A 57671-nucleotide genomic window follows, 5' to 3' on the forward strand; every position below is an offset into this window, starting at 1 on the left:
GCGGACGGGCCGGCGGTAGGTGAAACAAACGCGCCCGGGGCGGCGGGGAAACGGGGGTGGGGTCGCATGCGGACAGGGGCTGGCGGTAGGGGGATTAAACGCGCCGGGGGCGACGGCGGGAGTGGGGTGGGGGGTTGCATGTGGACCGGCTGGCGGTAAGGGGATCAAGCGCGCCTGACGGCGGCGGCGGGTTCGGCCAGGTGGTGAGGGTTGGGGTCGAGGCTGCTCTGCTGTCGACAAGTCGCCGGCCGGGACTACGCAGGATCCTCAGCGGGCGCGTGTGTGCGGATATCGACTTCTATATCGGCATGCACTTCGATTCGGGTACCCCGGGGAATGAGTAATAGCAATTCGGGAGGGGTTGTGATTACCGACACGGTCGCCGAATAATGGGAATCATGATGGCGAACGTCGGAGACCGGTTGCACGTGCACGGGCACACCGTCGGGGAAAGTGATCATGAAGGGGAGATCGTCGAAGTGCGCGGCCCGGAGGGATCGCCGCCGTATATCGTGCGTTTCGACGACGGCCACGAGTCGCTGGTCTTCCCCGGCTCGGATGCGACTGTCGAACAGCCGCACTGAGTCCGCCCCGATACCCATCCCGAGCACCAGCAAACGTCCGTAAGTTATTTGCGGACCGCATACCCGTGGGGCGGACACCTTAGTGTCGGCGGCCGGCGTGTTGACGATCACGTGGCGACCGAGCGACAATCGTGGCCGATTCGTAATAACCCGGGGGCATGAGGGACCAGATGCGTACGAAGACCGATATCAGATTCGACGTCCGAACAGATCCGTCGCAGGTCATGGACGCATTGATGGCGGTCGAAATGTTCTCCGAATGGTCTCCCGATTTCGAGGATGCCCGGGTGGCCACCCGCGACGACGAAGGCCGGCCGCGGCGGGTTTTCCTCACGGTATCGGTCGGCAACAGCCCCGATCTGCAGGTATGGGAGTTCACCTGGTCGGACAACCGGATGTCGTGGGAGGTGTCCGACAGCACCCGGGGAATCAGGGGTGGCGGGTTCTTCGAGGTCACCGGCGATACCGACGGCAGTCGGGTATTACTGCACGTGGAGCAGTACACGCCGACGCCGCTCCCCGGGTTCCTGGGCAAACGGTCGGTCCGCAAGTCCTACGAAACTCTGGTGGAGAACTTCGCCGGCTACGCCGAACAGTTCCCCGAACCCGAGACCTACGGCGTCGTCTGATTCCGCTGCCCGTTGAGATGGCGGGCCGTGAGGTGATGCGGCGTCGGGCCGTACGCCGACGGCGGTACCTTGACCCCGGATTGCACGGAATCCCGGATCTGATCCACGTTCTCCCGGATCATGTCCGACACCAACTCGTCCGTGCGCGGGTCGGCCAGCACCTGGAACAGGATGCGGAAAACGGTATCGGCGACCAACCGGATGATCTCGTCGTGGAACGGGATGTAGCGGACCCGTCCGGTCTGCGGATCGTTCTTGATCATCTCGACGATCATCTCGTCGAGTTCGCCGCGGTTCTCTTCCAGCGCGGTCGCGATATTGCGGGTGTAGTGGCCCGTGCGCAGTACCGCGGTGACCTCCTCCATGATCGCGATCGTCATCGGTCGCTTGATGACCTCGACGATCGTGCCCACGGAGTGGTTGATCACCGCCGCGGTGACCCGGTCACCGAAGACCCGATCGGCCACCCGCGCCAGGCGTACGAGTATCACCACGATCCGCAGCAGCCGGAATGCCCGGAAGAACGGGCTGGTCACCGGGATCATGCCGAGGATCTCGTACCAGTAGATGAACGGGTAGCTCCACGACCAACCGGCCCGGCGCCACCGCCACAGGAATTCGACCGCGAAGATCGCGCAGATCGTGTAATCGGCGATGACGATATAGCGGTAGATATCCGGTGCGACCTCGAAGAAGGTGATCCAGCACACCAGTGCCACCGAGATGACCGCCAGCGCCAACATGACGAAATCGGTCCATAGAGCGGGCGGTTTCCTGGGAAATTCGTCCGGCTCGGCCGTATCGGCGACGGGCAGCGGGCCGGGCCCCGTGGACGGCGGTGTTGACACCTACATTCCCTTCGACGCCGAAAGATCGCGTTCAAGTATTACCCGCGAACAGCACACCCGGCCCGCGGTTCACGCCGCGACGTGGGCCGGGCATCACTGAGCGGGACACTGCCGCGCCGCGGAAGTCTCCGCGGCGGTGGCCGCCACCGGCGGATCAGCGCCGCAGGTCAGCGACCCTCGCGAATGATTTTCTCTATATTGCGCTCCGCCAGTGCGGTGATGGTCAGCGAAGGGTTCGCCGTTGCCGTACTGCCGGGAATCGCCGCGCCGTCCATGACGTACAGACCGGGGTATCCGTGCACCCGGCCGTACGCATCGGTCGCCTTACCCAGGACCGCACCGCCCAGGGGGTGCGCGGTGAACAGGGCATTGGCTTCGTAACCGAGCGCGCTGTACTCGGCCAGGGCTCCCGCCTTGTCCGCAATACGCCGGTCCACGTCCCGTGCGGCCGCGGTCACCTCGTCCTGCGCCTGCCGCGGCCAGGAAATCCCGACGCCACCCGACGCCGGGTCGAAGCCGAAGCGGGCCCGGGTGGGATCCAGGACCACAGCGAGCGAGGCGAGCGCTCCGGTCTCGAACGGAATCCCCGGGATGTACCAGTTCTCCAGGGTGAGCGGCGTACCGCTGTTGTCGAAGATCCGGCTGGCACTGGGCGCGCCCTGGCCGAAACCGGCCACCGAACTGGCACCCCGGGCCAGCACCACATCACCGTTGGTGCCCCACCCGTCGCCGATATGCTCGTTCAGCTGGGGCAGCGCGCCTGTCTCCCGGGCCCGGACCAGCAGTTCGGAGGTCCCGATCGAACCGGCGCCGAGGAACAGCTTGTCGCAGGTGAGTGTGCGGGTCCCGAGTACCACGCCGGTGGGGTGGAGCTTGCTCACCGTGACCGCGAAACGGCCGCCCGGTTCCACGGCGATGGTGTCCACCCGGTGACCCGGAAAGATCCGTGCCCTGCCGGTGGCCTCGGCATCCTTGAGATAGTTCTGGTTGAGGTCGAATTTGGCGCCGTTGGAGTTGCCCAGGTTACTGCGCCCCGCCGTCGCCGAGGGCCGGGTGGAACCGTTCAGTTCGCCGCGCAGGACATCCCAGGTGAAGATGGAATCGTTCTGGATGGGCTGGTAGCCCGCCTTGCGAACCTGGTCGTCCCAGGCGCGTGAATGGCTGAACGGCGCGGACTGATAGATATCGCCCGGCATCGGATCCAGCCGCAGCATGGCCCGGACCCGCGGGTAGTAGACACGTTCCAGTTCCCCATATTCGACCAGGCCACCGAAGACGTGGTCGAACAGCGAGCGCGGCGGCGCGATCATCGCCCCGGTGAACACCACCGAGCCGCCGCCCACCGCGGCCCCGCGCCATACGTCGATACCGGGGTATCGAGTGCAGTCGAGCACACCGCCGAATTCGGCGAACTGCATAGGCACCTTCGTCACGCCGGTGAAGCTGGTGGCGTGCCAGAAACCGCGGCCGTCGGGCAGATCGTCGCCGGTGAAGATTTCCCGCCAGGGGTCGTTGGGCCAGCGGGAACCGCGTTCGAGCACCGTGGTGGCGACACCGGCCTGCGCCAGGCGCAACGCGGATACGGCCGCACCGAAACCGGAGCCGATGACGATGGCCTCCGAATGCTGCGGTGCATCGGGCACCGGCGCGAATATCTCCGGGACCCATCGGGCGAACAATTCGTTCCAGATGGGCTGGGCCGCGGCTCGGGGCAGCACGGGACCGGGTTTCGGAACCGCCGACCCCACCGCGCCGATCAGAGCAGCCGCCCCCGCGGCCTTGAGAAGGGCACGCCTATCCACCCCGATACCTCTTTCGTAACGCAACAAGCGCACGGATGGTACCGAGATTCACCGGTATTGAACAGTCGAGGCCGCGAACAACAGTGCCCCCGAGGGGGATTCGAACTGGTCAGCCGAACAACAGGCGCACCACGGCGACCGTGCCGACCACAACGATCACCGCGCGCAGCACATTCGGTGACAGTTTGCGGCCCACCCGCGCGCCGATCTGGCCACCGATGATCGACCCGGCCGCGATCAGCCCGACAACTCGCCAGTCGATCTCGGCGACAACAATGAAAATCGCCGCGGACAGCGCGTTCACCAGCAATGCGAGCACATTCTTCACCGCGTTGAGCCGCTGCAGTTCGTCGTGGACGAAAACCCCGAGCAGCCCGACCAGCAGCACCCCCTGGGCCGCGCCGAAGTACCCCCCGTAGATCCCGGTGGCGAAAATAGCGACCAGCAGGATCGGACCGCCGTGTGCGGGCGCCGCGTCCGCCGCGCGCTGTCGCTCACGGACCCAGGCCGCAAGCCGCGGCTGCACGACCACCAGCACCAGGGCGGTGATGATGAGAACCGGCACGATCGCGGCGAACGCCCCCTCGGGCAGGGTGAGCAGCAGTACCGCGCCGACCGCCGCGCCCAGCAGCGACGCCGTGCCGAACCGCAGGAGCCGGGCCCGCTGCCCGGAAAGTTCGCGGCGATAGCCGATGACCCCGCTGAGTGAGCCGGGGACCAGTCCGACAGTGTTGGAGACATTCGCGGTCACCGGCGGCAAACCGACGGCGAGCAGCACCGGGAAGGTGATCAGCGTGCCGGACCCCACAACAGCGTTGATCCCGCCCGCGGCGATCCCCGCGACGAAAACGGCCAGCATCTCCAGCCAACTCATGCTCGACCCCTCGACCTCGGCGGACCACGTCCGATCACTCACAACATGTCCAGCGACGCTAACCGCTGGGCCACCGGCAGCCGCGGCAGGCCCGGAGCCGAACCTCCGCACCGCCTTGTCAGAGCAGCTGGAACAGGGGGTAGACTCGCACGAGTCATGCAGCGGGCACTTCTTCTCAGCCGCCGCGACGGGGTCTGATCGGACCGGCGCCCGTCGCGGGGTTCCGCCGCGCTGGTCGACCCAATTCGGGAAACAATCTCACCCACGGAGAAATCGCATGTCACCCGCTGACGCCTTCGTATCGAGCACGCGCACCATCACCGCGCCTGCCAAGCCCGCGCCCGCCGACCAGCCCGCGTGGAACCAGCAGAAGACCTCGTCCATGCCGGTCTTCCGCTACAAACCGTTCGCCGAGGAAGTCGAGCCCGTCACGGTGCCCGACCGGACCTGGCCGGACAAAGTGATCGACCGCGCACCCGCCTGGTGCGCCGTCGACCTGCGAGACGGTAACCAGGCACTGATCGACCCGATGAGCCCCGCCCGTAAACGCCGGATGTTCGATCTGCTGGTGCGGATGGGTTACAAGGAGATCGAGGTCGGTTTCCCGTCGGCCAGCCAGACCGATTTCGATTTCGTCCGCGAGATCATCGAGGACGGCGCGATCCCCGACGATGTCACCATCCAGGTGCTCACCCAATGCCGGCCCGAACTGATCGAACGCACCTTCGAGGCCTGCGCCGGCGCCGCGAACGTGATCGTGCACTTCTACAACTCGACCTCCATCCTGCAGCGGCGGGTCGTGTTCCGGGCCGATCGCGAAGCGGTCCGCAAAATCGCCACCGATGCCGCGCGGCTGTGCCTGGAGGTCCAGCAGCGCTATCCGGATACGAATTGGCGCTACGAGTACAGCCCGGAGTCCTATACCGGCACCGAGCTGGAATACGCCAAGGACGTCTGTGACGCGGTTTCCGAGATCATCGCCCCGACCCCGGAAAAACCGCTGATCCTCAATCTGCCCGCGACCGTGGAGATGGCCACCCCCAACGTGTACGCCGACTCCATCGAATGGATGCACCGCAACCTGGCGCGGCGGGATTCGATCGTGCTGTCGCTGCATCCGCACAACGACCGTGGCACCGCCGTCGCCGCCGCCGAACTGGGATACCAGGCCGGAGCCGACCGGATCGAGGGCTGCCTGTTCGGTAACGGCGAGCGCACCGGCAACGTCTGCCTGGTGACCCTGGGTATGAACATGTTCTCCCAGGGTGTGGACCCGCAGATCAACTTCGCCGATATCGACGAGATCCGCCGGACGGTGGAGTACTGCAACCAGCTGCCGGTACACGAGCGCCACCCGTACGGCGGCGACCTGGTGTACACGGCCTTCTCCGGCAGTCATCAGGACGCCATCAACAAGGGTCTGGACGCTATGAAGACCGCCGCGGACGCCGCCGAGACCGATGTGGACGATATGTCCTGGGAGGTGCCGTACCTGCCGATCGACCCGAAGGACGTCGGCCGGACCTACGAAGCGGTCATCCGGGTCAACTCACAGTCCGGTAAGGGCGGTGTGGCCTACATCATGAAAACCGATCACGGCCTGGCCCTGCCGCGCCGGCTGCAGATCGAGTTCTCGCAGGCCATCCAGCAGATCACCGACGGCGACGGCGGTGAGATCACCCCCAAGGAGATGTGGGACGCCTTCGCCGACGAATACCTGACCCCGATCCTGCCGCTGGAACGGATGCGGCAGAAGGTCACGGCATCGGAGACCGACGGCGGCACCGACAGCATCACCGCGGTGGTGAAGGTGGACGGGGTCGAACAGGAGGTCTCCGGTAGCGGTAACGGTCCGCTCGCGGCCTTCGTCGACGCCATCGCGGCGGTCGGGTACCAGGTGGAGGTGCTCGACTACTCCGAGCACGCACTGTCGGCGGGTGACGATGCGCAGGCCGCGGCCTACGTGGAATGCGCGATCGGCGACCGGATCGTCTGGGGGGTCGGTGTCGCGACATCGATCACCACCGCCTCGCTGCGCGCGGTGGTTTCGGCGGTGAACCGGGCCGCCCGGCAATAGCTCTGACACTCCTCGGCCGCCGTACCCGTTCCGAACGGGTACGGCGGCCGAGGTCGCGCAACCACGCGGCGTGCGGTATGCCCAGCACCTGCTAGCGTTGGTCCCGACTCCACGCCGCCGAGCTCTCTGCTCGAAAATCCCGAGCAGATGGGGGAACTGTGACTACTGACGAACACAACCCGACTTCCCAGCCCTGGCTCCCGAGTCAACCGGCGGATACCGCCGGGAGCGGCGGCGAGTCGGACAGCACACCACCGGCCGATACGGTGCCGGGACCACAGTCGGATACCGACGCTGATCCTCCCGTTCCCGGTGCCGGCGATCCGGACGCCTCGGGCAACGAGAACGCCGATACGAGCGACGCGGAACCACCGGCCGCGGCCGATCCCGGGTACTCGGCTCCGGAAAGCGGTGCCCCAGGGACACCGTGGCTCGCCGATCCGGCCGCCGGACCCTGGGGTGGCGACAACGGATTCGCGCCGCCGTCGCCCGGCGCGTTCACTGCTCCTGCCGCCGAATCCTTCGCACACGGCAGCGGCCAATTCCAGCAGCCGGATCCGAACCAGTACCAGCCCACCGACACCGGGTACACCAGCGGACAGTTCACCCAGCCGGACCCCGATCAGTTGCAGTCCGCGAATTCCGCGTACGGCAGCGGGCAATTCGCCCAACCGGACCCGAGCCAGGCCGGGAACTCCACGCCGGGCGGCCAGTTCGACCAGCCGTATCCGAACCAGTACCAGACCCCCGGGTCAGGCCAGTTCGATCAGCAGTCCGGCGGGTTCCAGGCTCCCGGCCCCGAAGCCGGGGGCCCTCATGGCAGCGGACAATTCGCGCAACCGGACCCCAATATGTATCCGGGGCAGTACAGCCCGGAGCAGCCGCCCTACCCCGGTTCGAGTGCACCGGGACCGGAGGGCGCCGGTCAGGCCCCGGGCGGATACGCACCGGGCGGCTCGCCGGATCCCGGCCCGGCACCCGCCCCCGAGGGCGAGGCTCCCGGCGGACCGATCTACGGCTGGGCCCCACCGCCGGCACCGGCCGCGCCACCCGTACAACAGCCGCCTTTCCAGCAGGCGCCGCCACCGATGGGTAATCCGCAGGCCGGCCAGTTCCAGACGCAGGACTGGGGCGCGAACCCGGGGCAGCCCGCCCCCCAGCAACCACCGCAGCAGCAGTACCGGCAGCCGGGACAACCGCAGCCGGGTCAGTTCCAGCCCCGGCATCTGACCGAACCCGGTCAGCCGGGCCATTCGGTGAACGATCTGAATCTCCTCAAGCGTGCCCGCAAGGCGCCGCGCGGCGGCTGGCGGCGCGCGGTGCACAAGGTTTCGCGCGGCGTTATCAATCCCGGCGAATCGGCTTCCGATGTCGTGCACCGCGATCTGGTGGGCCGGGTGAACGCACCGGTCCACGGTGATTTCCGGATCGCGATCCTCTCGCTCAAGGGCGGGGTCGGCAAAACCACCACGACGGTCGGCCTGGGTGCCACCTTCGCCTCGTTGCGTGGCGACCGCGTTATCGCGATCGACGCCAACCCCGACCTGGGCACCCTGGCGCACCGGGTGCCGCGGCAGACCCGCTCCACGGTGCGTAATTTGCTGGAAGACCGGAACATCACCCGCTACTCGGATGTGCGGGCGCATACTTCGCAATCGCCGAGCCGACTCGAAGTACTTGCCAGCGAACAGGATCCGGCCGTATCGGAAGCGTTCAGCGAGGCCGATTACCGCCGGGCGATCGGCATCCTGCAATCGTTCTACAACATCATCCTCACCGACTGCGGTACCGGACTGATGCATTCGGCCATGTCCGGCGTGCTCGATATGGCGAGCTCACTGGTCCTGGTGACCTCCCCCGCGATCGACGGCGCCCGCAGCGCTTCGGCGACGCTGGACTGGCTCGATTACCACGGTTATTCGCATCTGGTGCGGCAGACGGTGGTGGTGGTCAACGCCTCGCGGCGCGGATCCACCTCGGTCAACCTGGATCATCTGCGCCGGCTGTTCCTGGACCGGACCCGTGCGGTGCAGGTGGTCCCGTTCGACGACCACCTCGCCGAAGGCGCCGAAATCGACCTGGAGCTGGTGAGCAAACCGACCCGGCAGGCGCTGCTGGAACTGGCCGCGATGGTCGCCGACGATTTCGCCAATGTGGACGGATACCCGTACGACAACCGCTACTGATCGAGTAACGCGGGCGGCGGTTCCGCGGTGGTCCGGCGGGCCGCCGTGACGAACGAGTCCAGCACCGCCGCGATGGCGGGCCGGGAGTCGGCACGCGGCCGGGTGACCAGGTCGTAGAGGCGCGCGGCACGAACCCCGGACAGTCTCAGCTGGGACAGTCCGGGGTGGGTGACGACGTAGCGCGGCATCAGCGCGACCCCGTATCCGGCGGCCACCAAGGTTTCGATCATCCGGAAATCGTTGAGGCGCTGGACGATACGCGGTTCCACGCCGGTGACGGTGGCAATCGAGCGCAGTACGTCGTCCACCGGGAAACCGCCGCGCACGCTCAGGAACGCCTCCTCGGCGAGTTCCTCGGGCGTGACCGCGGGCTTGCCCGCCAGCGGATGGTCCGGTGGTACGAGCACGTCGATGGGTTCCCGCATGAGGACCCGCGAGCTGATCCGTGGCCCGGACATCGGGGCGGCGCGTTCATCGCGATGGGTGAGCACGATGTCGTAGTCGGCGAGCAGACGCGGTGTCTCGTTCGGCGGGACGTCCTCGTCGCCGGCCACGATCTCCACCCCGCTGCCCGCCATCGCCGGCAGCACGTACGGCAGCAGCAGTGCCCCGCCCGAGGGAAATACCGCCACCCGGACCTGGCCGCGGGGCGAGCCGCGGTAATGGGCCATCTCGGCGACCGCCCGGTCGAGCGCGGCGAGTACCTCGTCGGCCCGGACCACGAGCGCGTGCCCGGCGTCGGTGAGCCGCACCCGTCGCCCGCTGGGCTCGAGCAGCGTGACGCCCGCCTCCCTGGTCAGCACCTTCAATTGCTGTGATACTGCCGACGGTGTCATGGACAGGGCCCGGGCCACGGCGCCGATGGTGCCGCGATCGGCGAATTCCCGCAGGATGCGCAGGCGTTCCACGGAAAGTGCGGAACCAGCGGAAACCATTAAGCGATTCTAAATCATTAGTCCATAACAATTCGGTTGTGCTCACGGTTCCAAACATCCCACGATTAATCGGTGACCTCCCGCGACCGTCTGCTCGCCCTGACCGTCATCCTGCTGTGGGGCCTGAACTTTCTGGCCATCCGCGTGGGACTCGACCATCTACCGCCGTTCTTCTTCGCCGCCCTGCGATTCGCGGTGATCGCGGTACCCGCCCTGCTGTTCATTCCGCGGCCTCCGGTGCGGATGCGCTGGATACTGCTCTACGGCACCGGTTTCGGCATACTGCAGTTCGCGTTCCTGTTCACCGCCATGCGAATCGGTATGCCCACCGGGCTGGCATCGCTGGTGTTGCAATCCTCGGCACCGTTCACAGTGATCCTCGGCGCGCTGCTGTTGCGCGAACGGCTGCGGCCGGTTCAGATCGCCGGGCTCTGTGTGGCGGTCGCGGGGATGGCGCTGATCGGCTGGAATCAGTTCGCCCACGCCAGCCTGCTACCGGTCCTGCTCACACTGGCCGGCGGGTTCGGCTGGGCGCTGGGCAATATCGGCACCCGTCAGGCGACCGTGGAAACCCCCTCGGTCAATCCGCTGCACCTGACACTGTGGATCACGACGGTACCGGTTCTACCGCTGCTGGCGATCTCGTTCATCTGGGAGGGTCCCGCTACCGGAGTAGGCGCGCTGGCGAATACCTTCACGGCGGACGGCTGGCCGGCGCTGGCGGCCCTGGCCTATACCGCGCTGATCGCGACGGTGATCGGATCCGGCCTGTGGACCTACCTCATGAGCCGGTACTCGGCAGGTAGCGTCGCACCGCTGTCGCTGCTGGTGCCGGTGGTCGGCTTCACCGCCGCATGGATCTTCCTCGGCGAGACGCCGGCGCCGGCCAGTTTGCTCGGCGGTGCGGTGGTCATCGCGGGCGCGTTCGCGGCTACGGCCGGAGCCCGCAAGGCCCCCGCGGCGCGCATTACCGTCGAACCGGTGACCGCCGCGGATATCCCGCGACCACTCCAGCCCGCCGTCCGGTGAGCTCTGCCGACCATTCGGCCGGTGCGGCACGAACGACGAATCGCGTTAAAGTATGGCCTGATCGAGACAGCTACGCGGATTAGGCAGTAATCAACACAATGGCAGAGCATCGGTGGCCCGCCACGGGCACCGCCACGGTTTCTGAAAAGCGGTCCACCGGTACCGGGGCATTTTCCCGGCGCACCGTGCTACGCGCGACCGCCGCCGCGGGAATCGGCGCAGCCGCGATATGGCCGGGCGGGGTGGCCCGAGCCACTGCGAAGGGCCGCGTCGCCGTGCTGGGCGGTGGTGTCGCCGGGCTGACCGCGGCACACGAACTCGCCGAACGCGGTTTCGAGGTCACGGTCTACGAACGCCGGGCCCTGGGCGGTAAGGCCCGCAGCGTCGGTGTCCCGGGAACAGGCGCCGGCGGCCGGCCCGACCTCCCCGGCGAGCACGGCTTCCGCTTCTTCCCGGGTTTCTACCAGCACGTACCCGATACCATGCGACGGATCCCGTTCGCCGCCAACACCAACGGCGTGTGGGACAACCTGGTCTCGGCACCCGACGTTCGCGCTGCCCGCGCCGGTGGCGACGATATCCGCACCCCACTGGGCTTGGGAAACCTGGCCGCCGCGACCCCGGAGGGCATCCGGGAAAGTCTCGCCTCGATGATCTCCACCCTGCTGAAGATGCCACCCGAGGAAGGGCTGTTCTTCGCCAACCGGCTGCTGGTGTTCAACACCAGTTGCGATGCCCGCCGCCTGGGGCAGTGGGAACGGACCTCCTGGCGGGATTTCGTGGGCGCGCACCAGCGATCGCACGAGTTCCGGGCGCTGATCTCGCGAACGCTGACGAGCCTGCTGGTCGCGGCGAAAGACGATATCGCCAGCGTCCGGACCATCGGCACGATGGGTGAGCAGTTCCTCGGCAACCCCCTGCAGATCGGATTCGACGGCGATCTGGACCGGGTGCTCAACGGTCCGACGAACACCGCGTGGATCGACCCCTGGGTGGCACTGCTGCGCAACCTCGGCGTGCGGTTCGAGGTCGGCGCCGAAGTCCGCGGACTGGAGGTCACTGACCGGCGGGTCACCGGTGCCCGGATCGTCACCGCCGCCGGCACCACGGAAACCGTGACCGCGGATCACTTCGTGGTCGCGCTCCCCGCCGAACGCGCCCGCGACCTGTGGAACGCCGATATCCTCAACGCCTGGCCGGAGCTTGCCAAGATGAGCGGGCTGTACACGGACTGGATGACCGGAATCCAGTTCTACCTGCGCCGCAGCCCCGAGATCGGGGCAGGTCACAGCGCCTATATCGATTCCCCCTGGTCGCTCACCTCGATCGCCCAGAACGCGCTGTGGGCCCGCAAACTGCCCGAATACGGCGACGGCACGGTCCAGGACTGCCTCTCGGTGGATATCTCCGACTGGAACACCCCCGGCATCCTGTTCGGCAAAACCGCCAAGGAATGCACCCCCGGGGAAATCGCGAAAGAAACGTGGGCGCAGATCCTCGCCCACCTCAACGACCGCGACGAGATACTGCGCGAATCCGATCTGCACTCCTGGTTCCTCGACCCCGGTATCACCTGGCAGGCCGACCGCGGCACGAACAGCAACGCCGACCCGCTGCTGATCAATACCGTGGGCTCCTGGGACGCGCGGCCGGAACCGCACGGCGGAGTCGAGAACCTCTACCTGGCCGGCGACTACGTGCGGACGAATATAGACCTCGCGACCATGGAAGGCGCCAACGAATCCGCCCGGGCGGCGGTGAACAAGCTGCTCGAGGTCACCGGGTCGACCGCGCCGCGCTGCCGCACCTACAGCCTCTATCGTCCGGTCGAATTCGAACCGCTGCGCGCGGCCGACGCCGACGACTACGCAGCCGGCCGGCCCAACAGGTTCGATATCCAGCTCTGATCCCCAGTACTCGGACCGCCCACAGCCGGGAACGACGACAGACCTGAAACGCTGATGTCCCGATAACATCGGACGCGAACCACCGAGTTCGTCACCGAGAACAACCGAGGGCGGCGGGCAGTCACGCCGGACCTACCGGAGAGCGGCAGCTGACTATCCATGACCTCTGGGGCGCTGGCGCTGATTTACCGGCAGGTCTCGGGTGAACTCGCCTCGATCTTCAAAATCGAGTCGCAGGGATATCGGCACCACACCAACGCAGTATCCAACTGTCTGCGCAACGTGCCCGCGAAGCTGGACGAAGTCGGTATCCCATGGACCCGGGATCTGCTGGCAGCCGACAAACCCGGATCGGTTGCGATTCCCAGCGATCGGGCTCACGAACTCTTCGAGCGGATGCGATCGTTTCGCCGGAGCCGTGGGGCGGCGGTGTACTGGCATTCGCTCGATGACTCACTCTCCCCGCAAGACCTGGAGACGCTCAGACTTCTGACCGCGATCAATCGCAAGCTGGACGCTATCGCCACGGAACGCGGCAGCTCTCCAGCGCTGCTGCGCGCCGAGATCACCGCACGACTGCGCCGGCTCGTGAATGCTAAGCCCGTGGTGATCCGAGTCAACCCCGCCACCTTGGCAGCAGTGCTGCGCGACGGCCGGTTCAAAACCAAGTTCGAGACCGGAAAATCCGCCGGAGGCGCGGGGTTGGAAGGCCGGGCCTGGCTGGAACGCGTCTGGTTCGGCCACGACCCCGATACCTTCCCGGATCGCGAGCGCCCGGTATACGGATCCGTGCAGTTGAACGGCGACTACGCGGCAGCGACGGGGCCGCATGGTATCGGCTGGTTCGAACGACTCGGCGACTCCGAGTGGAAACAGGGTATCGGCGATGCCGACACCCTCAGCGCATACGGGGAGATCCAGGTGATCCTGAAGCCGGATGTTCTGGACCGGACCACATTCACCGTCGGCGACAGCTTCAACGATCGGGCGGCAACCTTTCCCTCGCATATCTCGAATCCGCAACCCGAATCGTTCTATGCCTACGACAACTCGACGGACGGGTCCGCTTATAAGAGCCCGGCGACGAACGCGCTCGGTTCGTTCGATCGGCAATACGACCTGCCCTCGGTCACCAACTGGACATACGTGGAGGCACAGGTCCACGGCGGGGTGAGGGTGAACGATATCGACCATGTGCTGCTGCCCCACGATCCCGCACCCGAACTGCGGCAGGCACTCGATGACAACAATGTTCCGTGGCGGGTGTTCAACAACGAAACCATCGCGCGCGAAGGTACCCCGGCCGAACGCACGGCGGCGCGGGAACGGGTCGAGCGGCACCTGAGCTGGCTCGACAGCCAGATCGAGCAGCACAGGCAAAAGGCCGTGGCAGAGGTAGCCGATACTCCGGCGAACCCCGGAATCCGCGCGGAAGCAGAGCGGCACGACCCTACCGAAGGTGCGGGACCGAACCCGGGCGTCGATCCGGATCTGGAAACTGCCTATAAGCGACGCGAGACCCTCGAACGGGAACTCGAAATGCTCTCCCGGCCGCGCGGCGATACTGGCACGGCGCCGACAGCATGACCGTCCGCACCCTTGTCGCCGTCGGCGGAACGGAGCTGTAGCGGCGGCTCGCCGGGCCTACAGCCCGGGCAATTCCCGAAGCCGGGACAGGAACCATGTCACCGGAGTGTGAACTGGCCCGCGCCCTGTGAGAGCGATGCGGCCGGGTCATTAGACTGCGCGGCGTGGCAGATATCTCGCTTCGAGGGCGCACGGCCCTCAAGGTGGCCGGCGCGGCAGCCTGGGCGTCCCGCAGAGCGGGCCGTGGCAACGGCTCGATGATCGGCGGCCTGCTCGCCCTGCGCATCGACCCCGGGATCATGAAACAGCTCGGCCGCGGGCGGCGCAGCGTGCTGATCACCGGAACCAACGGTAAATCCACCACCACGCGCATGACCGCCGCCGCGCTGAGCCTCCTCGGTGAGGTGGCCACCCAGGCCGACGGCGCGAATATGGACGCCGGGATCGTTTCGGCGCTCAACGTGCACCGCGACGCACCGCTGGCCGCGATCGAGGTGGACGAACTGCATCTGCCGCACGTCACCGACGCTTTGCGACCCGAAGCGGTGGTGCTGTTGAATCTGAGCCGCGATCAGCTGGACCGGGTCGGCGAGATCAATATGATCGAGCGCCGGCTGCGCTCCGGCCTGGCCCGGCATCCGGATACCGTCGTCATCGCAAACTGCGACGATGTACTGGTCACCTCGATCGCCTACGACCACCCCAATGTCGTATGGGTCGCGGCGGGCAGTGGCTGGGCGATGGATGCCACCAGCTGCCCGCGCAGCGGTGAACCGATTCTCTGGGAGGGTTCACACTGGCACAGCACGGGCGCCGATTTCGCCCGCCCGCAACCGGATTGGTGGCTGGATGGGGACAAGCTCTGCGGGCCGGAAGGTGTCCGGCTCCCGCTGCGGCTGGCTCTGCCCGGCCGGGCCAACCGAGGTAACGCCGCACAGGCCGTCGCCGCCGCGGTGACCCTGGGCGCCGACGTCGAGCAGGCCTGCGCGGCCACGGGCACCGTTCAGGAGATCGCGGGCCGATACCGGACCGTGCAGGTCGGCGAGCACGCCGCCCGGCTGCTACTCGCCAAGAACCCGGCCGGCTGGCAGGAGGCGCTGTCGATGATCGACCACAGCGCGTCGGGCCTGGTGATCGCGGTGAACGGGCAGGTACCCGACGGCGAGGACCTGTCCTGGCTGTGGGATGTGCGATTCGAGCATTTCGAGGATGTGCAGGTCGTCGCCGCCGGCGAACGTGCCACCGACCTCGCCGTACGCCTGACCTACGCCGGGGTCGCGCACACCACCGTCCCGGACCCGGTGCGCGCGATCGCGTCCTGCCCGGCCGGACAGGTCGAGGTGCTGGCCAACTACACGGCGTTCCGCGATCTGAACCGCGACCTCCGGGAGCGCACACAATGAGTGAATCGACCGTCCGGATCGGGCTGGTGCTGCCCGATGTGATGGGTACCTACGGCGACGGCGGCAACGCCCTGGTGCTGCGGCAGCGGCTGCGGCTGCGCGATATCGACGCCGAGATCGTGGAGATCACCCTCCCCGACCCGGTACCGGACTCGCTGGACATCTACACGCTCGGTGGCGCCGAGGATTCCGCCCAGCGCCTGGCGACCCGCCACCTGCTGCGTTATCCGGGCCTGCAGACCGCGGCCGGACGCGGTGTACCGGTCCTGGCGATCTGCGCGGCCATCCAGGTACTGGGCCGGTGGTACGAGACTTCCAGCGGCGAACGCGTCGAAGGGGTCGGGCTGCTGGACGCGACCACATCCCCGCAGCCCACCCGCGCGATCGGTGAGGTCACCACTACCCCGCGACTGCCCGGACTGTCGGCACCGCTGACCGGCTTCGAGAACCATCGCGGCGGCACGACGATCGGCCCCGACGCGGCCGGGCTGGCCCGGGTGACCCGCGGCGTCGGCAACGGTGTCGGCGATGGTCTGGAAGGTGTGGTGCAGGGGACGGTCCTGGGCACCTATATGCACGGCCCCGTACTGGCCCGCAACCCCGAACTCGCCGACTACCTCCTGTGCCGCGCGCTGGGCGTGGACTCGCTGCCTCCCCTGGAGCTACCCGAGGTAGACCAGCTGCGCCGGGAGCGCCTGCGTAGTGCTTGATCGCCACACCGTCTGCGGGTGAGGGGTGCTTTCGGCGCGTGCCGGCACACCGTAAACACTGTGGGGGTGAGCTATGACCTTTTGCTGATCCCGTCAGGCGTCGCCTCCGACCCCACCGAGGTGGAGGCGTATCTCGCGAGTCAGGAGGGGCGGGACGAGGCCGCCGAGGCTGCCGAGATAGCGGCCGAGTTGAATGCGCGCAATGCCGAACTACCGGAAGAGGAAAGCTTCCTGAGTGTCGCCCCGATCGGCGGCACACCGTACGGAACCGTATTGCATATCCCCAGCCCGTACGATGCCATCGGCTTCGTACGGAACCTGGTGTTCGAACTGGCCACACCGCGCGATTACGCGATCTTCGACCCCCAGCTGAACTGGTTGATCGACCCCGCCGGGCATATCCCGGTCACCGTCACCCACGGGGGTGCCGGCGAATTCCCCTATCTGACCGAAACACTCGCGGGCTTATGGGTGCGGGAGCTGGGCGAACCGTCCCCGTATCTGATCGTGGAGCGGGAACCCCAGTTCTATATCCAGACCTACCGGAACGCCGGCGAGGATTTCACGCTCGAATATCGCGACGGTGGCCCGGACCGGCATTTCGGCACGCAGGTCAGCGGCGCGGCCGCGGTCGCGGACCTGATCTGGGACTGGACCCGGCAGGAGCGCGCCCGGCTGGACGAGCTGTCGTGGGAACAACTGGAGATGTGAGCGGGGCCGTCACAGGGCGCGGCGGCCGGAGAATGCCCGGCCCAGGGTCAGCTCGTCGGCGAACTCCAGATCACCGCCCATGGGTAGGCCGGAGGCGAGCCGGGTGACGCTGAGCCCGGGGAAATCGCGCAGCATTCGCACCAGATAGGTCGCGGTCGCTTCGCCCTCGGTGTTCGGATCTGTCGCGATGATCACCTCCGTGACGTCCACCCCGTCGTCCTGATTACCGATGCGGGTCAGCAATTCCCGGATCCGTAATTGCTCGGGGCCGATCCCGCTCAACGGATCCAGCGCCCCGCCCAGAACGTGGTAGCGGCCGCGGAACTCGCGGGTGCGTTCGATCGCCGGAACATCCTTGGGTTCCTCGACCACGCAGATCATGCTGCGGTCCCGGCGTGGATCCGCGCAGATCCGGCACAGCTCACCGTCGGCGACCGTGCCACATTGCGCGCAGAAGCGCACGCCGTCGCGGATCTTCTGCAGCACCGCTTGCAGCCGGTCGATCTCCGGCGGTTCCACCTGTAACAGGTGGAACGCGATCCGCTGGGCGCTCTTGGGGCCGACGCCCGGTAGTTTGCCCAGTTCGTCGATGAGATCCTGAACCGGACCTTCGTACACCGCGATACCCCGGTACGGCTCAGAAGCCGGGCAGGCCCGGCGCGCCACCGCCGCCTGCCAGCGGGCCCAGCCGCTCGGCGGCCAGCTCCTGGGCGGTGGCCATGGCCTGGTTGATCGCCCCGATCACCAGATCCTGCAGGGTCTCGACATCCTCGGGGTCCACAGCCTTCGGGTCGATGGTGAGCGACAGGATCTCGCCGGTGGCTTTGATCGTCACCTTGACCAGGCCGTTGCCCGCTTGCCCTTCCACTTCGGCAGCGGCGATCTCGGCTTGCGCCGCCATCACCTGCTCCTGCATCTGCTGGGCCTGCTGGAGCAACTGCTGCATATCGAACTGACCATCGGGCTGCACGGCATTCCTCTCTACGGACGAGTCACAATTCAGCCTAGTCCGCCGCGCCTCCGGATCCCGCCCGCACCTGCCGCTTAAGTTTGCGTCCGCCGACGTACTCGAGCTCGCCGCGGAACCGAACCTCCCGGAGACGACAATGTCCAAGGCTCTGTCAGTGGGTGCGATGATCCTGGCGCTCGGTATGTGGCCGGTCGCCACCGGCCACGCCGAGCCCGGCCCGGTTGCCGATTACGGCAACGGTTGTGTCATCGACCCGGGCAATACGCAAGTCACCATCGATTCGCTGCGGTGGCGCTGCGCCGCCGCGAGTACCGAGATCTATGCCTCCGCACAGGCGGGCGCGATACCGGCCGGGGTGAAGAACGGCTGGGTCACCTCGTCGTCGGCCATCGAGCCGGTAGCGCCGGCGCTCTGGAGCGGCAAAACCTTCTACACCGGCCCGGACGGTGGCCGGCTGATGAACCGGGTGACCGGAGCCGGATTCGAGGCCTGGCCTGCCGATATCGCGCGCGGCCGCTCCCGGATCGACGGCGAGACCACCTGGGCACTGGATTACGCACCGTCACCGACACCGCAGGTCTACGACGAGATCCGCGAAATCGTCCCGGGTGTGTGGCTGGGCTGGTCCTGGTGGCCGGGCGCTGGGCAGTCCCCGGTGCTGTCCTTCGTCCTCGCCTGAGGCGAGCACTCCGTGCGGCAGGCTGCGCTGCCCAGCCGCACGGAGACCGTGCGAATACCTCCGCGAAAGCGGTCCGATCCGGACCACCTCACGGATTCAGGCGAGTTCGGCCTTCAGATTGGCCAGTACTTCTCCCTGGATCTTGCGCATACCGATCGGGGCGAAAATACCCTCGAAAATGCCGGAGATTCCGCCGGCGCCCTGCCAGGTGGTCTCCAGTGTCACCGTCGAACCGGAACCGGACGGGGCGACGGTCCAGGTGTTGACCAGGGTGGAGTTGGCGTCCTTCTCGGTGACGACGGTGCCGGCGACCGATACCTGGGCACGGATATTGCGTACGCGCTTCTCGGTGGCCTGCAGTGTCCACTCGGCGACGGTGCCGTCACCCTGACCGCCTTCCACCACTTTGTAGTCGCGGTAGTTCGCGGAGTGAATCCTCGGCCGCACCTCCGCGTAGTCGGCGATCGCCGCCAGTGCGCGCTGCGGATCTGCGGAGACCTCGATCGAACTGCCGGCCTTGACCTGTCCCACGTGTAACACTCCTTATCTTCGGCGCGCTGGCGCGCGCGGGGTTCAGCCCCCTGGGTCCATGGTCTCAGGAGGATGTCCGGCGGCGCTCGGCGAGCATGACGACGACCACCACGGACAAGACCGCGCAGACAGCCGCGCTGCCCCACAGGAGAATCTGCCAGGACGCGGTGAAATCCTGTGCCACGATGTCGAAGAGCGCCGACCGCGCGGTCCCGGGCGGGACGGCGGCCAGGGCGCCGGTGAGGTCTCCGGCGTTGACGCTGTCGGCCAGCGTGTCCGAGGCGCCGAGGTCGCCGGGGATATGGCCGGCACGCTCGCTCAGCTTCCCCTGGAAGAGGTTGACCAGAGCCGAGCCGGCCGCCGCGATCACGATGGCTTCGCTGCCGAGCCGGAGGGTGTTGAGGAAGCCCGCGGCAGTGCCGGTGGTTTCGGGAGGTACGACGGTCAGGACGGCGCCGTCGACGAGGCCGAAGTTGAGTCCGAGGCCGACGCCGAGCGTGATCAGGGGGCCGGCCAGTTCCGCGGCGGTGACGCCCGGATGAAGGATCAGTGCGAGCCAGGCGACTCCGAGCGTCATCAGAGTCAGGCTGGCCGCGATGACGGCCCGCAGCGACAAGCCCCATCGGATCAGCTTCCCGGCCAGGATCGGGGTGGGAAGGATGGGCAAGGTCATGAGCAGCATCGTGGCGCCCGCGGTCCGGCTGCTCGCCTGGTTCACGATCAGGAGGTAGTTGGGCAGCAGCGGCAACAGGATCACGAACGCGAAAGTGGCCACCACCGGGACCAGGCACAGCGCCATGAACCGGGGGTTGCGCAGCAGCGCGAGGTCGAGCATGGGCTGTCGCTGCCGCCGTTCCACCACGACGAAGACGGCCATCAGCAGGGCGGCCCCGGCCAGCAGGCCGAGAACCGGCGCACTGGACCAGCCCCAGTGCGGGCCCTCGACCACGCCGAGCATGAGCAGGAACAGCCCCGCCACCAACGTGCCGGTGCCCGCCCAATCGATACGGGCTGCCGAGGAGTCGCGGGATTCCCGCATGAACGGGACGGCCAGCAGTACCAGTGCCATCACCACGGCATGGGCACCGAAGAACGAGCGCCAGCCCCAGGCGTCGGCGAGCACCCCCGCTGCCATGGCACCCAGCGCCAGGCCGGCACCCGTGACGATGCCGACGGCGGCGAACGCCCGGGTGCGGGCGGCCCCGTCGAACGTCGCCGCCAGGAGCGAACTGCCGCTGGTGAGCAGCGCGGCGGCGCCGATGCCCGCCGCGGCGCGGGCCAGGTCGAGCACGTAGATATCGCTCACCACCGCGCTCACCAGCGAGGCGAGCGCGAACAGAATCCCACCGGTGAGGAACATCCGCCGGCGCCCGAATATGTCGGCCAGCGAGCCGCAAGCGAGCATGAAGCTGGCGAAGGTGAGGTTGTAGCCGTGCACCACCCACTGCAGGGCGGCCAGCGGAGCGTGGGTGTCGCGTCCGATATGCGGCAGCGCCACTCCGGAGCCGGTGACCGCGGTCGGGAGGATCACGAGGGTGAGGAGCACGGCAGCCAGGGTCAGGGCTGGGTGCGGGCGTCGGGCACTCCCGGTCGTCCGAGTGTGTGCCGCACCGGCCGACGTTGTCGAAGCCATACGTCTCACGCTCCCGGCAAGGAGCCGACGAGGCCGCCGTCGACGACGAGATCCTGACCGGTGATGTACGAGGCATCGTCGGAGAGCAGGAAAGCCACAGCTGCCGCGACCTCGTCGGGATGGCCGAGCGAGCCGAGGGGGACTTCCGCGGCGTTGAGCGCCTCGGCGCCTGGGTCGGGGTTGGCCGCCCGGTACATCTCCGTGTCGATATACCCGGGGCTGACGGAGTTGACCCGGATCCCGCGCGGGGCCAGGTCGGCGCCGAGTGTACGTGCGAGGTTGTGCGCGGCCGCCTTGGTGGCGGAATAGACCGACGCGACGCGCATTCCGCGGTGCAGAGTCCAGGAGGCATTGATGACGACGGAGCCGCCGTCCCGCATCAGCGGCAGTGCCTTGTGGATGGTGAAGAACACGCCCTTGAAGTTGGTGTCGACGGTGCGGTCGAAATCGTCCTCGGTGAGCTCGGTGCTGGGCTTGAAGATCCCGACCCCGGCGTTGGCGAAGACAGCGTCCAGTCCCCCGCGCCAGGTCTCGATCTGCCGCGCCAGATGGTCGAGCTCGGTGGGAGCGGTGACATCCGCGCGCACCGCGAGGATCCGCCCGCCGGCGTCGAGGCGGGCCCGCGCGCTCTCCAGGCGTACCTCGTCACGCCCGGTTATGACGACGTAGGCGCCCTCGTCCAGAACTCGGCGCGCGGTAGCGAACCCCATACCACTGGCGCCACCGGTGATCAGGACCGTCTTGTTCGTAAAGCGTTGCATGCCGATGATCGTCGGCCGGTCGGCGCGCATGTGGCAGTGCTGGACCGACCTGGGTCTGTCACCACCACCCTTCGCCCACCGCGGCTCACACGACGCCGGACTGCGGCTCCCTGACGAGCCCGTCGAGCAGCATGCGCAGCCGCACGTCGGTGTCGGTGTGTGCCGCCGGGGTGTGCAGCAGCAGACGGTGACCCGGTAGGTCCGGTACCGGCAGAGAGGTGTACTCGAATACCAGCTCACCGGCCAGCGGGTGGTCGAGAACCTTGACTCCCTGAGTTGCCGAGCCGACCGGGTGCTCCGCCCAGATATCGGCGAAGGCGGGGCTGGCGGCGCACATATCGCCGGCCAGGCGGCTGAACTCCGGGTCGTCCGGGTAGCGCGCGGCATCCGCACGGAACTGACCGACGATCGCCCGCGCGGCGTCCTCCCACCGGCAGATCGCAGCCCGGTAGCGGGCGTTGGTGAAGAAACTCACCAGGCAGTTGTGGTCGCCGGCGGTGTACCCGAACACCTCACACGCGGAACGATTGACCGCGGCCAGGTTCCAGTGCCGGTCGATGACGTAGGCGGGGCGTGGAAGCCAGCTGTCGATCAATCGCTGGAAACCGTCGGGCACCTCCCGGTCGCCCGCGGGCGCACCGGGGGCGTTCAGCCCGGCGAGCAGGTACAGGTGTTCCCGTTCGGCGGTGTCGAGGCGCAGGACCCGAGCGATAGCGTCGAGTACCTCGGCCGACACGTTGATCTCACGGCCCTGTTCCAGCCAGGTGTACCAGGAGACGCCCACACCGGCGAGCACGGCGACTTCCTCGCGGCGCAGCCCTGGGGTGCGCCGGCCGCCGCTCGCGGGCATGCCCACGTCCTCGGGGGTCAGCCGCGAACGCCGCGAACGCAGGAACTCGCGGATCTCGGCAGTGCGCCGTTGCCGAGCGTCTGCGGGGAGGTCGGAGATCGCCATTCGGCCATTTTAGGAGCGCGGCTGCTGCGTCAGCCGGGTCGGGCGGGCGGGGCGGTGGTCACGGATCTTGCGGGCCAAAGTTGGCTCACTGCGGGTTGGGGTGTGTTTTGGCGCGCGCGGGATCGGGGGAAATGGGTGAAGTCGGATGTGGGCAGAAATGGTGACATTACGGTCAAATAGGGTGAATGGTTTGTCGAACGTGGTGCAACAGATATGTGACATTTCGGCCCGAATGATCCCCCCGCGCTGGCAGAGCAAGACCATGTAGGACTAGCGTCTAGACGTGGCAATGAGTCTGTTGGGGAAGGCCGGCCACGGTCCGGCCGCAAATGAATCCGGGTTCGCCGCATATCGGGCAGGTGTCGATCGCCTGCTCGCGAGCTACCGCGCCATCCCAGCGGACGCCGATGTGCGATTGGCCAAGAAGACCTCGAATCTTTTCCGGGCCCGGGCGAAGAACACCGCGCCCGGACTGGACGTATCGGGGCTGAACCGGGTGATCGAGGTCGATCCGCGGGCGAAGACCGCCGAGGTCGCCGGGATGACCACCTATGAAGACCTGGTGGCCGCGACCCTGCCCTACGGGCTGGCCCCACTGGTGGTACCGCAGCTCAAGACCATCACGCTCGGTGGCGCGGTGACCGGGCTCGGTATCGAATCGAGCTCGTTCCGCAGCGGTCTACCGCACGAATCGGTGCTGGAGATGGAGGTACTCACCGGGTCCGGCGATATCGTCACCATCACCCCGGACGGCCCGGATGCCGAACTGTTCCGCGGTTTCCCGAACTCCTACGGCACCCTGGGCTACACCACCCGGCTGAAGATCGAACTGGAAACCGTGCAGCCCTATGTGGCACTACGGCATTTGCGGTTCCACGACCTGCGCGAACTCGAATCCACCCTGAGCCGGATCGTGCTGGAAGGCAGCTACGACGGGGAGACTGTCGACTACCTCGACGGTGTGGTGTTCAGCGCCGGCGAGAGCTACCTGACGCTGGGACGGCAAACCGACGAACCCGGCCCGGTCAGCGATTACACCGGAATGGATATCTATTACCGGTCCATTCAGCACGACGGAGCCGAGCCGAAACGGGACAGGCTCACCATCCACGATTATCTGTGGCGCTGGGATACCGACTGGTTCTGGTGCTCACGCGCCTTCGGCACGCAGAATCCGAAGATCCGCCGATTCTGGCCGAAACGCTACCGCCGCAGCAGTTTCTACTGGAAGCTGATCGCTCTGGATCACCGTTACAACATCGGTGACAAGCTGCAGGCCCGCCAGGGCAATCCGCCGCAGGAGCGAGTGGTCCAGGATATCGAGGTCCCGGTGGAACGCACCGCCGACTTCGTGGAATGGTTCCTGCGCGAAATTCCTATCGAACCCCTGTGGCTGTGCCCGCTGCGACTGCGCGATACCGGCGCCGCGGCCGGTACTCAGCCGTGGCCGCTCTACCCGCTGCGGACGGATCGTACGTACGTCAACATAGGCTTCTGGTCGGCGGTGCCGAAATCGCCCGGCCAGATAGATGGCGCGGCAAATCGCGCCATCGAGAAAACCGTCACCGAATTCGACGGACATAAATCCCTGTACTCGGATTCCTTTTACGGACCCGAGGAATTCAACGCCCTTTACGGCGGCGAAAGCTACAAAGAATTGAAAAAACGCTACGATCCCGGCCAGCGCCTGCTGGATCTGTATTCGAAGGCGGTGCAACGCAAATGACGACATTCAAGGACAGATCCGACGCATTCGCGGATCTGGGGACCCGGCTCAGTATCGCCGAAGTGGTCGAAGCCTTGGTCGACGGCGATGTTCCCATCAAGCTGACCGCCTACGACGGCAGCACCACCGGGCCGGTGGACTCCGAGTTCGCGCTCGAGATCCGCACTCCCCGTGGAATCAACTACCTCGCCAACGCACCGGGCGATCTCGGCCTGGCCCGGGCCTATATTTCCGGGGATATGGATGCCGCGGGTATCCATCCCGGTGACCCGTACGAGATACTCGCGGCGATGACGGACCTGAAGTTCAAGCGTCCGTCGGCGTTGTCGCTGGTGGCCATCGCCCGGTCGCTCGGCTGGGAACGGCTGCGCCCGGTACCGCCGCCGCCGCAGGAAACCCTGCCGCGCTGGCGCCGGATCGCCCTGGAAGGCCTGCGGCATTCCAAGACCCGCGATGCCGAGGCCATCCATCACCACTACGACGTCTCCAACACCTTCTACGAGTATGTGCTGGGCCCGTCCATGACCTACACCTGCGCGTGTTACGGCGAGCGGGAGTGGACACTGGAGCAGGCACAGGAGAACAAGTACCGGCTGATCTTCGAGAAGCTGCGGTTGAAGGAGGGCGATCGACTCCTCGATATCGGCTGCGGCTGGGGCGGAATGGTCCGGTACGCCGCGAAACGCGGTGTCAAGGTCATCGGCGCGACCCTGTCGGCCGAACAGGCCGCATGGGCGCAGAAGAAGATCGCCGAAGACGGTCTGAGCGACCTCGCCGAGGTGCGGCATTCCGACTACCGCGATATCCCGGAGGGCCAATTCGACGCAGTCTCCTCCATCGGACTGACCGAACATATCGGGGTGCAGAACTACCCCTACTATTTCCGGTTCATCCAGAGCAAACTGCGCGACGGCGGGCTGTTCCTCAACCACTGCATCACCCGGCCGGACAACACCCGCGCCACCAAGGCGGGCGATTTCATCGACCGCTACGTTTTCCCGGACGGTGAGCTCATCGGCTCGGGGCGCATCATCAGCGAGATCCAGAACGTCGGGCTCGAGGTTCTGCACGAGGAGAATCTGCGCGAACACTATGCGCTGACGCTCGCCGAATGGTGCAAGAACCTGGTGGCCAACTGGGACGCCTGCGTGGCCGAGGCCGGAATAGGCACCGCGAAAGTGTGGGGCCTGTACATGGCGGGCAGCCGGTTGGGCTTCGAACGCAATGTGGTGCAGCTGCATCAGGTACTCGGGGTGAAACTGGGTAGCTCCGGACTCCCCGAGGTTCCGCTGCGGCCCTGGTGGCAGCCCTAGCAGAACCCTGCCGATCAGCTCAGCAGTTCGTCCAGGAAACGGATCGGAACGCGGATCTCGCCCAGTGTGCGAACCGCGTCCGTTCCGTCCGGGGCGGTCACCGGCAGATCGTCGCGCAGTACGCGCATGATCTCGAGCACGGCCGGGCCCGCGTCCAGCAGCGGCCGGGTCCAGCCGAGTTCGGCGCAGGTGGAGACAATCGGCGCCAGCAGGGCGGCCGATTCGCCGACCCAGCCCGCGGCGGCCAGACATTCGGCGAGCAGTAGCGATATATCCAGTTCGGCGCGGGGCCGGCCCTGGTCACGGGTGCGGCTGTGCAGCGCCCGCGCATGACGGGCCGCGCGTTCGTGCTCATGCCGGACCCCACCGGCGAGCAGCGCCCGGATAGTGGCTATCTCGCCGGCCTCCGCATCCAGCGCGGTCGGTGCTTCGGGTGTCTCCGGCGCGTGGCGGGCGACAAGGGCGTTCCCGGCGCCTCCGGCGGTGCTTTCCGGGCCGCGGTCGGGTGCTACTACGCCCAGCCGGTACTGCTCGGCCCGGATCTGTGCGGCAAGCCGGGTCATCTGGTGATCCGAGGCGATCCGCGCCCCTTCGGCGAGCCGGACCGCGGCCGCCGGCAGGTCGCCGCGGAGCGCCTTCACGCGAGCGCCGATCACGATGGTCGAGATCAGGGATTCGATCGGGCCCACCCGGGCCACCAGCTGGAAGCTCTCGTCCAGTAGTTCCTCGGCGGCGGCCAGGTCACCGCGCCGGTATTCGAGTTCGCCGAGGAGCCCCGCGACGGCCCGGACCCCGTGGGACCGTGGGCCCGCCCGCAGCTGTGCGGTCTGGTACGCCTGCTTATAGGCATTCGACGCGACCGGGATATCGAGCTGTTCGTAGGCGATGAGGCCCCGGCCGCACCAGGCGAAGATCTCACCGAGCGGCTCCCGGGACCGCTCCTGATAGGGCCGTGCCCACTCCAGCATTTCGCTCGCGGCGGCATAGTCGAATTCGCAGATTCTGACGTAGGCGTGGATATTGGCCGCCGTCGCGACCGTCCAGGCCGGCAGTTCGTCCGGATGCCGCAGTGATTCGGCCACCTGATCGAGCACACCCGCGGAGCGATCGTGTGAGATCTCGTCGGCCGCGGCGAGCACATCGGCCTGGCAGCGCTGTTCGCGTACTTCGCCGTCGTCCTCCGGGCTCCGCGACAACGCGTTCGACAGCCGGTTCAGCGCCGACCGCGCGGCCGTGGACTGCTGCAGATTGACATTCGCCCGTGCGACGGCCATCAGCAGTTTCGACCGCGAAGCCACCTGCTGGACCGGGAGTTTGGAGACCGACCCGAGCAGCGTCGCGACCCGCGAACCGTCGATCAGATCCATACCACCGTTTTCGAGCAGGTCCAGCGCGGTCTTGAAATCGGTGCCGGCCAGCGAATGGTCGACCGCCCGGCGCAGCAGCTGGTGTTCGGCGTACCACCGCGCGGCCCGCCGGTGCAGGGTTTTCACCCGGCCCGGATCGGTGCGGTCCAGGCGCGCCCGCAGATATTCGGCGAACAGCGGCTGCATCCGGAACCATTCGGGATCGTCATCGGTACGCCGCAGGAAAAGCTCGCGCCGCTCGGCCTCTTCGAGCAGCCGCGGCGCCTCGGTATTCCCGGTGAGCGCGATGGCCAGCGACCCGTCCACCTGTTCGGCTACCGCGATCACCGACAGGAAATCGAGCATTGTCGGTTCGAGAGTGTCCAATACGTTCTCGGCCAGATACTCGCGGATACCGTGCCCGCCTTCGGACAACCGTTCCACCAGGCTCGTGGGGTCGGGATCGTCGCGCAGCGCGAGGCTGATCAACTGGACCGCGGCGGGCCAGCCGTCGGTCGCCGAATGCAGACGGTCCAATTGTTCGTCGTCGAGCGCGAAACCGTTGCGGCGCACCAGGATTTCACCGGTCTCGGCGCGGGTCAGGCGCAACTGCGCGGAATCGAGTTGGACCAGTTCGTCGTTCATCCGCATCCGGCCGACCGGCAGTTCGGAGGGATCGCGGCTGGTCACCACGAAACGGAGGTGGTGGCAGCCGCTGTCCAGCAGGCTGGTCAGCACCCGCTGTGCGCCGGGGTCGGTGAGCCGGTGCCAGTCGTCGATGATCACCACCACGGCTTCCCCGCTGGTGTGCAGTTCATCGATCAGGCTGGACACCGCGAATGTGACCGTATCCGCGGGCCGCTCCTCGAGCATCTGCCCCAGTCCGGCACCGATATCGGGACGTACGCGATGGATGGATTCGATCAGGTGCGCCAGGAACCACACCTCGTTGTCGTCGCCGCTGTCGATTCCGATCCAGGCGACCGGCAGCCCCAGCAGCGCCAGCTCGTCACGCCATTGCGCGGCCAGCACACTCTTACCGAAACCGGCCGGGGCGTGGATCACCGTGAGCCGGCATTCCACACCCGTGCGCAGGATATCCAGCAGTCGCGGCCGGCGCACCGGCTCACGCGGCGGGGTCGGCGGACGGAACTTCGTGGCCGGACTGGGCGGCAGAGTAGCCGGGGACCGCGGGTGCCCACCGGCCGCCGGCTCCATCCGGCCCGAATCGCCGGCCTCACCGGCAGCCGCGGCGCGACCCGTACCGGCCGCCCCCATCCGCCACCGCGATGCTGTCGGTGGCAGCAACGGCCAGCCACGCCGCGCGGTCACCCCGGGCGCCGAACGCTCATGTGCCGGCCCGGCGTTTTCCACCGCGGTGACATCGGGGTCCAGCAGCGCCATCTCATCCGGGACCTGCCCGTGGGCGGCCTGCACCGCTCGCAACATCTCACCGAACTCGTAGGCGGAATCGGGCCTGTCCTTCGGGTCCTGCGCCATGGCCTGTTCGATCGCGGCAGCGAGATCGGGAGGAATGTCCTGTTCGCGAAGATCGGGGACGGGCTGGGTGGTGATCCGCAGGAACTGCGCCACCACCCGCTCCCCCGCCTGCCGTTCGAAGGCGGCATGGCCGGTGAGCAGCGCGAACAGAGTCGCACCCAATCCGTACACATCGGAACGCACGGTGGGTTCGGCGCCCTTGAGCACCTCGGGCGCGGTGAAGGCCGGTGAGCCGGTTATCTGGCTGTCCGAGGTCCGGAAACCCCCCGGCACCCGGGCGATCCCGAAATCGGTGAGCTGCGGTTCGCCGTACGAACTCAGCAGCACATTGGCCGGTTTCACATCACGGTGCAGGATCCGGGTCCGATGCGCGCTCTCGATCGCGCCGGCCAGTTTCACCCCGGCACGTAGAGTATCCGACCAGCTCAACGGGCCCAGATCGTGAACAAGACGTTCCAGCGAACCATGTGTCGCGAACGGCATCACGATGAACGGCAGCCCGCCGGCAGTCACGTCCACCTGCAGGATGTCGACGATATTCGGATGCCCCGACAGCCGCCCCATCGCGTGTTCTTCCCGCAGGAACCGCTCCCGGCTCTCCGAATCCAGATCCGACGAGAGCACCTTCACCGCGACCACCCGGTCCAGCGCCCGCTGAACACAGCGATACACCACCCCGAAGCCGCCGCGCCCGATCTCCTGCGCCTCGGTGAGCCCCAGGGTCGCCAGATCGTCGACAATGCGCTCCGGTTCGCCACTCACAGTTTCCGGACCGTGCCCCGGCACAGCCATAGTGGGTTCCGGCCCAGCCTTTTCCGGTTCGTGGGCGGTAGCGTAGGAGTCCTCCGATTCGCGGCCCTGTGGGCCCGAACGCGTTCGTGGATTCATCTCACCACCTCGCACTCGTACGAACCGGCTGCGGTGGAGTACGCCGCCGCGGCGCCGTTCCGGTGTCCACTTCCAACGTAGCGCGCGGTATACCCCTATGGGCGCGATTGAACCTCCCGCCGCGTGTCTGTGCTTATTTGCGGCGCCGCAGGCGGCGCCAAAAAACACAGCCCGCCCCACACCAGGTGGGACGGGCTGTGTCGCCTGCCGGTCCGGACAGTTGCCGTCCGGGACCGGAACCTACTTGCGCAGCGAGGCCGGCACCTCGAAGCGCTTACCGTACTTCTCGGCCAGTTCGTCGGCCCGAGCCACGAAGCCGGCCTGTCCGCCGGGGTATCCGACGATGAACTGGTGCACACCACCGGTCCAGGCCGGGAACCCGATGCCGAAGATCGAGCCGATGTTCGCGTCCGCGGTCGATTCGAGCACGCCCTCGTCGAAACACTTCTGCGTTTCGATCGCCTCGGCGAACAGCATGCGGTCGATCAGGTCCTGCAGCGGCACATTGAAACCACTGGTGGTCTTGAAATGCTCACGCAGCTGCGGCCAGATGTTGAGGCGTTTGCCGTTCTCGTCGTACTCGTAGAACCCCGCCTTCTCCAGGCGGCCCGGGCGGCCCTGTTCGACCATGTACTCGACCACGTCGATGGCCGGGTGCCGTTCGGTACCCATGGCGGCGTCGCCGGCCTTGGCGGCCTCTTCGGTCTCCTTGGCGATCTTCTGCATGAGCTTCATGTTCAGCTCGTCGGTCAGCTGCAGCGGCGGGGCCGGGTAGCCCGCCTGCGAACCGGCCTGCTCGATGGTGGCGGGCTCGATACCCTCGCCGAGCATGGCGATCGCTTCGTTGACGAAGGTGCCGATCACGCGGGAGGTGAAGAAGCCGCGGCTGTCGTTGACCACGATCGGGGTCTTCTTGATGGCGAGGGTGTAGTCGAACACCCGGGCCAGGGCCTCGTCGGAGGTCCGCTCACCCTTGATGATCTCCACCAGCGGCATCTTGTCGACCGGCGAGAAGAAGTGGATACCGATGAAGTCTTCCTGGCGCTTCACACCTTCGGCCAGCCCGGTGATGGGCAGGGTGGAGGTGTTGGAGCCGAGCAGCGCGTCGGGGGTGACGATGTCCTCGATCTCCTGGAACACCTTGTGCTTCAGCTCGGTGCTCTCGAAAACCGCTTCGATCACGAAGTCGACACCGTCGAAATCGGCGACATCGGCGGACGGCTTGATCCGGTCGAGCAGCGCCTTGGACTTCTCCTCGGTGGTCTTACCGCGGGAGAGCGCCTTGGCCTCGATCTTCTCCGAGTAGCCCTTGCCTCGTTCGGCCGCCTCGATGGTGACGTCCTTGAGGACGACCTCGTAGCCGGCCTTGGCGGAGACGTAGGCGATACCGGCGCCCATCATGCCCGCGCCGAGCACGCCGACCTTCTTGATCTCCTTCTTGGGCACATCGTTCGGCCGCGAACCACCGTTGTTGATGGTCTGCAGGTCGAAGAAGAACGCCTGGATCATATTCTTCGCGACCGGCCCGGTGAGCAGGTGCACGAAATAGCGGGACTCGATCAGCGACGCATCGTCGATACCGACCTGCGAGCCCTCGACCGCCGCGGCCATGATGGCCCGCGGTGCCGGCATATTGGCGCCCTTGAGCTGCTTGCGCAGGTTCGCCGGGAACGCGGGCAGGTTCGCCGCGAACGCCGGGCTGGCCGGGGTGCCGCCGGGGATCTTGAAGCCCTTCTTGTCCCAGGGCTGCACCGAGGCTTCGGGGTTGGCCTTGATCCACGCCTTGGCGGCCGGAACCAGTTCGTCGATCGAACCGACCAGCTCGTCGACCAGGCCGATCTCCTTGGCCTTGGCCGGCTTGTTGCGCTGCCCCTGCAGCAGCACGCTCATGAGGGCGGTCTGCAGACCGAGCATGCGCACGGTACGGATGATGCCGCCACCGGCGGGCAGCAGGCCGAGGGTCGCCTCGGGCAGGCCGATCGCGGAGCCGGGGACGTCGGCCGCGATCCGGTGGTGGGTCGCCAGCGCGATCTCCAGGCCGCCGCCGAGCGCGGCGCCGTTGATGGCCGCCACAACGGGCTTGCCGAGGGTCTCCAGCCGGCGCAGCGCCGACTTGATCTCGGTCAGTTCTTCCATCAGTTCCGGACCGTTGTCCGGCCCGACGTTCATCATGTTCTTCAGGTCGCCGCCGGCGAAGAAGGTCTTCTTCGCGGAGGTCAGCACGACGCCGGTGATGTCGTCCTTCTCGGCTTCGAGCCGGTCGACGGTCGCCTTCATCGACGTCTTGTAGAGCTCGTTCATCGTGTTGGCGCCCTGGTTCGGGTCGTCCATCGTCAGTACGACGATGCCGTCCGAATCCTTCTCCCAACCGATCATGTTGGCTTCGCTCACGGTTTTTCTATCTCCTTGTGAATCCGAGTCGGTTGGGAAGTCAGACGCGCTCGATGATGGTGGCCACACCCATACCGCCGCCGATGCACAGCGTGATCAGGGCGCGACGGGCGCCGCGGCGCTCCAGTTCGTCGACCATGGTGCCGGTGATCATGGCGCCGGTGGCGCCCAGCGGATGGCCCATGGCGATGGCGCCGCCGTTGACGTTGAGCTTCTCGTCCGGGATCTGCAGATCCTTCTGGAACTTCAGCACCACCGAGGCGAAGGCTTCGTTGATCTCGAACAGGTCGATATCGTCCATGGTCAGACCGGCCTTGGCCAGCACCTTCTTGGCCGCCGGGGTGGGCCCGGTGAGCATGATGGTGCTGTCGGCGCCGCTGGTGGCGGTCGCGACGACGCGGGCGCGCGGGGTCAGGCCCGAGGCCTTTCCGGCCTCTTCGCTGCCGATGAGCACCAGCGCGGCACCGTCGACGATGCCGGAGCTGTTACCGCCGTGGTGGACGTGATTGATCTTCTCGACGAAGTGGTACTTCTGCAGCGCCACCGCGTCGAAACCGCCCATTTCGCCGACACCCGCGAAGGACGGGTTCAGCTTGGCGAGGTCTTCCAGGGTGGTGCCGGGGCGCATGTGCTCGTCGCGGTCCAGCACGGTCAGGCCGTTGATGTCCTTGACCGGGACGATGGACTTGGCGAAGTAGCCGCCGGTGGTCGCCTTGGCGGCCAGATCCTGCGAACGCACGGCGTAGGCGTCGACGTCTTCCCGGGAGAAGCCCTCGATGCTGGCGATCAGGTCGGCGCTGACACCCTGCGGTACGACGTAGGTGTCGTAGTTGGTGGCCGGGTCGAGCATCCAGGCGCCGCCATCGGAGCCCATCGGCACGCGCGACATGGATTCGACGCCGCCGGCGATGACCAGGTCGTCGAAGCCGGAGCGGACCTTCTGGGCACCCAGGTTCACGGCTTCCAGGCCGGAGGCGCAGAAGCGGTTGAGCTGGAAACCACCGACGGTTTCGGGCAGGCCGGCGGTGAGCACGGTGGTGCGGGCGATATCGGAGCCCTGGTCACCGACCGGGGAGACGACACCGAGGATCAGGTCCGAGATCCGATCCTCGTCGAGGTTCGGGAAGCGGTTGCGCAGCTCCTGCACCAGACCAGTGGTGAGATCGATCGGCTTGACCGAATGCAGCGACCCCTTTTTGTTGCGGCCGCGCGGGGTGCGGATGGCCTCGTAAATGTAGGCCTCTGTGGTCATATCGGAGTGTCCCTTCCTAGGAATACGCCCACGCCGCACCGAGCGGAGCAGACGCGAGTTACCTCGCCGACCGGCCGTTCGACCGACCGTCCGTATTCAGTTGGCAGCGCTGACGGGCCGGAAACCCGCGCGGGCATACGCTGTACAAACCACGGCACGAACCAGCGGACGGGTATCCGGCGGCCCGCTCGTCACGGCCCACCATAGAACCTTGTCGCGCGGAAGTCCGCAGCCACCCGCCCATAGTACCGCCGGATGCGAACTCCGGTTAACTTAACGTGGTCGAGCCGGTGCTTGTCAACTGTTCAACGGAGTGGCGCCGAGCTCACTGGCCAGCAACTCCAGGGCGACCTCGTCCGGGTCCCGCCGCTCCCCGGGAGCGGCCGGGCGCGCCGCGTCGTCGAGCATCTCCTGCTCTTCCTCCGGGGTCGCCGCCGGGACAGCGCCCGCTCCATAACCGTAGTCCTCCGGGCCCGGATCGTCCGGAAGGTCCGGATAGTCGGGAGGCGGGATGTCGTCATAGGGGTTTCCGGAGGCCACGGCGTTACCGCGGGCCTGGCTCGGCCGTGAGAACCGGGGCGCGGCGGTGCGCCGCGGAGCGCCACCGGCCGCGCGGCTCGATTCGGAATCTCCGCCACCGGCCCCGGGCCGGCCGGTGGGATCCGGGCCGCCGCCTTCCGTGCCGACGGCCGTGTGAGTGGCCTCCTCCTGCCCCGTTCCGCCGTCAGCGGTTACCGCCTCGCCCCCGGGGCGCCCGGTCCAGGTCCGCCGCGGACCACCTCGGCGACCCCCCTCGGAATCACCCGAATCGGCATCGCCGGACCTGCGGCCACCCCGCTCCCGCCCGCCGGGGCCACGCGAAACCTGCGCTCCGGCGACAACCCAGCGCACCGGATGCTCACGTCCGAGCACCGCGGCGACCGCCGATCGCACCGCCGCCAGCGGCTGCGGTTGCGATAACCGCTGCACCAGCGCCGCGTGGTGCGCAAGGACGATCTCGCCCTGCTCGACCGCCGTTACCGAAGCGCCCGAGGTGAGCATCGCACCGATGGTGGGCCCGAATTCCCGGACCTTCACCTTGATCTCCGACCAGGCCGCTTCCACGGCGGCCAGCAATTCCGGGTCGGTCTCCGGGCCGTTCGGCTCGCCGGGAGGGGCGGATTCGGTTTCCGCGGCGACCGCATCCTCTCGACCTGGAGCCGGCGAGCCTGCTCCCGCGGCCGGTACCGCCTCGGTAACCGCATCTCCCGCATCGGCCGCCGTCGGCGCGGACTCCCCCTGTGGTTGCCGGGCCGGGCGGGTCTCCGCAGCTTCCGGACGTATCCGATCAGCGGGCCGCGGGGGCCCGGCGGACGGTCCGTCGACTGGCTGTTTTCTGTCTTCGCCCCCGGCCTCTGGACCGGCCTGCCGCGGCGCCTCCGCCACCTCTGGCGCCCCTGTAGCGGAAGTGGAAGTGCCGGTTTCCGGAGGCGGACCTTGTACTGCCGCTGGAGGCCGCGGCGCGGGCCCCGCAGCGCGGTCTCCTGGCAGCGCATCGGCCGCGGGGCCGTCCGGTGCCACCTTGGACTCCCGCAGCGCCGCCAGCGCTTCGGCGCCCCGGCGCCGGGACGGATCGGCTGCCGGCCGGGCGGGTGCCGGGCCTTCGCTATCGGCCCCCAGCACCGGCTCCGCACCGTTTCCGGCCGGCACCACACCGGTTGCGACCCGCCGCTCCAACTGTTCGAGCCGCTGCAGGGTCGCGCCTTCCGATACATCGGCCGCGGGCAGCAACATCCGCGAGCAGACGACCTCGAGCAGCAGCCGGGGCGCGGTGGCGCCGCGCATCTCCCCCAGGCCGGCGTGCAGGAGCTCGGCACAGCGGGTGAGCGTCGCGGGCCCGAGGCGAGACGCTTGATCACGCATCCGGTCCAGCAGATCTCCGGGCGCCGCGACCAGACCACGCTCGGTGGCATCGGGCACGGCCTGCATCAGAATCAGATCGCGCAGGCGTTCCAGCAGGTCCACCGCGAAACGCCGCGGATCGTGACCGGCCTCCATCACCCGATCGACGGTGCCGAACAGCGCCGCGCCGTCGCCGCCCGCCAGCGCGTCGATCGCATCGTCGATCAGTGCCACATCGGTCACCCCCAGGAGCGCGACGGCGCGCGCATAGGTGACGCCGTCGGTCCCGGCGCCCGCGAGCAACTGGTCGAGAACGCTCAAACTGTCCCGCGGAGAACCGCCGCCCGCACGGATCACCAGCGGGTATACCGCCTCCTCCACGGGCACCTGTTCCTGCTCACAGATCTCCCCGAGCAGACTCCGCATCGTGGCCGGTGGCAGCAACCGGAACGGGTAATGATGGGTGCGCGAGCGGATGGTGGGCAGCACCTTCTCCGGCTCGGTGGTGGCGAAAACGAAGATCAGATGGGCCGGCGGTTCCTCGACGATTTTCAGCAGCGCGTTGAACCCGGCGGTGGTCACCATATGCGCCTCGTCCACGATGAACACCCGGTAGCGGGACTCGGCAGGCGCGTAGAAAGCCCGGTCACGCAGTTCTCGGGTGTCGTCCACCCCGCCGTGACTGGCCGCGTCCAACTCGATCACATCGAGATTCCCGCCGCCCCCGGGAGCCAGCGAAACGCACGAAGCGCAGGTCCCGCACGGGGTCGAGGTGGGCCCCTGCGCACAGTTCAGCGATCTGGCCAGAATCCGGGCCGACGAGGTCTTCCCGCAACCACGCGGACCGGAGAACAAATAGGCATGACTGATCCGCCCGGTATCGAGCGCGGTACACAGCGGGTCCGTGACATGCTCCTGACCCACCACCTCAGCGAACGTTGCCGGTCGGTACTTCCGGTACAGAGCCACAACGGGAGTCTATTGGCTGTGTTTTTTGGCGCCGCCTGCGGCGTCGCGGGTTCGGGGCCCCCTTGGTCTCGTTCTTCACTCCCGGCGGTCGGTCGCTGCGCTCCCTTCCTCTGGTCGCTCCAGAACGAGACGGGCCCCGAACCACCAAGGGCCTCATAAGGCTCGGTGCCGCCGGATAAGGCTCGGTGCCGCCTGCGGGCACGCTTCATCTGGGTCACGCGGAGTTCTCGGATATCGCTGAACTGGATATCGGCGCCGAGGGCGCGTCCGGCCTCTTCCATCTCTGGGTTAACAGCGTTACGCTAACGCCACTAACCTAACGACTTCCGGGGGCACCGCAATGCTGATCCGTATAGCGCAATTCGTTACGAGATTCCCGCGGGCGATACTCGCCGGCACGCTGGTCGTCGCACTGCTGTGCGGGGCCTTCGGCGCCGGCGCCGCATCGGGTTTGAAATCGGGCGGATTCGTCTCCTCGGACGCCGAATCCACTCGGGCCACCGAACTGCTCGCGGACAACTTCGAGGGCGCCGCACCCAACTACACTTTGCTGGTCGAATCGCCGGACGGGGTGGACGGGGAGGCGGTCCGCGCCCGGGCCCTGCAGATCGTCGATACGATCCGGGCGCACGAGGACGCCAGAGAAGTCCAGTCCTATTGGACCGCGCCTTCTCCCGCGGTGGCCTCGGCGTTGCGCAGCACCGACGGGAAATCCGCGCTCATCGCCGTACATCTGGACGGCGACGAAACACAGATGCAGGAGGTCGCGGGTGAGCTCAACCCCCAGGTGACCGGAACGGCCGACGGTATCACCGTGCGCGCGGGCGGAGTGGCCGCGACCTTCAACGAGGTCAACGGGCAGATCACTCATGATCTGGCGGTCGCCGAAGCCGCCGCGATCCCACTGACCCTGGTCGTGTTGATACTGGTGTTCGGCAGTCTGATCGCCGCCTCGCTGCCGCTGCTGGTCGGGTTGTTCGCGATCGCCGCCACCTTGGCGATTCTGCGGCTGTTCACCCTGTTCACCGATGTGTCGATCTACGCGATGAACCTCACGACCGCGCTCGGCCTGGCGCTGGCCATCGACTACAGCCTGTTCATCGTCAGCCGGTTCCGCGAAGAACTCGCGGCCGGCCTGGACCCCCGCGCGGCCACCGTGCGCGCCCTGCAGACCGCGGGGCGGACCGTACTGTTCTCCGCGCTCACCGTGGCGCTCTCACTTTCGGCGATGCTCGTCTTCGACCTGTACTTCCTGCGTTCCTTCGCCTACTCCGGGGTGGCGGTTGTGGTTGCCGCCGCGGCGGCCTCGGTCGTCGTATTGCCCGCGGCGCTGGTACTGCTGGGACACCGGGTCAATTCGCTGGACCTGCGCGCGCCGCTGCTCCGGCTGTTCGGTCGCGAACCCGCCCCGCTGGGCGCCATGGTTCCCGAACGGACGGGCTGGTACCGGCTGGTTCTGCGGGTCATGCGCTTCGCGGTCCCGGTATCCCTGGTGATCGTGGCGCTGCTGCTGGCGCTGGGTTCACCGTTCCTCGGCGTGAAATTCGGCTACCCCGACGAACGGGTGCTCCCGACCTCGGCCGACAGCCGTTACGTGGGTGACGAGATCCGCGCCGAATTCCCAAGGGCCGACCCCGGCGGCAACACCACGATCGTGCTCGACGGCTACCACGACGAAAATGCCGTCGCCGGATACGCGGCCCGGTTGTCCGAGGTCGGTGACGTCACCGGCGTGCTGTCCAGCGCGGGCGTTTATGTCTCCGGTAACCGGCTCGCCTCCTCACCTCCGGGGATGGCGAACGATACCGGCACCTATCTCACCGTGAACAGCTCGCTCGACCCCTTCTCCCCCGCCGGGGGCGACCAATTGGAGAACCTGCGGTCCGTGCCGGCCCCGTCCCACACGGTGTTCGCCGGGGCCGCGGCGACGAACGACGATTCGCTCGACGCGCTGGCCGCGCGGCTCCCCCTGGCCGCACTGCTGATCGTGCTGACCACGTTCGTTGTGCTGTTCCTGTTCACCGGCAGCCTCATCCTGCCGCTGAAAGCTCTGCTGCTGAACACCCTCTCGCTGAGTGCGGCGTTCGGCGCGATGGTGTGGATATTCCAGGAGGGCCATCTGGAGGGCCTGCTCGGTTTCACCGCTGTCGGGTATCTGGTGCCGACGATGCCGATCCTGATGTTCTGCCTGGCGTTCGGTCTGTCCATGGACTACGAGGTGTTCCTGCTGTCACGGGTCCGCGAGGAATGGCTGCGCCGCCGGGCCGGGCGAACCGGTAACGAATTCGCCGCCGAGGACAACACCCAATCCGTCGCCATCGGGGTGGCGCGCACCGGCCGGATCTTCACCGCCGCGGCAGTCCTGATGGCCATCGTGATCGGCGCACTCACCACGTCCAAGGTCTCGTTCATCCAGATGATGGGTCTGGGGCTGACTCTGACGGTGCTCGTCGACGCCACGATCATCCGGGCCCTGCTGGTCCCGGCGCTGATGCGGTTACTCGGCCCGCTCAACTGGTGGGCGCCGAAATCGCTGGCCCGGCTACACGCTCGCTTCGGTCTCAGTGAGGAAACCGAACAGCGGCCGGCCGCGGCCGAACCTCCGGTGCGGGTATGAGCGCGCGACCGCGGTCACCGCGCGGCACCGGGGGCCGGTTGCGGACCGAGATCATCACCGCCACCCGGGAACTGCTCGAACGCACGGGCAATGTCGACGCCGTATCGATCCGCGCGGTCGCGGGCAGGGTCGGGGTCAGCGCGCCCTCGATCTACCGCCACTTCGCCGATAAGGACGCACTGATCGAAGCAGCTGTCGCGGAAGTGTTCGAAGCGTTGAACACCGCGATGCAAGCCGCGGTCGACCCCGATGACCCACCGGCGCTGCGGCTCCGGCGGCTCGGGCTGGCCTATATCCGCTTCGCGCTCGACCATCCCGAACAGTATCGGCTGGCCACCATCCCCACCCACACCAGCGGGGCCGTCGATCTGGTGCTGACCAGTGGTGCCTTCCGGTACTTCGCGGCCACGATCGAGGAGGCCATGGCGGACGGCCTGGTCGACAGCGGTGACCCGACGCCGCTCGTGCTCGAATTATGGGCCGCCGCGCACGGTATCGCCTCGCTGCTGGTGGCGAAACCGTACCTGCCGTGGGGAGATCCGATGGCCGTGGCCGAACGGGTACTCGACGCGGCCTGTGCGGGGCATGTCCTCACCGAACTGATCGGTCCCGAAGCCACACCGGCGGAAATGACTCAGTGGCTGACGGAATTACGGAACCAGGTGCGCGGAACCGGGAGCGCGCCGGACTGATTCAGCCCACGGCATCATCCGGAGCGGTGAACGTATTGCATTGGACAGCCTGGTTGTGTTCCACACCCAGGCCGAACCAGCGCCCACCGTTCGCCGGAGTGCCGTGATCGCGCATATCGCCGCTCTGATCGCCGCGGTTGTCGGCATCGGTGCGGGCCTGCGTCATCTGTTCTTCGGTCAGCGCGCCGCCGTCGGACGAGGACACCAGGAACATCCCGTCGAAACAGTTGGCCTGCAGTTCGACCCGGCGCGACAGTTCCAGACCGTCCGGGCTCTGCGCGCCCGCATCGATCCGTTCATGGTTGGCCGCGAGCAGAATGCCGGACAGATTCTGGATGTGATGTCCGTACTCGTGCGCGAACACCGACAGATAGACGACCCAGTTGTCCTCGTAGTAGTCGGTTTGCAACTGACTGATCGGCATATAGACCGTGCGATCGGCCGGACAGTAGAAGGCGGCGAAATCACTGGTCGAGCCGGTACACGGAGTGGTGATGCCGTCGGTGGTCGCCGAAACGTGCACGTTCGGTGGTTCGAACGGCAACCCCGCGGCCTCGAGTACCGGCTGCCACGCCGCCTCCAGGCATTTCGCGGCACTGGCGAAAAAAGCCCGGGCCGTATCCTCATCGGTCGACCACTCCGCGTACGGGCAGTTCGCCGGAACGAGTGTGGCGTTCGGGTCGGTCAGCAGCGGGTTGGTTCCGGTTTCGGCGGGTCCGGTGACTCCGGTTTCGTAACTGTGGTCGGGCTGCGGCCCGAGCGCGTTCAAACTGCCGGCACCCAGTGCACCGCGGATCAGCGCGGCCACCACGACCAAGGTGATCGTGAGCAGAACCCAGAACACCCGGGCGCCGCGCCGGGGCCGGGGCTGCCGCCCGCGCGGTGGCCGCTGCGGAACGGGTGGCGGCATGGGTGGGGCGACGATCGGGCGATAGCCGGGAATAGGACCACGCTGCGGCGGCGGGTATCCGGGCCGCTGCCCCGGATACCCCGGAGCGGCGGCGGGATATCCCGGTGGGTGACCGTGCTGCGGCGGCCGGTACTGCGGCCCCGGCGGACCGTAGGGCGGTCGGCCGTACGGCGGAATCTGCTGTCTACCAGGGGGAACGGGTCCATGTCCGTAAGGTGGTCGATTCACTCCCCCGGACCCCCTCGCACTTTCCGATCACCAACAGCCGCTGACGCAGGATAGCAAGCTGTCTAAGGTTACGAGTCATGCTCACATTTCGGGGGGGCGCACCGGCGCTACTGCTCGCACTGATCGGCCTGTTCACTCTGCTGGTACCGGGCGCGCCGGCAGCCCGGGCACAACAACCTGCCGGTGCGATCGTAAATCTCGAAATGACACTCACCCGCGAGGGTGTGCTCGAAGTGAACGAAAAGGTGACGGTCCCGCCCGGTGAACGGTTCACCATGTCACTGCCGTTGCGGGTACAGATCAGTGAGGATTCCGAACGCAGGTTCGCGGTCACCGATATCGAAACCACTGGTCCGGGCACCGCGGAGGTCGCCGACGACTTGTTCAAGGTCGACGCGGGTCCGGGAGAGTCGACATTCCGGTACTCGGTGCAGAACACCGTGAGCGATGCCGAGGGCAGCCAGGTGTTCCGCTGGTTCGGCGTGCTCAACGTCGATATCGCCGAAATCCACGCCTCCCTGATCAGCCCGAGTTTCGAAATGGGCATCGTGGAATGCCTGCTGGGCCCGATCGGTAACACCCGGCCCTGCGCGCAGGTACGGATCGAGCCGGACGGGGTGCTGTACCTGGACCAGACGAATCTCCACAAAGGCGAATCGGTGGATCTGACCCTGCAGATCCCGCCCGGCACCGTACCGTCGAACGCCGATATCAGTGGCCCGGGGAGCTCGCCGTTCGCGGTCACCGGGCCGGTTCTCATCGCCTTCGCGCTGCTGCTGGCCGCACTGGCGGCGCTGGCCGCCTACATTCTCTGGACGCGCCGGGAAACCGGCGCCGGCGAACCCACCCAACCACTGGTCCGGACAGACGGACGCACCCAGTTCGCCTCCCCCGAGGGCATCCTGCCCGGTGCGGCAGGCGTCCTGCTGGACGGTCACGCCGACCCGACCGATATCGCTGCCACCGTAGTCGATCTGGCGGTTCGCAACTATCTGTGGATCGGACGCACAGGCGAAACCCAGTGGCGGATAGTCCGGGTCAACCCAGCCGACGATCTGCTGCGGCCCTACGAACGAGCCGTCTACGACGCGTTGCTACCCGCCGGTGCCGGCGAAATCACGGTCGCCGAACTCACTGCGCCGGGCAGGCTGCCGGCCGAACCGCTGCGCCGGGCGATGCTCGCCGACGCTGTCGAACACGGCGCTTTCGTCGACCCGTCCCGCCGTCGTATTCCGTTGTGGCTGGGTGGCGGGCTGGTCGTGCTCGGCGCCGTTGTCACCGTCCTGGCCGCGATACTGGGTGGTCACGCCCTGGTGGGTGTGGCGATCGCGCTCGCGGGTGGCGGATTGCTCGCGGCCCAGAAATTCCTGCCGATCCGCACGGCGTTCGGACGATCGCTCACCGGCCGCATCCGCGGGCTGCAACTCGGCCTGGAACAGGTCACGAGCGCGCAGATCCCTTCCGGCGACAAGGAACTCGTGTTCTCCCGCGGCCTCCCCTACATGGTTGTCTGGAGCCGGGCGGACAACTGGGTGCGCACGTTCCGCGATCTCGACCCGTCCGCCGACGACGTTCCGGGCCTGTACTGGTTCGGTGGATTCGAGCGTGACCGGGACCTGCACCGATTCGCGGGGCATTTCCCGTACTTCATCACCGCGATCGAAGGGCTCTTCCCCTCGGCCTGACCTTCGGGCCGATAACGGTCGGCGGTGTGTTTGCGGAGATCGCCGCCGCGGACGGGTCGGCTATCCGAACAGGGCCCGGCGTTGCCAGAACCGCTGTTCGACGGATTTCAGGGGCCCCGCGCCCGCTTCTTCGACTCGGCCGGCGATACGGCCGAGTGCGTGAAGTCCGCGCCGCGCGGGGCTCAGGCCTGGAGGCGGCGCAGCGCTGCGAGCGGGTCCGCGTACAGGGCACTCAGCGAGGTGACGACGGCCGCGAACTCCTGCACCTTCGATGCGTAGCCGGTTACCCGGATATCCGTGGGCGGCAGCATCGTCGCCTCGTTGAACGAACGCGCCACATGGGCAAGCCCGGGGCGGTAGGTGGTGAAAGCCTGTCCACCGAGCACCACGCGGTCCGGGTTGAGCATATCCCGCACCAGGGCGACCGTACGGCCGAGTACCGTGGCGCGCTCTGCGAGCAACTCGCGGGCCGGTTCCGAACCGCGCACCGCGGCGCGGTAGAGATCGCCGATATTGGAACTGGCTTTCCCGTTGTGCGCGGGGATGATTCCGCGTCCCACGGCCCGGGCATGCAGCGCGCGGTCACCGACGGTGGCCTCCAGGCAGCCGCGGCGGCCGCACTGGCAATCCACATCCGAACCCGTCGGGAGATGGGCGATCGAACCCGGTCCGTTGTTCGGCGTATGTACGCGGCCGTCCAATGTCACCGAGATTCCCGCGGTTTCACGGACATAGAAGTAGAGGCTGCTGCCGTGCAGCGCGCTCGCCTGGTCGGGGGCGCCGGCCGATTCATGACCCACGCCGGGCAGCAGCAACTCCGCGGCGGCCATCGCCTCGACGTGCGGCGCCACCGAGATCGGCAAGCCGAGTACTTCGCTGAAGACCGCCCCTACGGGCGCTCCGTGCCAATCCAGTTTCGGATGATCGACAACGCCGGTATTCGGGTCGACCCGGCCGCCGATGGCCACCCCGACCCACAGCGGTGTACGCCGGTACCACCGCTGCAGGAAGGATTTCGCACTGTGCGCCACGGTCTTGACCGCGAACTCCTGCCCGGTCTGGGGAGTAGCGATGGTGAGGCCGCCGAGGATCCGGCCACGCAGATCCGCGACGACGATCCGGGTGGTCGCGGCACCGATATGCACGCCGAGCGTGCCGGCGGTGTCGATATCCACCTCGAAGGGCACCCGGGGCCGGCCGACCGCGCCGGAGACGGTGAGATCGGCGCGTTCCCGGAGCAACCCGGCGCTGAGCAACGCGGAGACCTGGCGATTGACGGTGGCGATACTCAACCCGGTGACGCGGGCGGTCTTATCGCGGAATACCGGCCCGGTGGTGGCGGAGCGCAGCACCGCCGCGGCCGGATTATCGGAGAGTCGCAGGTCCGGGGGGACAACCGGACGGGGGACACGAGTGCGAGTGGTGGGAGCCTGCGACGCGATGCGTTCGGCGGTGCGGACAGCCATATGATTTCCTCGATTTATTTCCCGTACGCCGGGATATGCCTACATGTAGTGCAACGAGGCGGCGAGTAGATCGGAATCGCTCAACCGCGGCGGCGGGAGCAACACAACTCGCGGGTGAGGGGCAGCCGCAGACCGAGCGCGGCGGTCACATATGTGACCGGCTTCGGCTTGGTGGGGCTGGTAGACATAACAAATAAATTAACATCCCTTGCGGCAACACACCAAGGGGTTCGTTCGATCCGTAACCCCGGATCGGGTGTTTCACCAGGTCGAGCCTATTTTCTCGGCGAGCCTCTCGGTGCGCGGGACGGTATCGGCATCCAGAATGGGTCGGAGCATAATTCCTTCGGCAGACCGCGATGTCCGGAGTGATATTTGCTGTTTTCCCGATTCCCGCAAACACGTCGTCAACCACATAACCACCGAGGAGTTGTTCTCCGGAAGTTCACGGAGAATATTTCCCGCGATACCGTGGAGAATATTGTCCGGCATTTCGCGGAGAATATTTCCCTCGTACCGACGGAGAATATGTTCGCACAGGCCCGCCGATGCGCCCGCGCGCACGGATCGGTCTCGATCCGGCCGGATCGACCCTGGTCCGAGACCTTTCCCGCTGCTAGGCTCCGATCGGGAGGCGGGGAGTCCGAAGGGGGAAAACGATGTCTGTACCGGATCTGGGCCAGCAGGCGGGGATCGAGTTGTACCAGGCGGCCGAGGCCGGCGAATTCCGGATGTCGGAGGAGGTCGCCCGCGGCCTCGCGGACTCCTGTGATCGGCTCGTGGAACGGGTGCGGGAGGCCAGAACCGACGCCGCGGACCTCTCCCAGGTGCGCGGGTTCCCGGATCTACCTTCCGGCCACGCACTCACCCGGGGATTCGAAGCGAAGGGCCGGGAATACCTCGATGTGCTCACGGCCTTCGAACAGGCCGCGCTCCGCCACAAGGCGGCCTACCTGGCGGCCGCCGCGCTCTTCCAGGAGGCCGACGCCGCGAACGGCGCCGCTCTCGCCGCAACGCTGGCGGATACCGGCGGCGTTACGGCATCATAGCGAATTACACAGGGGCACAATAGAAGTGAAACCATTCGGTCCGGTGCTCATCTCCGGATAGCCGCCGACCGAACGACAAGGGGGCCGATCGTGGCGCACCAGGGGCAGAACAGCAGAACGAGCGCCGGCACCGATCCGGCCTATGTGCCGGACCGAGAGGTTTTCGACGCGTACACCCATCAACAGATCTGGGACCAGGCGCATGAGGAACTGGCACCGGCCGAACTGCGCCGCCTCGCCGACGTGTGGGGTCTCGCCGCGAGCGCACTGGAGTCGGCATTCGACGATCACTCGCGCGATATCACCCGGCTCTCCGGCGAGTGGTCGGGTATCGCGGCAGCCGCCGCCGCCCGCGCCGCGACCGCCCTCATCCGGGCCGGTGACGAGTCCGTCGCGGTCTGCCGGGTCCTCGAACAGCTCATGGCAGCGAATTCCGGTGCCGCCGAATCGGTCCGGGCGGCCATCCCACCGCCGCCGGAACCTTACCTGCCGGAGCCGGATCCGGCGGTCGAGGCCGCCACCGGAGCCCAACGCCGGACCGCCTACAACACCGCGGCGGCCGCGGCCGCCGCGACCGCCCAGGACGCGATGACCTTCGGCTACAACCCGGTAATCCCGGCAAGCGGAGACAGCGTCCCCCGCTTTCCCACCACGATCGCCGAGGTGGACGGCGGGGAAGCCGCCGGTGTATCGGGAGTTGCGGGTCCACGCGCCGTTCCGACGGCACCGGAAACCGAGCCCCCGCAGGGACCGGGGATATCTCCCGGACAGGGCGAAACCGCACCGGCGGAGCCCGGTACCGAGCCGACCGCGCGGGGCACGACACCCGGCACCGCACCCGGCCTGCCCGGTGAACATCCACACCCGCTGATCGATACCGACTCGACGCCACAACCGGTCCCGCTCGGAGAAGGGTCACCACCGGCCGGGCCATCCCCCGATGCGCCGCCCGGGGCAGGCACACCCGCGGACGAGGCCGGCACGCCGGGAACCACACCACCGGATACCAGCCCGGACTCCGGATCACCACTCCCGGAAGACGCCGCACCTGCCGATACGACGCCCGCCGGCACGAACCCCGCACCGGATACGCACCCATCCGGTGCGGATCCTGCCGCCCGCGCGGCTTCTTCGTCCCCGATCGAACGCGGCGCCACACTCGCCGGCGGTCCGGGCACCGCCGAACCGCAACCTCGCCCCTCGACCGGGCCGACTCCGGTAGCGATCGGCGGTCCCGCCCCGGCCGGCGCGGGACCGGCGAATCCGGCCTCACCAGTTCCGCCGACGCCGGCGAGCACTCCGGGCGCTGTCGTACCCGGGCAGAGCGGTCCGGCCGGTGCGCTGCCGGGGCAAGGTCCCACCACGACCGGATACCGGCCCGGCTCGGCTGTCACGCCCCTCGGCACCGGAGTCCCGGGAGTATCGGCTCCGGGGTCAGGAGCCCCGACCAACACCGGCACGGGCCCCGCAGGTCCGCCGCCTCCATCCCCCACCCCCGATTCCATCTCCCGAGCCCCGGCCGGCGTCGCCGAACAGGTGACCCGTCAGCCCGCCCCAGGACCCACCGGCGCCGGTTACCGTGAACCACTGAGGCCGGCGGGCACCGAATCCGATACTTCGCCGAGCCCGGCGAACACCGAGCATTCGGGTACCCGGCCGTTACGTCTGGTACCGGCCGGAATACCACTCGCTCCCCACACCGGTTCGCCGCCGGCACGCGCTGCCGATCACGAGCGGCCCAGCCCCGATTATCTGCACGCCCCCAACGAGGATCTGACCGCGACCCAGCCCGCGATTCCGCCCGTACTCGGCGAGTACACCGAAGCGGAGCAGGCCGAACGCGCGGATCCGGGTGGCGGGAGCCACTGATGGAGTGGGTGTTCACGCCGGACGAGTTCAGCTACATCTGGCAGATCGAAACAGGACTCGACCGGCGCCCCCACCCCATCGATCTCGCTCCCCGTGCCACCGCCGCCACCGAGAGCGACCGGTCCGCGCTGCGGCTCGAACACCGGTTCCCACCCAACGGTGACCCCGACCTCACCGGCACCTTGCGCTTCCTCGCCCGAACCGATGTCACCCGGGTCACCGTTTTCGGCGACGATTTCGACAGCGCGGGCCGGCGCCGCGACCCCGTTCTCGCTGTCGCCGTAGGTTTCGGCAATTGGGGCGCGCTCGTGAGTGCGCGGTCCGGGGAGGTCACCGTTATCGCCTGCCATGCGCGGACTGTCGGCAAACACCTGGTGAGCACACTCGGGCCGGCCCGGGCGGGGCGGTTACCCGCCATGCGCGAACCGCGCTCCGCCGTGCTCTGCCCCGACCAGGGCAGGCAGTCGAACGGGGCCGCCGCGATTCGGGCGCGGCGGCTCCGGGCCGCCCTGCACCGGCCGATCGATGCCCGCGGTTTCTTCACCATCGCGGTCGCCCCCGACAACCCGATGTCGCCGCCACCGATATACCGCACCTGGCTGGATTTCACCGACGACGGGCGCTATCTGCTGGCCGCCGGCACCGATCTGTCCCTGACCCCGATCGGAGATTCCGGTCTGGCCACCGAGCTCTCCCGGCTCGCCCGCTTCCGCTGAGTAGCTGTCCGGCGGCGGCGAAACCTACTTCTGCTTCGCCGCTGCCTTCATCTGCTTCTTGAAAGCACGGACCTCGAGCAACGTCTCACCGTCGACGATATCGGCCGCCGAACGCCGCGATCCCGGCTCGGCGTAATCACCAGCCGCTTGCTCCCAGCCCGGTGGGCGGATATCGAGTTGCTTACCCAGCAGTGCGAGGAAGATCCGGGCCTTCTGGTCGCCGTACCCGGGCAGTGCCTTCAATCGTCTGAGCACTTCTTTTCCGTCCGGATCCCCGGCGGTCCAGATCGCGGTCACATCGCCGTCGTAGTGTTCGAGCACATAGCGCGCCAGGTCCTGGATGCGCCGTGCCATCGACCGGCCGTACCGGTGGATGGCGGGCGGTGTGGCGGCCATTTCCTCGAATTCGGCCTGATCCGCCGCGGCGATGGCGTGGATATCCAGCCCGCCCATCCGGTCGGCGATCTTCTTCGGACCCCGGAAGGCATGTTCGAGCGGATACTGCTGGTCCAGGAGCATCCCGACCAGCAGCGCCAGCGAGCTCTCCGATAACAAGCGGTCCGCCTCGGGTTCCTGGGCGAGACACAACTCGGCCATAGCCTGCTCCTCACTTCGGACTACCAGCGATGATCCCACGGCATCGCCGCACCTACTAGGCTCGCCCCATGCCAGACACGGCGATACACCCACCCACCACACTGGATGGACACGGACCCATGGACAGTTTCGGGTTACGCCCCGACCGCTTCGACGCCGCCGGCCAGGACCAGCTGGTCGATATCCGCGATCTACAGGCCACGCTCCCCGGACTCACCAGATTGCGGGAATGGGCGCACGACGCGCTCGCACTGCGACCGGGCGAGAAGGCCGTCGATATCGGATCCGGTACCGGATCCCAAGTGATCACCTTCGCGGAAGCGGTGGGACCCACCGGTATCGCCGCCGGTGTCGAACCCGACCCCAACCTGCTGGCCGCGGCCGAAAAACGCGCCGCCGAACTGCATTCACCCGCGACCTTCCACTCCGGTGATGCCTACGGTGTGCCCTTCGGGGCCGATACCTTCGACGCCGTGCTGTGCGAACGGGTTTTCCAGCACCTCACCGCGCCCTCGCGCGCGGCCCGCGAAATCGCCCGTGTCCTGCGCCCCGGCGGCCGGACCGTGGTGATGGACGCCGACTGGGGTTCGGCGATCGTGCACCCGGGAGATCGCCGCGTGGTGCGGGAGGTCGTCGACACCCTCATCTCGGCAACCACCAACGCCTATTCGGGCCGCCGTTTGCAGGGACTGCTCACCGCCGCGGGCCTCGAGGTGGCGAGTACCGGCTCACACGCTCTGGTCCAGGATCGTTCGGTCGGCGCCGGGGCGCTGGTGAGCAGGGTCTCGGCCATGGCGGTGGCGCGCCGGTTGATCACCGAAGCGGAACGGGAACAGTTGCTCGCCGAGCTGGCCGCGGGCGCGGCCGACGGGGATATCCACCTCTCGGTGACCATGTTCGCCGTACACGCCCGCAAACCGGCCTGACCCGGCCCCGCTACTTCTGCAGTTTCTCGGTCGCTGCCAGCAGGACGCAGGTCGCCAATCCGTCCATGGCCTGCTCCAGCTCCGGCAGCGCCGGGAAGCTCGGGGCGATCCGGATGTTCTTGTCCTCCGGATCGTTTTTGTACGGGAACGCCGACCCGGCGGCGGTCAACGCGATACCGGCCTTCTTCGCCAGCTCGATCACCCGCGCGGCCGTCCCCTCGAGCACATCGAGACTGACGAAATAGCCACCCTTGGGTTCGGTCCAGGACGCCACCTTGGACGGACCCAGGCGTTCCTCGAGGATCCGCAGGACCAGCGCGAACTTCGGCTCCAGAATCGCGCGGTGCTTCTGCATATGGGCCCGCACCCCGGCCGCATCGCTGAAGAAACGCAGATGCCGCAGCTGGTTGATCTTGTCCGGGCCGATGCTCTTCTTCCCCGCATGCCCCAGGTACCAGTTCAGGTTCTCGGTCGAGGCACCGAAGAAGCTGACCCCGGAACCGGCGAAAGTGATCTTCGAGGTGGAGGCGAACACCAAGGGGCGATGTGGGTTTCCCGCCGCCGTGGCGAGCCCGAGTACATCCACGACGGGAGCGGCGGTATCGGTGAGCGGGTGCACAGCGTAGGCATTGTCCCAGAACAGCCGGAAGTCCGGTGCCGCGGCGGGCATCGAAACCAATTCCCGGACAACATCTTCGGAGAAGACAACGCCGGTCGGATTGGAATAGTTCGGGACGGCCCACAAGCCCTTGATCTGCGGGTCGGCGGCCAGCAGTTCGGCGATGGCCCGGGTGTCGGGTCCGTTGTGCAGCATCGGCACCGGGATCATCTCGAAGCCCAGGGATTCGGTGATCGCGAAATGGCGGTCGTAGCCGGGGCTGGGGCACAGGAATTTCACAACGGGCTCATCCGCCCACCGCCGCGGCGAATCGTGCAGGCCGTGCAGCGTGGCGAAGACGATGGTGTCGTGCATCAACTCCAGGCTGGCGTTGTTCCCGGCGATCAGGTTGTCGGTACCGATGCCGAGTAGCTCACCGAAAATGGCACGTAGCTCCGGAAGCCCGTGCAGACCACCGTAGTTACGGCAATCGGTACCGGTGCCGTCACGGAAATCGCCGTCGCCGGGCAGCGACAGCAGTGCCGAGGACAGGGCGAGTTGTTCCGGCGACGGCTTGCCCCGGGTCAGATCGAGGGTGAGCTGAGCGGCCTGCAGTGTCGCGTAGTTCGCGGACTGGAGTTCGTGCTCGGCGGCGAGTTCCTCGGGACTCATCAAACCGATCTGCGTTTGCCGGGGCATCCTGGACAGCCTTTCCAACTACCTGGTGGGGTGAACGTGCTCACAAGCGACCGTTTGGGCGGTCGCCCCGAGCCACGTTACCCGGCCGGTCGCCGACGCTGGGAGGTGTTGGGATTCTCGGCGAATCATCGCCGGACATACGGTTCACCACGACCGCGAAGCGGCGGCCCGGAATACCGGAACTCGTGTGGTCCGAATTAAGGGGACCCCGCGCACCCGGCAGAGCCCGTTGACCCTTGCTGCCTTCCGGCCCTGGGGGAGTTCACAGGATGCGCGCCGCGCGGGATCCGTGGGCCAGTGTAGCCGCTACCCGCGACCACTCGCGTCGGGGGGCGCGACCGCCCCGTCCCCGGAGATCACGGGGGTTCGGTGCTCGGATCGGCCCCGGCTCGCAAACTGCCCTCTTCGGCGATTCGCAGAATCGACCGCACAGCACAAAGGCCCCGCCGGTGAGATATCCACCGGCGGGGCCGACTGCGGAGGATGCGGGATTCGAACCCGCGAGGGCTGTTAACCCAACCCGCGTTCCAGGCGAGCGCCATAGGCCACTAGGCGAATCCTCCGCCGAGCAGCATACCTGCCACCCCATCGCATCGTGAAAACACCCGCTCATCCCTCCCGCCGGGGGCAGTTCCCACGACCCCGGCCCCCGGCGGACATAGCACGAATCACGTTATCCGGCAAGATATCCAATGGTTCACCCCCGCTGAGCACCTAATTGTGACGGCCGTCGCGCCCGCCCGGGCCGACGGTGCCATGATGGGCGCCGTGGATCCCCAGGTGATCGATATCGTTCAGAGTTCCCCGGCCTGGTGGCAGTCGTGGCTGCCGCTGCTCGGTTCGCTCGCGCTCGGTGGTGCGGCGGTGGTCGCCGTACTGGTCAACAACCGGACGAACCGGGATGCGATCGCCGCCGCCGACGAACGGGCCCAGCGGACCCTGTCCGTCGCGGCCCAGCACCAGACCGACAGCGTCGCACGTCAGGCCGATTCCACCCGGCTCCAGCTCGACGCCGCCCACCACCAGGTGGAGTCGGCGCATGCCGTGGCGCTGGTCCAGGCCGGCGAGCACTGGCGCCGGAATACCGTCGCCGCGGCCGTCGCCGATTCCCTGGGCATGTCCGGCCGCATCTGCCAGGCACTACGCCGGGACGAGGAATGGACCGATGAACTGATCGGCGATCTGATCCATGAGCTCGAAGCCGGCTCGGACCGGGCCAATGTGCTGCGCCTGGCCGGCTCGGATCCGCACTACAAACAGTGGCGCCGGCTGGCCGACACCCTCTCCGACGTCCTGCTCTCCGCCCTCACCCTGCAGCGCAAGAAACTGCAGGACGCCCCGCCGGAAGAGATCCGCGCCGCCCGCGACCACAAGACACAGCTACTGGGCGAGGTGCGGGTCGCCGAACGCGAACTCATCGTCGCCACCCGCGAAGAACTGGGTATCGATCCGGGCTGACGAGCCCGAGCGGAAGCCCCGCGGCTCAGCCGGCCGCGTGGGACATCTCACGCACCGCTTCCCGCAGGTAGCCGGCGTAGGTATCCGGATCGGGTACGGCGGCAGGGTCGGCGTGCAGGGACAATGTGACGGTCTCCCCCAGCCCGTGGATACCGTGTGTGAGATGCATCACCGCACCCAGGGCGGGGAATCCGCCGGTGAACCGTACAGGCGCGCCACCGAAGGTCAGGTCGGCGGGTCCACGATTCACGCTGGAGACCACGGTATGCCCGGTGATCTGCTCGGGGACCGCGTGAATCGGGTAATCGCGGACATCCCGGCGTAACAGCAGGGGCGGCACCACCGCGTCGACGGCATCCTGCGCATCCAGCAGCGGATGCCGGGCACGCTCCCGGCGAGCCGCCAACTCCGCCGCGATCGTCGCGGCCCGGCGGCGTGGATCGCATTTCCCGGCACCCAGGTCCACGCCGAGGCTGCGGTAGTTGTTGCGCACGCCGGGCCGCGGCGGTAGCGCCATCGGCACCTGCGCACCCAGCCGGGTGACGTCGGCTCCGCGGTCCCGCAGGTACCGCTCGATCGCGATCGATACCGCCGTAAGCCCCACCACGGTGACACTGAGACCGGGCACGCGGAACTCGTCCGCCGGGCACACCAGCATCCGTACAGCGTGGCCCGCGACTTCGACGGGTCCGTTCAGAGGCCCGGGCGGGTAGCCGGACCCGGGCGGTGGCACCCGGCCGGCCGCGGTGAGCGCGTCGAGTTCGCCGCGCGCCCGCGCGGCGCCGATACCGCGCCGCAGGGTGCGCGCCATCCCGACGGGCAGCAGGGCGGCGGCGCGCAACGAACGGACGAGGGATGTGCCGCGCGCTCCGGGGCCGAGTCTCGCGATGCGGGCGGTCGCGGCGGATAGCGCGGCCCCACCGGCGAGAGGCTCGGGCCCGCCGGCCCGACTCGCGGGTTCATCGGCGGCGCGCAGCGGTCCGCGGGTGGAGAGCGCGGGTTCGGTGAACAAGGCGCGGGCGATCCGGGACGCCCCGCGACCGTCGACCAGCGCATGCGATATCTGCAGAACTACGACCGTCACCCGCTGATCGGATACCGGGCTGTCGCGAATGCCCCGGAAAATATGCAGCAACCACGGATACTTCGTGGCATCGACGCCGGTTCCGGCCAGCCGGCCGAGGGCGGCGAGCAGTTCCGGCCAGCAGGGTCCGGTGAGCCGGTGTCGCAGAATCTGCGCGGATTCCGGCTCGGCGGCTGTCCACATCGGATACGCGAGCCCCGTGGGATCGTCGTACAACCGCACCCGCAGTTCGGGGATTGCCGCGCAGCGGTCCAGAATTTCGGCGCGCAGTTCGGCGTCTTCGCGAGCGGATTCCGCGAAACAATAGAGGAGGAACTGGTCGTTGCGGGTGCGCCGCGACAGCCAGTACAGGGTCGCGTCCGGTGCTGCCAGCGAGGTCACCGGCCGACCATAACGCCATATGGGGCGGATCCAGCGACCGGCAGGCAAAGGCCCCGGGCCACCCGGGCCCGGGGCCGTACTGCCTGATATCGGGACAACCTCAGGCGCCGCGGAAATCTCCTGCCGACACTCCGGACAGGAACTCGGCCCATTCGCCGGGCGCGAAGGCCAGCACCGGCCCGTTTCCGCGGTCCTTCGTATCGCGGACCGCCACGTTGCCGCCTACGAGAAATGCCACCTCCACGCAGTTCCCGTCCGGGCCGCTGTATGAACTCTTCCGCCACACAGCACCCGTCATATCCACCTTCACGGCACTGCACTCCTTCGCTGCGTCGATAACGATATTCGATTCCTGCATAGTTCCTGACTAGCTGGTATCCGGCGGATGACACCGAATACTCGATGCACGCGCAGATAGCGAGCAAATATCCGGTTTGCCAGGATCGGACTCGCACTGTCCGCGAACACATCTGACGCGGTGGCTCAAACCCCTTGTGAGCGGCCCCGCACCCCGAACACTAGCAGGTTCGTCCCGGAGTTGCCGATGTCTTGCCAACTGCGCCAATACCGTTGCCAATCCCGCTGAGTCGACCCATTGCTGCACAATTGCGGACTTATAAGGATGACTTTGCTCGAAAATGTCCGAAATTCATGAGAAAGGTCCAATGTGATTATTACGTGATCAGTAGTTCACCCATTGTCAATCCCCCTGGCGCAAGCTCCACCAGGGCCGAGCGCGATGATGGCCTCATGCCCGAACGCGACCGCGACGATCAGGGACGCGCCACCAATGCCAGACCCCGCGACCGGCTGGGCCGTCCGCTGCCACCGGGTTCACCCGGTGTCCCACGGATCCCCGACGATCTGGAACTCGAACCACGCGAAGCCCTCGCCTTCGCTCAGCAGCTCCTGGACCAGGGGCTGGCCTTCAACGCGCACGAAGTACTGGAATCCGTCTGGAAGAACGGACCGGAAAGCGAACGCATGCTGTGGCAGGGGCTCGCCCAGTACGCGGTGGGCCTGACCCATATCCAGCGTGGTAACCGAAAAGGGGCCCGCACGCTGCTACAACGCGCGATCGAGCGGATACAGGCCTTCGACCCGGCCGACGCCGGCCATCCCCCTGGGCGGCTCCCCTACGGCCTCGACGGCCCCGGCCTGATCGCCCACGCCGAGTCCTTACTGGCCGAACTCGGCGAAACATCCGCGGAGCCCGACGGCGGCGTCCAGATGGAACCATCGGCACCCCTCGCCGAACCGGCCGGGCTCATGCCCCGGCTCACCGCCGACCTACCATGACGGTGATGCCCACAGACTCCGCGTCCGTCCCGCCCACAGCCGGGGCCGGCCGGTACGCCCCGAGCCCGTCGGGCGATCTGCACCTGGGAAATCTGCGCACCGCCCTGCTCGCGTGGCTGTTCGCCCGCAGCACCGGCCGCCGCTTCGTACTCCGGATCGACGATCTGGACCGGGTACGTCCCGGCGCGGAACAACGTCAGCTCAGCGATCTCGCCGCCCTCGGCCTCGACTGGGACGGCCCGGTACTGCACCAGTCCGACCGGCTGCACCGATACGACGAGGCCGTCGATCGGCTCACCGCGGCCGGCCTGACCTACGAATGCTTCTGCACCAGACGGGAGATCCAGCAGGCCGCCACCGCCCCCCACGGACCTCAGGGCGCCTACCCGGGGACCTGTCGCGATCTCACCCCCGCCGAACGCGAGGAACGCCGGGCCGCCGGGCGCCCGGGCGCGCTGCGGCTACGGTCGGCCCGTACGGATTTCGAGATCACCGACCGCCTGCACGGAAAGTACCGCGGCCCGGTCGACGATCTCGTCCTGCGGCGCGGCGACGGTCTTCCCGCCTACAACCTCACGGTCGTGATCGATGACGCCGAACACGGTGTGGACCAGGTGGTCCGCGGAGACGATCTGCTGCCCTCCACACCGCGGCAGGCCTATCTGGCCACCCTGCTCGACCTGCCGGTCCCCGAATACGCACACGTCCCACTGGTGCTCAACACGGCGGGACAGCGCCTGGCCAAACGCGACGGCGCCGTAACCCTCGCCGACCGGCGCGACCGCGGCGATACCGTGCGCGACGTTGTCGGTATGTTGGCTGCCTCACTGGGATCATCGGGCGGGCGCGCGGACGAACTGCTCACCGGATTCGATCCCGACCGGCTTCCTCGATCTCCCTGGATACTGACGCCCGACAGCTTGGTGTCCACAGCCGGCGGTCCGTAACCTGACCTGCGACCGGGTCTTTACGATTTTCGAGTTCAGGCAGGCGAGATGACCAGTGGCGGGTACGACCCCAGCAACCACCCCCAGGCGGGGCAACCGTACGGGCAGCCGCCCCAGTACGGCGCTCCCGGGCCGTACGCACCACCGCCGGGACCGCCCGGACAGCCACAGCCCTACGGACAGCAGCCCCCGCCGCCTCCCCCGCCACAGCCGCAGCCCCCGTATCAGCAGACGATTCATCCCCAGGCCCAATACGGTGGAAATCAGTACGGGCAGTTCCAGCCCGCCTTCGGTATTCCGGGCAAGGTGTGGCCCCGCTTCGCGGCGCGACTCATCGACAATCTCATCGTCGCGCTCCCGCTGGCGATTCTGCTGAATTTCGTAATCATGCCGAATATGTCCGGCTTATCCGGTATGTCGCTCAGCTACGCGATCGTTTTCGCGGCCACGCTGGTGTACTTCGTGCTGATGGAGAGCCGGACGGGCGCGACACTGGGCAAGAAGATCATGGGCCTCAAGGTCGTGGCACCGAACGGCGCACCGGCCGTGCCGCCGCTGGTGTCCTTGAAACGCAATGTCTACCTGGCCGTATCGATCATCCCGTGTCTGGGCTGGGTCGCCGGACTCGCCCTGATGGTCTATATGGCCGCCACCCTGGACAAGGATCCGAACAAACAGGGCTGGCACGACAAGCTCGCAGGCGGTACCCAGGTCCTCGAAGCCTGACCGGTGGGCCGGCTACGAGGACGTGGTGAACATCAGCACCACCCAGACCACCTGGATCAGGATCACGCCGACGCCGGCCCAGATCCCGCCCAACGCCAGAGCACGGCCGTCCTGGCCGCTGTCCCGGATCTGGCCGAGCGCGATCACGCCCATGATGATCCCGGCGATGGCGCCGATCCCGCATCCGCAACCCACCAGCGAGCTGATCAGCGAGGCAATCGCCAACCCGTTGGTGCCCCTGCTGCCCGGATAGCCGTACGGCTGATATCCCATCGGGTAACCGCCCCCTTGGGGCGCGGCCGGATAGGGCTGCGCGGCCGGATAGGGCTGCGCGGCCTGGTACGGCCCGGGCGATGGCGGAACGGGCTGAGACGGAGTCGCGGGCGGCGGAACGGAATACGACGGATTCGCGGGTGGCGGGGTGGCCGGCGGCATCGGGGACGGGGACGGGGCCGGAGCCGAGGGGTACGACGGGTAGTTGGAAGGTTCACCCGCGGACGGTTGCGCGTTCGCGGGATCCGACGATACGCCCGACCCCCCGTACTGCTTCCACCATTCGTCGGACTGGCCGGGGTTCGTCATGTCTACACCCTATTCGAGAGTTTGATTGGATAGCCGGGTGGAAGAATCGAACAAGCCCCCGTCACCCGGCAAGTCTGGACACCCCGCGCCCGTTCACGCGGCCTTCGCCCAGGTGGCGCGGGGGTACTACACACCGATCGTCGTGCTGTTCACGGCGACACTGCTCATCTCCAATATCTGCGCGACCAAGGGGGTGCAGTTCTTCTCCGGCAGTTCACTGAACCTCGGCCCACTGGAGATACTGCCCATCACCACCGACGCCGCGTTCTTCTTGTTCCCCCTGGCCTATGTCCTGGGTGATGTGCTCAGCGAAGTCTACGGTTTCCGTGCGACACGGCACGCCGTGTTCTACGGGTTCACCGCACTGCTGGTCATGGTCGCCTGTTTCGCCATCGCGATCCAGCTGCCTCCCGCCGTTTTCTACGAGAACCAGGAGGCGTTCCGCAGCGTTATCGGCACCACCCCGCAGCTGGTAGCAGCCGGGCTGGCGGGCTATGTCGTCGGCCAGCTACTCAACTCCGCGACCCTCGTGCTGATCAAGGAACGGACCCGCGAAAAGCACCTGTGGGCACGTTTGATCGGCTCGACGGTAGTCGGCGAACTCGCCGACACTCTCATCTTCTGCTCGATCGCCGCGACCGCCATCGGTATCGACAGCTGGAGCCAATTCGTCAACTACGTAATCGTCGGTTTCCTCTGGAAAACCCTGGTCGAGGTCGTCATGCTCCCCGTCACCTACCAGGTCATCGGCCTCCTCAAAAAACACGAACCGACCTACGCCCCCACCGAAGCCACCCCCCTACGCTCCTGACACGGTCCGGTGTCGCAGCGAACACGCGGCACATTCCCGAGTGCCGGGCCCACCAGGTACGCATCCCCCCAAAGTCGTGCCCGGATGGATCACCTTTGCGGGCGGGGCCCGCCCGGTTCTGGAGCGACCAGAGGGAGGGAGCGCAGCGACCGACCGCCGGGAGTGAAGAACCGGGTTAATAGGGCCCCGCCCTCGAGGCGCGGAGCGCCTCCAAAAATACAGCCCGCCCCTTCACGGACGGTCAGCTCCGGTTA

At 67.4% G+C, this 57671-nt stretch carries 46 protein-coding genes, 1 tRNA gene and 1 other RNA gene; 25 read left to right on the plus strand and 23 right to left on the minus strand.

Going from position 1 to position 57671, the window contains the following annotated elements; genetic code table 11:
* Positions 1-398: 398 nt before the first annotated feature.
* On the plus strand, positions 399-584 hold the full coding sequence (locus ABZ827_RS24900) for a DUF1918 domain-containing protein (protein WP_357241141.1): 186 nt from the start codon (positions 399-401) through the stop codon (positions 582-584).
* 170 nt (positions 585-754) lie between these two features.
* On the plus strand, positions 755-1213 hold the full coding sequence (locus ABZ827_RS24905) for an SRPBCC family protein (RefSeq protein ID WP_357241144.1): 459 nt from the start codon (positions 755-757) through the stop codon (positions 1211-1213).
* Here the strand turns inward: ABZ827_RS24905 and ABZ827_RS24910 are convergent.
* The 3 genes from ABZ827_RS24910 to ABZ827_RS24920 form a co-directional block, all read right to left on the minus strand.
* Positions 1198-2061: an ion transporter gene (locus ABZ827_RS24910; protein WP_357241147.1), complete on the minus strand. Its 864-nt coding sequence runs from the start codon at positions 2059-2061 to the stop codon at positions 1198-1200. The two genes, ABZ827_RS24905 and ABZ827_RS24910, sit on opposite strands and share 16 nt — an antisense overlap.
* Positions 2062-2228: 167 nt before the next feature.
* Positions 2229-3863: a GMC oxidoreductase gene (locus ABZ827_RS24915; protein ID WP_357241150.1), complete on the minus strand. Its 1635-nt coding sequence runs from the start codon at positions 3861-3863 to the stop codon at positions 2229-2231.
* A 109-nt stretch (positions 3864-3972) separates the two neighbouring features.
* Positions 3973-4737 (minus strand): sulfite exporter TauE/SafE family protein, encoded by a 765-nt coding sequence (locus ABZ827_RS24920; RefSeq protein ID WP_357241426.1) that lies wholly within the window; start codon positions 4735-4737, stop codon positions 3973-3975.
* A gap of 277 nt (positions 4738-5014) precedes the next feature.
* Between ABZ827_RS24920 and leuA the strand changes: the two genes are divergently transcribed.
* Together leuA and ABZ827_RS24930 are read left to right on the plus strand one after the other, a co-directional pair.
* A complete protein-coding gene (gene leuA / locus ABZ827_RS24925) occupies positions 5015-6814 on the plus strand; it encodes a 2-isopropylmalate synthase (protein WP_357241153.1) in 1800 nt (599 codons plus the stop codon).
* A 158-nt stretch (positions 6815-6972) separates the two neighbouring features.
* Positions 6973-9000 (plus strand): AAA family ATPase, encoded by a 2028-nt coding sequence (locus ABZ827_RS24930; protein WP_357241156.1) that lies wholly within the window; start codon positions 6973-6975, stop codon positions 8998-9000.
* Here ABZ827_RS24930 and ABZ827_RS24935 read toward each other — a convergent pair.
* Entirely contained in the window at positions 8994-9935 is a 942-nt protein-coding gene (locus ABZ827_RS24935; protein ID WP_357241159.1) for a LysR family transcriptional regulator, read from the minus strand. The genes ABZ827_RS24930 and ABZ827_RS24935 overlap by 7 nt on opposite strands.
* 72 nt (positions 9936-10007) lie before the next feature.
* Here ABZ827_RS24935 and ABZ827_RS24940 point away from each other — a divergent pair, with 72 nt between their 5' ends.
* From ABZ827_RS24940 to ABZ827_RS24965, 6 genes are all read left to right on the plus strand, one after another.
* Positions 10008-10964 carry an EamA family transporter gene (locus tag ABZ827_RS24940; RefSeq protein WP_357241162.1) on the plus strand — a complete coding sequence of 319 codons (957 nt, stop codon included), beginning with the start codon at positions 10008-10010 and terminating at the stop codon, positions 10962-10964.
* 98 nt (positions 10965-11062) lie between these two features.
* Positions 11063-12871: an FAD-dependent oxidoreductase gene (locus ABZ827_RS24945; protein ID WP_357241165.1), complete on the plus strand. Its 1809-nt coding sequence runs from the start codon at positions 11063-11065 to the stop codon at positions 12869-12871.
* Positions 12872-13030: 159 nt separating this feature from the next.
* Positions 13031-14458 (plus strand): hypothetical protein, encoded by a 1428-nt coding sequence (locus tag ABZ827_RS24950; protein ID WP_357241168.1) that lies wholly within the window; start codon positions 13031-13033, stop codon positions 14456-14458.
* Positions 14459-14622: 164 nt separating this feature from the next.
* Entirely contained in the window at positions 14623-15861 is a 1239-nt protein-coding gene (locus ABZ827_RS24955) for a MurT ligase domain-containing protein (protein ID WP_357241171.1), read from the plus strand.
* Positions 15858-16571, plus strand: coding sequence for a glutamine amidotransferase (locus ABZ827_RS24960; protein WP_357241174.1), 714 nt, complete (start codon positions 15858-15860; stop codon positions 16569-16571). The genes ABZ827_RS24955 and ABZ827_RS24960 overlap by 4 nt, the downstream gene beginning before the upstream one ends.
* 66 nt (positions 16572-16637) lie before the next feature.
* A complete protein-coding gene (locus ABZ827_RS24965) occupies positions 16638-17282 on the plus strand; it encodes a hypothetical protein (protein WP_357241177.1) in 645 nt (214 codons plus the stop codon).
* Between the two features lie 9 nt (positions 17283-17291).
* Here ABZ827_RS24965 and recR read toward each other — a convergent pair whose 3' ends face one another.
* A complete protein-coding gene (gene recR / locus ABZ827_RS24970; protein ID WP_357241180.1) occupies positions 17292-17900 on the minus strand; it encodes a recombination mediator RecR in 609 nt (202 codons plus the stop codon).
* A gap of 19 nt (positions 17901-17919) precedes the next feature.
* Positions 17920-18252, minus strand: a complete 333-nt coding sequence (locus ABZ827_RS24975) for a YbaB/EbfC family nucleoid-associated protein (RefSeq protein WP_357241183.1) — start codon at positions 18250-18252, stop codon at positions 17920-17922.
* Positions 18253-18388: 136 nt separating this feature from the next.
* Here ABZ827_RS24975 and ABZ827_RS24980 point away from each other — a divergent pair, with 136 nt between their 5' ends.
* On the plus strand, positions 18389-18931 hold the full coding sequence (locus ABZ827_RS24980) for a hypothetical protein (protein ID WP_357241186.1): 543 nt from the start codon (positions 18389-18391) through the stop codon (positions 18929-18931).
* 96 nt (positions 18932-19027) lie between these two features.
* Here the strand turns inward: ABZ827_RS24980 and ABZ827_RS24985 are convergent, their stop codons facing one another.
* The 4 genes from ABZ827_RS24985 to ABZ827_RS25000 form a co-directional block, all read right to left on the minus strand.
* A complete protein-coding gene (locus tag ABZ827_RS24985; RefSeq protein ID WP_357241188.1) occupies positions 19028-19462 on the minus strand; it encodes an SRPBCC family protein in 435 nt (144 codons plus the stop codon).
* Between the two features lie 64 nt (positions 19463-19526).
* Complete coding sequence (locus ABZ827_RS24990; protein ID WP_357241191.1) at positions 19527-21008, minus strand: MFS transporter; 1482 nt, start codon at positions 21006-21008, stop codon at positions 19527-19529.
* A 92-nt stretch (positions 21009-21100) separates the two neighbouring features.
* Positions 21101-21856: an SDR family oxidoreductase gene (locus tag ABZ827_RS24995; RefSeq protein WP_357241194.1), complete on the minus strand. Its 756-nt coding sequence runs from the start codon at positions 21854-21856 to the stop codon at positions 21101-21103.
* A gap of 85 nt (positions 21857-21941) precedes the next feature.
* Positions 21942-22811 carry a helix-turn-helix transcriptional regulator gene (locus tag ABZ827_RS25000; protein WP_357241197.1) on the minus strand — a complete coding sequence of 290 codons (870 nt, stop codon included), beginning with the start codon at positions 22809-22811 and terminating at the stop codon, positions 21942-21944.
* 289 nt (positions 22812-23100) lie between these two features.
* Between ABZ827_RS25000 and ABZ827_RS25005 the strand changes: the two genes are divergently transcribed.
* Together ABZ827_RS25005 and ABZ827_RS25010 are read left to right on the plus strand one after the other, a co-directional pair.
* Entirely contained in the window at positions 23101-24537 is a 1437-nt protein-coding gene (locus tag ABZ827_RS25005) for an FAD-binding oxidoreductase (protein WP_357241428.1), read from the plus strand.
* A complete protein-coding gene (locus ABZ827_RS25010; protein WP_357241200.1) occupies positions 24534-25850 on the plus strand; it encodes a class I SAM-dependent methyltransferase in 1317 nt (438 codons plus the stop codon). Before ABZ827_RS25005 ends, ABZ827_RS25010 begins: the two co-directional genes overlap by 4 nt.
* 14 nt (positions 25851-25864) lie before the next feature.
* Here ABZ827_RS25010 and ABZ827_RS25015 read toward each other — a convergent pair whose 3' ends face one another.
* The 4 genes from ABZ827_RS25015 to ABZ827_RS25030 form a co-directional block, all read right to left on the minus strand.
* A complete protein-coding gene (locus tag ABZ827_RS25015) occupies positions 25865-29488 on the minus strand; it encodes a protein kinase (RefSeq protein ID WP_357241431.1) in 3624 nt (1207 codons plus the stop codon).
* Between the two features lie 336 nt (positions 29489-29824).
* A complete protein-coding gene (locus ABZ827_RS25020) occupies positions 29825-31975 on the minus strand; it encodes a 3-hydroxyacyl-CoA dehydrogenase NAD-binding domain-containing protein (protein ID WP_357241203.1) in 2151 nt (716 codons plus the stop codon).
* Positions 31976-32015: 40 nt separating this feature from the next.
* Positions 32016-33227: an acetyl-CoA C-acetyltransferase gene (locus ABZ827_RS25025; protein ID WP_357241206.1), complete on the minus strand. Its 1212-nt coding sequence runs from the start codon at positions 33225-33227 to the stop codon at positions 32016-32018.
* Positions 33228-33524: 297 nt separating this feature from the next.
* On the minus strand, positions 33525-36077 hold the full coding sequence (locus ABZ827_RS25030; RefSeq protein WP_357241209.1) for a DNA polymerase III subunit gamma and tau: 2553 nt from the start codon (positions 36075-36077) through the stop codon (positions 33525-33527).
* 340 nt (positions 36078-36417) lie between these two features.
* Between ABZ827_RS25030 and ABZ827_RS25035 the strand changes: the two genes are divergently transcribed.
* Positions 36418-38694 carry an MMPL family transporter gene (locus ABZ827_RS25035; RefSeq protein ID WP_357241212.1) on the plus strand — a complete coding sequence of 759 codons (2277 nt, stop codon included), beginning with the start codon at positions 36418-36420 and terminating at the stop codon, positions 38692-38694.
* Positions 38691-39386: a TetR/AcrR family transcriptional regulator gene (locus ABZ827_RS25040; RefSeq protein WP_357241215.1), complete on the plus strand. Its 696-nt coding sequence runs from the start codon at positions 38691-38693 to the stop codon at positions 39384-39386. The genes ABZ827_RS25035 and ABZ827_RS25040 overlap by 4 nt, the downstream gene beginning before the upstream one ends.
* Before the next feature lies 1 nt (position 39387).
* Here the strand turns inward: ABZ827_RS25040 and ABZ827_RS25045 are convergent, their stop codons facing one another.
* Positions 39388-40296, minus strand: a complete 909-nt coding sequence (locus ABZ827_RS25045) for a neutral zinc metallopeptidase (RefSeq protein WP_357241218.1) — start codon at positions 40294-40296, stop codon at positions 39388-39390.
* 305 nt (positions 40297-40601) lie between these two features.
* Between ABZ827_RS25045 and ABZ827_RS25050 the strand changes: the two genes are divergently transcribed.
* Entirely contained in the window at positions 40602-42209 is a 1608-nt protein-coding gene (locus ABZ827_RS25050; protein ID WP_357241221.1) for a DUF2207 domain-containing protein, read from the plus strand.
* A 182-nt stretch (positions 42210-42391) separates the two neighbouring features.
* Here the strand turns inward: ABZ827_RS25050 and ABZ827_RS25055 are convergent, their stop codons facing one another.
* Entirely contained in the window at positions 42392-43675 is a 1284-nt protein-coding gene (locus ABZ827_RS25055) for an ROK family protein (RefSeq protein WP_357241223.1), read from the minus strand.
* A gap of 659 nt (positions 43676-44334) precedes the next feature.
* Here ABZ827_RS25055 and ABZ827_RS25060 point away from each other — a divergent pair.
* The 3 genes from ABZ827_RS25060 to ABZ827_RS25070 all read left to right on the plus strand — a co-directional run bounded on the left by ABZ827_RS25060 (position 44335) and on the right by ABZ827_RS25070 (position 47309).
* The gene (locus ABZ827_RS25060; protein WP_357241226.1) at positions 44335-44724 is read left to right on the plus strand and encodes a hypothetical protein; all 390 of its coding nucleotides are present in this window, start codon (positions 44335-44337) and stop codon (positions 44722-44724) included.
* Between the two features lie 90 nt (positions 44725-44814).
* On the plus strand, positions 44815-46593 hold the full coding sequence (locus tag ABZ827_RS25065) for a hypothetical protein (protein ID WP_357241229.1): 1779 nt from the start codon (positions 44815-44817) through the stop codon (positions 46591-46593).
* Positions 46593-47309 carry an ESX secretion-associated protein EspG gene (locus tag ABZ827_RS25070; RefSeq protein ID WP_357241232.1) on the plus strand — a complete coding sequence of 239 codons (717 nt, stop codon included), beginning with the start codon at positions 46593-46595 and terminating at the stop codon, positions 47307-47309. Before ABZ827_RS25065 ends, ABZ827_RS25070 begins: the two co-directional genes overlap by 1 nt.
* A gap of 24 nt (positions 47310-47333) precedes the next feature.
* Here the strand turns inward: ABZ827_RS25070 and ABZ827_RS25075 are convergent, their stop codons facing one another.
* On the minus strand, positions 47334-47906 hold the full coding sequence (locus tag ABZ827_RS25075; RefSeq protein WP_357241234.1) for an HhH-GPD-type base excision DNA repair protein: 573 nt from the start codon (positions 47904-47906) through the stop codon (positions 47334-47336).
* 119 nt (positions 47907-48025) lie between these two features.
* On the opposite strand from ABZ827_RS25075, the gene ABZ827_RS25080 reads away from it, so the two are divergent.
* Positions 48026-48832 (plus strand): methyltransferase domain-containing protein, encoded by an 807-nt coding sequence (locus ABZ827_RS25080; protein ID WP_357241435.1) that lies wholly within the window; start codon positions 48026-48028, stop codon positions 48830-48832.
* 10 nt (positions 48833-48842) lie between these two features.
* Here the strand turns inward: ABZ827_RS25080 and ABZ827_RS25085 are convergent, their stop codons facing one another.
* The 3 genes from ABZ827_RS25085 to ABZ827_RS25095 form a co-directional block, all read right to left on the minus strand.
* Positions 48843-50129, minus strand: a complete 1287-nt coding sequence (locus ABZ827_RS25085; protein WP_357241237.1) for an aminotransferase class I/II-fold pyridoxal phosphate-dependent enzyme — start codon at positions 50127-50129, stop codon at positions 48843-48845.
* Positions 50130-50326: 197 nt separating this feature from the next.
* An RNA gene (gene ffs, locus ABZ827_RS25090) (signal recognition particle sRNA small type) lies at positions 50327-50421 on the minus strand.
* Positions 50422-50606: 185 nt separating this feature from the next.
* A tRNA-Ser gene (locus tag ABZ827_RS25095) sits at positions 50607-50692 on the minus strand.
* Positions 50693-50849: 157 nt separating this feature from the next.
* Here ABZ827_RS25095 and ABZ827_RS25100 point away from each other — a divergent pair.
* A complete protein-coding gene (locus ABZ827_RS25100; RefSeq protein ID WP_357241240.1) occupies positions 50850-51587 on the plus strand; it encodes a hypothetical protein in 738 nt (245 codons plus the stop codon).
* A gap of 25 nt (positions 51588-51612) precedes the next feature.
* Here ABZ827_RS25100 and ABZ827_RS25105 read toward each other — a convergent pair whose 3' ends face one another.
* Positions 51613-53052: a wax ester/triacylglycerol synthase domain-containing protein gene (locus tag ABZ827_RS25105; RefSeq protein WP_357241243.1), complete on the minus strand. Its 1440-nt coding sequence runs from the start codon at positions 53050-53052 to the stop codon at positions 51613-51615.
* 100 nt (positions 53053-53152) lie between these two features.
* Positions 53153-53410 (minus strand): DUF397 domain-containing protein, encoded by a 258-nt coding sequence (locus ABZ827_RS25110; protein ID WP_357241246.1) that lies wholly within the window; start codon positions 53408-53410, stop codon positions 53153-53155.
* A gap of 392 nt (positions 53411-53802) precedes the next feature.
* Here ABZ827_RS25110 and ABZ827_RS25115 point away from each other — a divergent pair, with 392 nt between their 5' ends.
* Genes ABZ827_RS25115 through ABZ827_RS25125 form a run of 3 tightly spaced genes read left to right on the plus strand, consistent with a single transcriptional unit; the run spans position 53803 to position 56024 of the window.
* The gene (locus ABZ827_RS25115) at positions 53803-54351 is read left to right on the plus strand and encodes a DUF309 domain-containing protein (RefSeq protein ID WP_357241249.1); all 549 of its coding nucleotides are present in this window, start codon (positions 53803-53805) and stop codon (positions 54349-54351) included.
* Positions 54348-55298 (plus strand): tRNA glutamyl-Q(34) synthetase GluQRS, encoded by a 951-nt coding sequence (gene gluQRS, locus ABZ827_RS25120; protein WP_357241252.1) that lies wholly within the window; start codon positions 54348-54350, stop codon positions 55296-55298. The genes ABZ827_RS25115 and gluQRS overlap by 4 nt, the downstream gene beginning before the upstream one ends.
* Before the next feature lie 48 nt (positions 55299-55346).
* Positions 55347-56024 carry an RDD family protein gene (locus ABZ827_RS25125; RefSeq protein WP_357241255.1) on the plus strand — a complete coding sequence of 226 codons (678 nt, stop codon included), beginning with the start codon at positions 55347-55349 and terminating at the stop codon, positions 56022-56024.
* Positions 56025-56036: 12 nt separating this feature from the next.
* On the opposite strand, the gene ABZ827_RS25130 is transcribed toward ABZ827_RS25125, so the two are convergent.
* Positions 56037-56606, minus strand: coding sequence for a DUF4190 domain-containing protein (locus ABZ827_RS25130; protein WP_357241258.1), 570 nt, complete (start codon positions 56604-56606; stop codon positions 56037-56039).
* Positions 56607-56643: 37 nt separating this feature from the next.
* Here ABZ827_RS25130 and ABZ827_RS25135 point away from each other — a divergent pair, with 37 nt between their 5' ends.
* Entirely contained in the window at positions 56644-57417 is a 774-nt protein-coding gene (locus tag ABZ827_RS25135; RefSeq protein WP_357241261.1) for a queuosine precursor transporter, read from the plus strand.
* The last annotated feature ends 254 nt before the right edge of the window (positions 57418-57671 follow it).

Source organism: Nocardia sp. NPDC019395, assembly GCF_040632335.1.
Taxonomy (GTDB): domain Bacteria; phylum Actinomycetota; class Actinomycetes; order Mycobacteriales; family Mycobacteriaceae; genus Nocardia.

Bases quoted from the DNA above. Each gene is read 5' to 3' on its own strand.
- ABZ827_RS24900 (WP_357241141.1), top strand. From the start codon at position 399: ATGATGGCGAACGTCGGAGACCGGTTGCACGTGCACGGGCACACCGTC.
- ABZ827_RS24905 (WP_357241144.1), top strand. From the start codon at position 755: ATGCGTACGAAGACCGATATCAGATTCGACGTCCGAACAGATCCGTCG.
- ABZ827_RS24920 (WP_357241426.1), bottom strand. From the start codon at position 4,737: ATGAGTTGGCTGGAGATGCTGGCCGTTTTCGTCGCGGGGATCGCCGCG.
- leuA (WP_357241153.1), top strand. From the start codon at position 5,015: ATGTCACCCGCTGACGCCTTCGTATCGAGCACGCGCACCATCACCGCG.
- ABZ827_RS24935 (WP_357241159.1), bottom strand. From the start codon at position 9,935: ATGGTTTCCGCTGGTTCCGCACTTTCCGTGGAACGCCTGCGCATCCTG.
- ABZ827_RS24945 (WP_357241165.1), top strand. From the start codon at position 11,063: ATGGCAGAGCATCGGTGGCCCGCCACGGGCACCGCCACGGTTTCTGAA.
- ABZ827_RS24950 (WP_357241168.1), top strand. From the start codon at position 13,031: ATGACCTCTGGGGCGCTGGCGCTGATTTACCGGCAGGTCTCGGGTGAA.
- ABZ827_RS24960 (WP_357241174.1), top strand. From the start codon at position 15,858: ATGAGTGAATCGACCGTCCGGATCGGGCTGGTGCTGCCCGATGTGATG.
- ABZ827_RS24980 (WP_357241186.1), top strand. From the start codon at position 18,389: ATGTCCAAGGCTCTGTCAGTGGGTGCGATGATCCTGGCGCTCGGTATG.
- ABZ827_RS24995 (WP_357241194.1), bottom strand. From the start codon at position 21,856: ATGCAACGCTTTACGAACAAGACGGTCCTGATCACCGGTGGCGCCAGT.
- ABZ827_RS25000 (WP_357241197.1), bottom strand. From the start codon at position 22,811: ATGGCGATCTCCGACCTCCCCGCAGACGCTCGGCAACGGCGCACTGCC.
- ABZ827_RS25005 (WP_357241428.1), top strand. From the start codon at position 23,101: ATGAGTCTGTTGGGGAAGGCCGGCCACGGTCCGGCCGCAAATGAATCC.
- ABZ827_RS25010 (WP_357241200.1), top strand. From the start codon at position 24,534: ATGACGACATTCAAGGACAGATCCGACGCATTCGCGGATCTGGGGACC.
- ABZ827_RS25015 (WP_357241431.1), bottom strand. From the start codon at position 29,488: ATGGCTGTGCCGGGGCACGGTCCGGAAACTGTGAGTGGCGAACCGGAG.
- ABZ827_RS25025 (WP_357241206.1), bottom strand. From the start codon at position 33,227: ATGACCACAGAGGCCTACATTTACGAGGCCATCCGCACCCCGCGCGGC.
- ABZ827_RS25035 (WP_357241212.1), top strand. From the start codon at position 36,418: ATGCTGATCCGTATAGCGCAATTCGTTACGAGATTCCCGCGGGCGATA.
- ABZ827_RS25040 (WP_357241215.1), top strand. From the start codon at position 38,691: ATGAGCGCGCGACCGCGGTCACCGCGCGGCACCGGGGGCCGGTTGCGG.
- ABZ827_RS25045 (WP_357241218.1), bottom strand. From the start codon at position 40,296: ATGCCGCCACCCGTTCCGCAGCGGCCACCGCGCGGGCGGCAGCCCCGG.
- ABZ827_RS25050 (WP_357241221.1), top strand. From the start codon at position 40,602: ATGCTCACATTTCGGGGGGGCGCACCGGCGCTACTGCTCGCACTGATC.
- ABZ827_RS25055 (WP_357241223.1), bottom strand. From the start codon at position 43,675: ATGGCTGTCCGCACCGCCGAACGCATCGCGTCGCAGGCTCCCACCACT.
- ABZ827_RS25060 (WP_357241226.1), top strand. From the start codon at position 44,335: ATGTCTGTACCGGATCTGGGCCAGCAGGCGGGGATCGAGTTGTACCAG.
- ABZ827_RS25070 (WP_357241232.1), top strand. From the start codon at position 46,593: ATGGAGTGGGTGTTCACGCCGGACGAGTTCAGCTACATCTGGCAGATC.
- ABZ827_RS25075 (WP_357241234.1), bottom strand. From the start codon at position 47,906: ATGGCCGAGTTGTGTCTCGCCCAGGAACCCGAGGCGGACCGCTTGTTA.
- ABZ827_RS25080 (WP_357241435.1), top strand. From the start codon at position 48,026: ATGGACAGTTTCGGGTTACGCCCCGACCGCTTCGACGCCGCCGGCCAG.
- ABZ827_RS25085 (WP_357241237.1), bottom strand. From the start codon at position 50,129: ATGCCCCGGCAAACGCAGATCGGTTTGATGAGTCCCGAGGAACTCGCC.
- ABZ827_RS25110 (WP_357241246.1), bottom strand. From the start codon at position 53,410: ATGCAGGAATCGAATATCGTTATCGACGCAGCGAAGGAGTGCAGTGCC.
- ABZ827_RS25115 (WP_357241249.1), top strand. From the start codon at position 53,803: ATGCCCGAACGCGACCGCGACGATCAGGGACGCGCCACCAATGCCAGA.
- gluQRS (WP_357241252.1), top strand. From the start codon at position 54,348: ATGACGGTGATGCCCACAGACTCCGCGTCCGTCCCGCCCACAGCCGGG.
- ABZ827_RS25125 (WP_357241255.1), top strand. From the start codon at position 55,347: ATGACCAGTGGCGGGTACGACCCCAGCAACCACCCCCAGGCGGGGCAA.
- ABZ827_RS25130 (WP_357241258.1), bottom strand. From the start codon at position 56,606: ATGACGAACCCCGGCCAGTCCGACGAATGGTGGAAGCAGTACGGGGGG.